51 protein-coding genes (1 of these 51 only partly in view) are annotated in these 57,671 nt (G+C 40.0%); 38 read left to right on the top strand and 13 right to left on the bottom strand.

Translation table 11 applies throughout. The annotated features are described in order from the left end of the window. Positions 1 to 549: 549 nt before the first annotated feature. Complete coding sequence (locus I8748_RS02605; protein WP_198123108.1) at positions 550 to 1,113, bottom strand: YciE/YciF ferroxidase family protein; 564 nt, start codon at positions 1,111 to 1,113, stop codon at positions 550 to 552. 275 nt (positions 1,114 to 1,388) lie between these two features. Between I8748_RS02605 and I8748_RS02600 the strand changes: the two genes are divergently transcribed. From I8748_RS02600 to I8748_RS02590, 3 genes are all read left to right on the top strand, one after another. After that, on the top strand, positions 1,389 to 2,069 hold the full coding sequence (locus I8748_RS02600) for a HEAT repeat domain-containing protein (protein ID WP_198123107.1): 681 nt from the start codon (positions 1,389 to 1,391) through the stop codon (positions 2,067 to 2,069). Between the two features lie 77 nt (positions 2,070 to 2,146). Further along, entirely contained in the window at positions 2,147 to 2,704 is a 558-nt protein-coding gene (locus I8748_RS02595; protein WP_198123106.1) for a phycobiliprotein lyase, read from the top strand. Between the two features lie 212 nt (positions 2,705 to 2,916). Beyond that, positions 2,917 to 3,606, top strand: coding sequence for a Uma2 family endonuclease (locus tag I8748_RS02590; RefSeq protein WP_198123105.1), 690 nt, complete (start codon positions 2,917 to 2,919; stop codon positions 3,604 to 3,606). Positions 3,607 to 3,791: 185 nt separating this feature from the next. On the opposite strand, the gene I8748_RS02585 is transcribed toward I8748_RS02590, so the two are convergent. The 3 genes from I8748_RS02585 to I8748_RS02575 form a co-directional block, all read right to left on the bottom strand. Further along, positions 3,792 to 4,067, bottom strand: a complete 276-nt coding sequence (locus I8748_RS02585; RefSeq protein ID WP_198123198.1) for a hypothetical protein — start codon at positions 4,065 to 4,067, stop codon at positions 3,792 to 3,794. Between the two features lie 206 nt (positions 4,068 to 4,273). Beyond that, on the bottom strand, positions 4,274 to 4,852 hold the full coding sequence (locus tag I8748_RS02580; protein ID WP_198123104.1) for a Uma2 family endonuclease: 579 nt from the start codon (positions 4,850 to 4,852) through the stop codon (positions 4,274 to 4,276). Positions 4,853 to 4,892: 40 nt separating this feature from the next. After that, positions 4,893 to 5,360: a VOC family protein gene (locus I8748_RS02575; protein ID WP_198123103.1), complete on the bottom strand. Its 468-nt coding sequence runs from the start codon at positions 5,358 to 5,360 to the stop codon at positions 4,893 to 4,895. A 187-nt stretch (positions 5,361 to 5,547) separates the two neighbouring features. Here I8748_RS02575 and I8748_RS02570 point away from each other — a divergent pair, with 187 nt between their 5' ends. Next, complete coding sequence (locus I8748_RS02570) at positions 5,548 to 6,027, top strand: DUF4385 domain-containing protein (RefSeq protein ID WP_198123102.1); 480 nt, start codon at positions 5,548 to 5,550, stop codon at positions 6,025 to 6,027. Positions 6,028 to 6,295: 268 nt separating this feature from the next. Continuing rightward, entirely contained in the window at positions 6,296 to 6,592 is a 297-nt protein-coding gene (locus I8748_RS02565; protein ID WP_198123101.1) for a hypothetical protein, read from the top strand. Positions 6,593 to 7,064: 472 nt separating this feature from the next. Here I8748_RS02565 and I8748_RS02560 read toward each other — a convergent pair whose 3' ends face one another. From I8748_RS02560 to I8748_RS02545, 4 genes are all read right to left on the bottom strand, one after another. Then, entirely contained in the window at positions 7,065 to 11,231 is a 4,167-nt protein-coding gene (locus I8748_RS02560; protein WP_198123100.1) for a tetratricopeptide repeat protein, read from the bottom strand. A 142-nt stretch (positions 11,232 to 11,373) separates the two neighbouring features. Next, complete coding sequence (locus I8748_RS02555; RefSeq protein ID WP_198123099.1) at positions 11,374 to 12,393, bottom strand: aldo/keto reductase; 1,020 nt, start codon at positions 12,391 to 12,393, stop codon at positions 11,374 to 11,376. A gap of 166 nt (positions 12,394 to 12,559) precedes the next feature. After that, positions 12,560 to 12,895, bottom strand: coding sequence for a cytochrome c6 PetJ (gene petJ / locus I8748_RS02550; RefSeq protein WP_198123098.1), 336 nt, complete (start codon positions 12,893 to 12,895; stop codon positions 12,560 to 12,562). Between the two features lie 36 nt (positions 12,896 to 12,931). Next, a complete protein-coding gene (locus I8748_RS02545; protein ID WP_198123097.1) occupies positions 12,932 to 13,156 on the bottom strand; it encodes a hypothetical protein in 225 nt (74 codons plus the stop codon). A gap of 392 nt (positions 13,157 to 13,548) precedes the next feature. On the opposite strand from I8748_RS02545, the gene I8748_RS02540 reads away from it, so the two are divergent. After that, positions 13,549 to 14,349 (top strand): histidine kinase, encoded by an 801-nt coding sequence (locus I8748_RS02540; protein WP_198123096.1) that lies wholly within the window; start codon positions 13,549 to 13,551, stop codon positions 14,347 to 14,349. 284 nt (positions 14,350 to 14,633) lie between these two features. Here I8748_RS02540 and I8748_RS02535 read toward each other — a convergent pair whose 3' ends face one another. The 4 genes from I8748_RS02535 to I8748_RS02520 form a co-directional block, all read right to left on the bottom strand. Further along, on the bottom strand, positions 14,634 to 14,825 hold the full coding sequence (locus tag I8748_RS02535) for a YqaE/Pmp3 family membrane protein (RefSeq protein WP_096551970.1): 192 nt from the start codon (positions 14,823 to 14,825) through the stop codon (positions 14,634 to 14,636). A 149-nt stretch (positions 14,826 to 14,974) separates the two neighbouring features. Further along, the gene (locus tag I8748_RS02530; RefSeq protein WP_198123095.1) at positions 14,975 to 15,373 is read right to left on the bottom strand and encodes a phage holin family protein; all 399 of its coding nucleotides are present in this window, start codon (positions 15,371 to 15,373) and stop codon (positions 14,975 to 14,977) included. A gap of 312 nt (positions 15,374 to 15,685) precedes the next feature. Further along, on the bottom strand, positions 15,686 to 16,030 hold the full coding sequence (locus tag I8748_RS02525; RefSeq protein ID WP_198123094.1) for a 2Fe-2S iron-sulfur cluster-binding protein: 345 nt from the start codon (positions 16,028 to 16,030) through the stop codon (positions 15,686 to 15,688). Between the two features lie 92 nt (positions 16,031 to 16,122). Next, a complete protein-coding gene (locus I8748_RS02520) occupies positions 16,123 to 18,282 on the bottom strand; it encodes a Tex family protein (protein ID WP_198123093.1) in 2,160 nt (719 codons plus the stop codon). Positions 18,283 to 18,521: 239 nt separating this feature from the next. On the opposite strand from I8748_RS02520, the gene I8748_RS02515 reads away from it, so the two are divergent. Further along, on the top strand, positions 18,522 to 18,725 hold the full coding sequence (locus I8748_RS02515; protein ID WP_096551964.1) for a hypothetical protein: 204 nt from the start codon (positions 18,522 to 18,524) through the stop codon (positions 18,723 to 18,725). 390 nt (positions 18,726 to 19,115) lie between these two features. Then, complete coding sequence (locus I8748_RS35595; RefSeq protein WP_263975715.1) at positions 19,116 to 19,241, top strand: hypothetical protein; 126 nt, start codon at positions 19,116 to 19,118, stop codon at positions 19,239 to 19,241. Between the two features lie 147 nt (positions 19,242 to 19,388). Here the strand turns inward: I8748_RS35595 and I8748_RS02510 are convergent, their stop codons facing one another. Next, positions 19,389 to 21,644 (bottom strand): GumC family protein, encoded by a 2,256-nt coding sequence (locus I8748_RS02510; RefSeq protein WP_198123092.1) that lies wholly within the window; start codon positions 21,642 to 21,644, stop codon positions 19,389 to 19,391. A 1,610-nt stretch (positions 21,645 to 23,254) separates the two neighbouring features. Here I8748_RS02510 and I8748_RS02505 point away from each other — a divergent pair. The 30 genes from I8748_RS02505 to asnB (I8748_RS02360) all read left to right on the top strand — a co-directional run. Beyond that, positions 23,255 to 24,604 carry a glycosyltransferase family 4 protein gene (locus tag I8748_RS02505; RefSeq protein ID WP_198123091.1) on the top strand — a complete coding sequence of 450 codons (1,350 nt, stop codon included), beginning with the start codon at positions 23,255 to 23,257 and terminating at the stop codon, positions 24,602 to 24,604. Between the two features lie 897 nt (positions 24,605 to 25,501). Beyond that, positions 25,502 to 25,930 carry a hypothetical protein gene (locus I8748_RS02500; RefSeq protein WP_198123090.1) on the top strand — a complete coding sequence of 143 codons (429 nt, stop codon included), beginning with the start codon at positions 25,502 to 25,504 and terminating at the stop codon, positions 25,928 to 25,930. A 34-nt stretch (positions 25,931 to 25,964) separates the two neighbouring features. Then, the gene (locus tag I8748_RS02495) at positions 25,965 to 26,804 is read left to right on the top strand and encodes an ABC transporter permease (RefSeq protein WP_198123089.1); all 840 of its coding nucleotides are present in this window, start codon (positions 25,965 to 25,967) and stop codon (positions 26,802 to 26,804) included. Positions 26,805 to 26,818: 14 nt separating this feature from the next. Next, entirely contained in the window at positions 26,819 to 28,105 is a 1,287-nt protein-coding gene (locus I8748_RS02490) for an ABC transporter ATP-binding protein (RefSeq protein WP_198123088.1), read from the top strand. Between the two features lie 30 nt (positions 28,106 to 28,135). After that, complete coding sequence (locus tag I8748_RS02485) at positions 28,136 to 28,648, top strand: acyltransferase (RefSeq protein WP_198123087.1); 513 nt, start codon at positions 28,136 to 28,138, stop codon at positions 28,646 to 28,648. Positions 28,649 to 28,895: 247 nt separating this feature from the next. After that, a complete protein-coding gene (locus I8748_RS02480; protein ID WP_198123086.1) occupies positions 28,896 to 29,519 on the top strand; it encodes a hypothetical protein in 624 nt (207 codons plus the stop codon). A 422-nt stretch (positions 29,520 to 29,941) separates the two neighbouring features. Then, complete coding sequence (locus I8748_RS02475; protein ID WP_198123085.1) at positions 29,942 to 30,979, top strand: Gfo/Idh/MocA family protein; 1,038 nt, start codon at positions 29,942 to 29,944, stop codon at positions 30,977 to 30,979. Continuing rightward, positions 30,976 to 32,085 (top strand): DegT/DnrJ/EryC1/StrS family aminotransferase, encoded by a 1,110-nt coding sequence (locus tag I8748_RS02470; RefSeq protein WP_198123084.1) that lies wholly within the window; start codon positions 30,976 to 30,978, stop codon positions 32,083 to 32,085. Before I8748_RS02475 ends, I8748_RS02470 begins: the two co-directional genes overlap by 4 nt. Next, the gene (locus tag I8748_RS02465; RefSeq protein WP_198123083.1) at positions 32,085 to 33,092 is read left to right on the top strand and encodes a hypothetical protein; all 1,008 of its coding nucleotides are present in this window, start codon (positions 32,085 to 32,087) and stop codon (positions 33,090 to 33,092) included. Before I8748_RS02470 ends, I8748_RS02465 begins: the two co-directional genes overlap by 1 nt. 14 nt (positions 33,093 to 33,106) lie before the next feature. Further along, positions 33,107 to 34,087 (top strand): methionyl-tRNA formyltransferase, encoded by a 981-nt coding sequence (locus I8748_RS02460; RefSeq protein WP_198123082.1) that lies wholly within the window; start codon positions 33,107 to 33,109, stop codon positions 34,085 to 34,087. Beyond that, positions 34,077 to 35,051, top strand: coding sequence for an SDR family NAD(P)-dependent oxidoreductase (locus tag I8748_RS02455; protein WP_198123081.1), 975 nt, complete (start codon positions 34,077 to 34,079; stop codon positions 35,049 to 35,051). Before I8748_RS02460 ends, I8748_RS02455 begins: the two co-directional genes overlap by 11 nt. Next, positions 35,044 to 36,246, top strand: a complete 1,203-nt coding sequence (locus tag I8748_RS02450) for a DegT/DnrJ/EryC1/StrS family aminotransferase (RefSeq protein WP_198123080.1) — start codon at positions 35,044 to 35,046, stop codon at positions 36,244 to 36,246. Before I8748_RS02455 ends, I8748_RS02450 begins: the two co-directional genes overlap by 8 nt. 44 nt (positions 36,247 to 36,290) lie before the next feature. After that, on the top strand, positions 36,291 to 37,919 hold the full coding sequence (locus I8748_RS02445) for a glycosyltransferase family 4 protein (protein ID WP_198123079.1): 1,629 nt from the start codon (positions 36,291 to 36,293) through the stop codon (positions 37,917 to 37,919). Positions 37,920 to 38,011: 92 nt separating this feature from the next. After that, positions 38,012 to 38,959 carry a glycosyltransferase family 2 protein gene (locus tag I8748_RS02440; protein WP_198123078.1) on the top strand — a complete coding sequence of 316 codons (948 nt, stop codon included), beginning with the start codon at positions 38,012 to 38,014 and terminating at the stop codon, positions 38,957 to 38,959. Positions 38,960 to 38,978: 19 nt separating this feature from the next. Further along, positions 38,979 to 40,961 carry an asparagine synthase (glutamine-hydrolyzing) gene (asnB, locus tag I8748_RS02435; protein WP_198123077.1) on the top strand — a complete coding sequence of 661 codons (1,983 nt, stop codon included), beginning with the start codon at positions 38,979 to 38,981 and terminating at the stop codon, positions 40,959 to 40,961. Between the two features lie 25 nt (positions 40,962 to 40,986). Continuing rightward, complete coding sequence (locus tag I8748_RS02430) at positions 40,987 to 42,225, top strand: polysaccharide pyruvyl transferase family protein (RefSeq protein WP_198123076.1); 1,239 nt, start codon at positions 40,987 to 40,989, stop codon at positions 42,223 to 42,225. 22 nt (positions 42,226 to 42,247) lie between these two features. Beyond that, positions 42,248 to 43,237, top strand: a complete 990-nt coding sequence (locus I8748_RS02425; RefSeq protein ID WP_198123075.1) for a glycosyltransferase family 2 protein — start codon at positions 42,248 to 42,250, stop codon at positions 43,235 to 43,237. A gap of 1 nt (position 43,238) precedes the next feature. Continuing rightward, on the top strand, positions 43,239 to 44,561 hold the full coding sequence (locus tag I8748_RS02420; protein WP_198123074.1) for a glycosyltransferase family 4 protein: 1,323 nt from the start codon (positions 43,239 to 43,241) through the stop codon (positions 44,559 to 44,561). Positions 44,562 to 44,573: 12 nt separating this feature from the next. Beyond that, on the top strand, positions 44,574 to 45,551 hold the full coding sequence (locus I8748_RS02415) for a hypothetical protein (RefSeq protein WP_198123073.1): 978 nt from the start codon (positions 44,574 to 44,576) through the stop codon (positions 45,549 to 45,551). Between the two features lie 243 nt (positions 45,552 to 45,794). Next, a complete protein-coding gene (locus tag I8748_RS02410) occupies positions 45,795 to 46,985 on the top strand; it encodes a glycosyltransferase family 4 protein (protein ID WP_198123072.1) in 1,191 nt (396 codons plus the stop codon). Positions 46,986 to 47,036: 51 nt separating this feature from the next. Next, the gene (locus tag I8748_RS02405) at positions 47,037 to 48,092 is read left to right on the top strand and encodes a CgeB family protein (protein ID WP_198123071.1); all 1,056 of its coding nucleotides are present in this window, start codon (positions 47,037 to 47,039) and stop codon (positions 48,090 to 48,092) included. A 13-nt stretch (positions 48,093 to 48,105) separates the two neighbouring features. Then, positions 48,106 to 49,254 (top strand): glycosyltransferase family 4 protein, encoded by a 1,149-nt coding sequence (locus I8748_RS02400; RefSeq protein ID WP_198123070.1) that lies wholly within the window; start codon positions 48,106 to 48,108, stop codon positions 49,252 to 49,254. A 28-nt stretch (positions 49,255 to 49,282) separates the two neighbouring features. Continuing rightward, positions 49,283 to 50,470: a glycosyltransferase gene (locus I8748_RS02395; RefSeq protein ID WP_198123069.1), complete on the top strand. Its 1,188-nt coding sequence runs from the start codon at positions 49,283 to 49,285 to the stop codon at positions 50,468 to 50,470. Between the two features lie 50 nt (positions 50,471 to 50,520). After that, positions 50,521 to 51,441, top strand: coding sequence for a glycosyltransferase (locus tag I8748_RS02390; protein ID WP_198123068.1), 921 nt, complete (start codon positions 50,521 to 50,523; stop codon positions 51,439 to 51,441). A 69-nt stretch (positions 51,442 to 51,510) separates the two neighbouring features. Next, positions 51,511 to 52,881 (top strand): hypothetical protein, encoded by a 1,371-nt coding sequence (locus I8748_RS02385; protein ID WP_198123067.1) that lies wholly within the window; start codon positions 51,511 to 51,513, stop codon positions 52,879 to 52,881. A gap of 51 nt (positions 52,882 to 52,932) precedes the next feature. Continuing rightward, positions 52,933 to 54,084, top strand: a complete 1,152-nt coding sequence (locus I8748_RS02380; protein ID WP_198123066.1) for a glycosyltransferase — start codon at positions 52,933 to 52,935, stop codon at positions 54,082 to 54,084. A gap of 4 nt (positions 54,085 to 54,088) precedes the next feature. Then, positions 54,089 to 55,066 carry a phytanoyl-CoA dioxygenase family protein gene (locus I8748_RS02375; protein WP_198123065.1) on the top strand — a complete coding sequence of 326 codons (978 nt, stop codon included), beginning with the start codon at positions 54,089 to 54,091 and terminating at the stop codon, positions 55,064 to 55,066. Between the two features lie 6 nt (positions 55,067 to 55,072). After that, positions 55,073 to 56,206, top strand: coding sequence for a glycosyltransferase family 4 protein (locus I8748_RS02370; protein WP_198123064.1), 1,134 nt, complete (start codon positions 55,073 to 55,075; stop codon positions 56,204 to 56,206). Between the two features lie 59 nt (positions 56,207 to 56,265). Next, entirely contained in the window at positions 56,266 to 57,456 is a 1,191-nt protein-coding gene (locus I8748_RS02365) for a glycosyltransferase (protein WP_198123063.1), read from the top strand. Positions 57,457 to 57,467: 11 nt separating this feature from the next. Next, a protein-coding gene (gene asnB / locus I8748_RS02360) for an asparagine synthase (glutamine-hydrolyzing) (protein WP_198123062.1) crosses the window boundary here: on the top strand, positions 57,468 to 57,671 show its 5' portion. It continues 1,617 nt past the right edge of the window; 204 of the gene's 1,821 nt are visible here — the first part of the coding sequence; it begins with the start codon at positions 57,468 to 57,470; the stop codon falls past the right edge of the window.

Below are 57,671 nucleotides of genomic sequence, written 5' to 3'. Positions count from 1 at the left end.
AAATTCAGTAAATAGCTAACATAAAATTTTGCTTACAGGCAAAAAACACTTTTTGAAAGCTACTCGTGTCGTTGCCTGTGGCTTTTTTAATATGGTAGATGTAGTTTGTTTGTAAATTTATAACTTTTGTTGCATCTAAATAAATTTTAGCAAGAGTAAATAGCGATCGCAGCAGGTGCGAACCTCCAAAAAAAACCCCGCTGAACAATCGGGGTTTTTTTGCGACAATATTGCTATTTTGAGACTGTATTAAATCCGAAAAGCACAGCAATTATTAGGATTCAGGCAAATCTTACCTTGTTCGTTGAAAGTATTCTTTCTCTCTGACTACGTATATATCTGTCTATCTATAGAGTTAAGATTTCGGTTGTGTGGACAATGGTAGAAATAAAGCCTTAGAGCCTTACTCTAGAAACGTCTGTGTGTTTGCGATCGCAATTTCCCGACTCATGCCAGGAAGCCTATTATGAAAACTTTCACAAGAAAAGCCACAGCTTAACATCTGTGGCTGACTAATTAATTTGAACTAACATTCTGCTTCCAGACGGATTAGCGAGACTTCTTATGAGATGAAGCTGTAGATGAACCTTGAGCGGACTGTGCCTCTTGAATTAGCTGTGGCTTAAGTTGCTCAAGTTTTTGAGCGGTCTGCTCTTCCTGTTGCAAGTTTTGCTGTAGCAGTTGCACAACCTGGTTCTGCCCCAAAACCTCAGCATTCTTAATCAAGTCACGATAGGTGACAATCTCTAACTGTTCGACTTTCGCCTGTTCCCCTGCTAGTGCCAAATCTACAATTGTTGGATTATCGCTAGCCAGTAATACTAATTTTTGACCATCACTAATTAGACCAGCTGCCACATCACAATTGACCCGTTGTGGTTGCTGCCCCAAAGTGCTAAAAACCTGCTCTAGATTCTTAATTTGTTGCTCAGTTTCCCGAATATGGGTTTCAATCAAGGACTTCAACTGTTGATGTTGAGAATACTGCCAGCTTAACTGCTGTCCTTCCAAAAAGCGAATTTCAGCATCGTAGATAGCCCCAATTTTGTAGAGGAACTTATCGTGCAAGTTAGTGATTTTTTTTGTACCTGGACGTTCGCTTAGTTGAACCATTGTTATTCTCCTAAAGGTTTGACCCTTTACTCAAAAGTCACCCCTTTAACGTAAGTCCGTCATCCAAGTCTTCTCTTCATACAAAAGACACAGCTAACTGTTAATTCTGACTGCTAAATCAAATACAAAACTTAGTGTCCAATTAATGCTTAGTGATTTTTTACACAAAATAGTGCTGTTCGGTAATGCCACCAAACTCTTACGCCTTCACGATGACAGCCTGATTCGCTCATCAGGTAAAGTAAAGATAAGTAAAGAAGGTGCTTAGAACCAAAATGGCTGCTCTACGCTTAGAAGAAATATCTACTCAGTTAGAAAGTCCAAATTTACGCGATCGCATGGTAGCTCTTGCCAGTCTGCGCGATGTATCCCCCGAAGACGCAGTACCTTTAATTAAAAAAGTATTGCATGATGAATCTCTGCAACTGCGCTCAATGGCAATATTTGCCTTGGGAATCAAGCCAACGGCAGAAAATTATCCAATTTTGGTAAAAATTCTGGAAAATGACCCAGACTATGGCATTCGCGCTGATGCTGCTGGTGCTTTAGGATATTTAGGTGATGCTAGAGCCTTTGAGGTGCTGGCGCGGGCATTTTATGAAGATACTGATTGGCTAGTACGTTTTAGTGCGGCTGTTTCTTTAGGTAATCTTAAAGATCCACGCGCTCATCAAATCCTCATCCAGGCTTTGGATAGCGAGGAAGTAGTATTGCAACAAGCTGCAATTTCTGCACTAGGGGAAATTGAAGACATTGAGTCTGTGGATAGTATCCTACGCTTTGCCCAATCAGATGATTGGTTAGTTCGGCAACGTCTTGCAGAAGCTTTAGGTAATCTTCCGACTCCCAAGAGTGTATCAGCTTTAAAATACTTGGAAAAAGATGTCCATGCTAATGTGCAACAAGCAGCGAGAATTTCCCTCAAAAGGCTAGAGGAAAAAGAAAATCAAGTTTAGTATTAGTATTTCCTACTATTTTTTTAATCAATAATTTAGTGGGATTTTTAGCATTTGAATGCAGGGTAATTTCATTCATGAATATTGAAGAGTTTTTTCAGCTGAGTGCTGGTAAATGGTTTTCCCATCGTAGTACTCACCATTTGGCTTTTAATCAATCTGAAGATGGCAAATCAGATATTATTATTGAGCCACTGGCAACAGACCATCCAGAGGTAATCAAACTATGTCAACTATACGAAATTGCTCCTAGTTCAGTTGCTTGTAGTGCCAGAGTTACCTGGAACCAAACAATAGAACGGAATAAACAAAAACACAGCGGATCTACTGTGATAGTTTCAGTACCCGATGTGGATAATCCTGATGAAGGCAAAATACTGCGGGAAACAGGTAAGGAAGCTCCTGTAATTGGCCGTTATAAAATCGGCAGTGATGGGGCGCTGACTCTAACTGTAAAGTCAGAAACCATGTATTCTGAAGAACGCTTATGGTTTGCTAGCCCCAACTTGCGGATGCGTGCGCGTGTATTCAAGCGTTTAGATGGCTTTAGTATGGCTGACTTTACCTCTGAGATTCGCATGGGTGGCACCCCATCAACTACAAAAGTGTCACAGACTGCTAATTCATCTACTTAGATTGTCATTAGTCATTAGACTTCTTGCAGAAGTCGGGAAAAGGGGAAAGGGAAAAGGGGAAAGGTTTGGTATGTTCCTTTCCCCTTTAACATGAGTCACTTTTCCCACAAGAGTGCAAAAAACACTTGAGGTGACGCAAACTAAGAATTTCTAGTTTCCGCCAAAGTAATCAAGCCATAATAAAGTAAGGCTCCTTGTCAAAGCAGAAAATCATGGTCAATGTATCACTCAAGCAGCGAATTCCTCCTTTAGAGAATGGCGATCGCCTCACTCGCTACGAATTTGAGCGACGCTATCAAGCAATGCCCCATCATGTCAAAGCAGAATTAATTGAAGGAGTTGTATACTTGGCATCCCCATTACGCTTTGAAAGTCATGCTGAACCACATGGTCAGGTAATAGGTTGGTTGTGGACTTACCAAGTTGCTACCCCTGGTGTGAGATTAGGAATTGAGCCTACAGTGCGCTTAGATCGAGACAATGAACCGCAACCAGATGGAGTGCTATTAATTACACCAACAGCTAAGGGACAATCTCGTTTGAGTGAAGATGATTATATAGAAGGTGCGCCAGAACTTGTAGTAGAAATAGCCGCTAGCAGTGTTGCTATTGACTTACATGATAAGAAAAAAGTCTATGGTCGTAATGGGGTAAAAGAATATATTATCTGGCAAATATTTGAGAACAAATTAGATTGGTTTAGTCTGCAACAAGGAGAATATTTATCCTTAGAAGTAGATGCAGGTGGAATTATCAAAAGTCAAGTATTTCCTGGTTTGTGGTTGTCGATGCCACATTTACTCGCTGGCAATATGCAACAAGTATTGGCTGTGTTACAGTTAGGATTAAATTCGCCAGAACATCAAATATTCGTGCAGCAGTTGTCTGGCGAAGGAAGATAAGCTTAAATTATTTGTCAGTTGTCAATTGTTAGTTGTCATTTGTGGCAATTGGTGTAAGATATCAAAAAAGCAACTTGTTATACCAATTTAAAAAATAATCTGACAGATAGATTCACATAACCCAGACATACAAAGCGATTCCCAATCCCAAATCTAAAATCCAAAATCCAAAATGTATTATTAGTCTATTTTTGGGGAATAAAACTAGCGCTTTTGGTTGCACTATCCCAAACTATCCAGTTAAAAGAATTATCTAAATCAACAGCATTATTAGAGACTTTGAAATATAACTTATCTTCGCCTTTGGTTTCAATAGCAAAGTCGGCGTTTTGGGCATAAACTACTTTAAAACCTCTGTCTCGCAGACAATACATCGCCCAAGCTTTCAATGATTGTTTATGTGGTTCGTGGGGAATTGGTGGTTTTATAATTGTCTGTTCTATTACTTGAAATATTTGCATTAGTTTGGCGCTCATAGTCGATGAATTCACTAGTCTTTTTTCAATAATATAGGACAATACGGTTCAGTTAAGGCTTGTATTCTTGATTAAAGTAATTTTTTTTAACGTAGACGCGAAGCGGCTTCCCGAAGGGTACCGCAGAGACGCAGAGAACACACAGAGAAGGAAGAAATGGCTTAACTGAAATGTATTGGAATAATTTTAGTTCATCCCCAAATTTTTTTGAGGCTGAGTACAAAACCAGGTAAAACATTTTCGTCAGAAAGTGTTTGAGGTGAGTTTAAAATTTCTACATTTTGTCCGGGACGATAAATTTCAACTTCCTGCTTTTTTCGATTTATCAGCCAACCTAATCGACATCCATTTGACATATACTCTTGCATTTTTTCTTGAACTTTTTTCAAATTGTCAGATGGTGACATGATTTCTATGATAAAGTCAGGACATAAAGGTATAAACTTTTCTTTTTGTTCTGGAGTCAAACTATCCCAACGAGATTTTTCTAGCCAAGAAACATCAGGAGAACGATCAGCACCATTTGGTAAAGTAAAACCAGTTGAAGAATCAAACACTTCGCCTAGTTGCTTTTGTTCATTCCAAGTTGCTAATTGTAGAATTAAATTAACATTACTTCTACCAGTTTCTCCTCCCGTTGGTGGCATGATGACTAACTCTCCTTGGGCATTGCGTTCTAATTTTAAATCGGGGTTTTCTTGACACAACTGATAAAACTGTTCTTTTGTCAGTTTGATAATAGAATTAAGATTTAATGTCATTGCTGTCATAGAAGTATTTTCCGTTTTTTGAACGCTGACAAAGAATTATTTAATGCACATCTGGATCACAACGAATCTCAATCATAAAGCCATCGGGGTCGTAAAAATATACACCTCTACCAGTAGGACGGGTGACTGGGCCATGAGCGATCGCAATTTCATTTTCTCTTAGCACTGCCACTGCTTGCTCAAATAACTGTGGATCTATGTCAAAGGCTAGATGGTATGCTCTGGTAAAACTGCGTTCTGGATCTGGATCTGGTGGTGTTAAATCGGGTGTGCCAAATAAATCCAGAATTGTACCATCGGGGGTGATGAAGTTGGCGACTTTCCCAGCTGCAACAAGTTCCACCAAAGTTGCAGGGACTTCATCACCTGTGAGTTCGTGCAAACCCAGGATATTCCCGTAAAAGTATCGGGAAGCTTGCATGTCTTTGACGTTGAGGGCGATATGATGCACTTTACGCAAAACGCCTCGTGCAAGCACACTATTTACAGATTTGGGGCTAGATAGCATAGTTATAGCTGGGGACTGGGGACTGGGGACTAGGGACTAGGGACTGGGTGAAAAGCCTTTTTGTGTCTAGGTTTTATCATCTGTTGATGTCCTAACCACCTTGGCTATTGCTATAAATAAAATTTCCCTACTGAGATAGAAGCTAAGCTGTTTTTTTCAAGTTTATTATTTATCTTAAAAACTTAGCATGGCTTTTGATTATTCTTTAGACTTTCCCAATATCGATTTTCGCCAACATCCTGAACTCTATCGCGTTGGAAAAGGTGAGCAGGGTGTGCTTTTGGTAGAACCATACAAGTCAGAAATTCTGCCTTACTGGCGGTTTAAAACTCCTGATATTGCCAAGGAATCCAGCGAGAAAATCTACAAACTTTTTCTTGATTATTTAGAGCAAGATGATTTTGTAGGGGCGGATATGGCACGGAAGTTTCTGCAAATGGGTTATACTCGCTCTCGCCGTTATGCTAATCATAAAAGCGGTAGAAAATATAAACAAAATTCAGAGACATCAAGCTCGAAAAAAGAGATTTTACCCTACGAAGTAGATCCAGTAAAAGCAGAATCAGCGGCAATATTTAAAACCAAGTGGATAGAAGCAAAGACGAATGAGAAATATCAAAAGCTTTTAGCCAAGCATAAACAGATGTATGAAATAAATAGTCATTAGTCAGTTGTAGGGGCGGGTTTTGCAATGTTACTCAATTGGTAGCAAGTTAATCGGTAAACCCGCCCCTACAGTTGTCAGTTGTAAATATAAATAACTAATGAACAATGACAAAAAATTAAAAAAATTTTGCAATTAGGGCTTGCAAAGTATAAATTTATACTTTATATTATAAATGTACAGTCAAATGTACAAGAAAGGCGATCGCTCTCCGTAGCAAGGCACTGCGATCGCCCTTCTTAGAACCCCTAATATAGGAGCCAACATTATCATGACACAAGAAAAACAGTTTGGAGATGATCAAAACTTTGCCAAAGGAGAGTTTGAGGGTTTTTTGCCAAGCGAAGATTCAGATGTACCCACTCCTAAGCAATCTTTTGCAAAACTATTGCCTACCAGAGAACCGATAAAGCATTTACTGATAGGTTCTCCCAAAGCCGTTACTGGGACAATCCACTATTTGCAAGTGATTGGCTATGCAAACGTGGGAGACTGGAGTCAACTATTACCAACCGGCAACCCTGATGAAGTGATGAGTATTCTAATCCGTCAGATTGTAGTTTCATAACTTTGAAACCCCCGTTTCCTCAAAGAAAACGGGGGTTTTTTGTTGTTGGATTTTAGATTTTGGATTTTAGATTTTGGATTTTGGATCTGGGATTTTGGATTTTAGATCTGGGATTTCGGATTTTAGATCTGGGATTTCGGATTTTAGATCCGGGACTTCGGATTTTAGATCTGGGACTTTGAATTTTAGATCTGGGATTTTGGAGTATAGCTGTTGCCATTAGTTTTGTAGGGTGCGTTAGGACTATCGTCCATAACGCACCGCCAGAGATTTTCGGTGTCTTACAAACAAAGTCAAAGATTTGAAACCCGTGTAGGCGGGTTTTGTTTGTGTAGCCGCGATTTCTAATCGCCAAGGCTAGGTGCAAGTTAGGAAATTAGAGAAACTCACAGCATGGAGAGCGATTAAATTAAGAGTAACGCGATCGCATCCCCCCTCATCTCCCTCATCTCCCTCATCTCCCTCATCCCCCTCATCTCCCCACCTCAAACTGACTGCGGTCAAACAACCACCCATCGCCGACAATCTCCTCTAGGCGTTGATTGAGTCGAGGGAGAAAATATTCTGGATCATCTAGCCGTTGTTGGACAACCCAATTATCAAAAGTTTCCTGTGTCTCAATTTTTTGGGCATTCGCCGCCCCTGATATCATCTTTACACTAAGTTCTAGAAGTTCCTCAAACTGCGGATGACCTTTACCTCGGTGCTTGCAAAACAAAATAGCCGTTGCACCTAGCAAAGCTTTTAGTTCATCACCTTGAGCCACTTTGTTATATAAAGCCTCAATGTTACTTGCCAAGGGAGCTTGAATCCTCAGCGTCAGCCAGACTGCTTGAGCTAGGTAAACCAAACCGTTGCTTTCGTCTGTTAAGCCTAAATTTCTCAGAATTGTTACTAAATCACTGTATGCACGTATTTGTGCAAGTGTGGAAGCAACTTTCTCTAAAAGTGCGATCGCTTTTGGTATATCCGCTTGGTGAGCGAATACCTGTGCCATGTTGTTAAGGGTAGCGGCTTTACCTTTGACATCGCCAATCTGCTCCTTTATTTCCAAGGATTGCTCGTAGAGTGCGATCGCTTTTGGCATGTCTCCTTGGTTGGCGAATACCAGTGCCATGTTGTTGAGGGTAGCGGCTTTACCTTTGACATCACCAATTTGCTCACGTATTTTCAAGGATTGCTCGTAGAGTGCGATCGCTTTTGGTATGTTCCCTTGGTCAGCGAATACCCCTGTCATGTTGTTGAGGGTAGCGGCTTTACCTTTGACATCATCAATTTGCTCACGTATTTTCAAGGATTGCTCGTAGAGTGCGATCGCTTTTGGTATGTTCCCTTGGTTGGCGAATATCCCTGCCATGTTGTTGAGGGTAGCAGCTTTACTTTGGACATCGCCAATTTGCTCAGATATTTCCAAGGATTGCTCGTAGAGTGCGATCGCTTTTGGTATATCCCCTTGGTCAGCGAATACCCCTGCGATGTTGCGGAGGTTAGTGGCTTTACCTTTGACATAGCCAATTTGCTCACATATTTCTAAGGATTGCTCGTAGAGTGCGATCGCTTTTGGTACGTCCCCTTGGTGGGCGAATATCCCTGCTATGTTGTTGAGGGTAGCAGCTTTACCTTTGACATCGCCAATTTGCTCACATATTTCTAAATCTTGCTCGTAGAGTGCGATCGCTTTTGGTATATCTCCTTGGTGGGCGAATTGTAGTGCCATGTTGTTGAGGGTAACGGCTTTACCTTTAACATCGCCAATTTGTTCACATATTTCCAAGTCTTGCTGCCACAGTGCGATCGCTTTTGGGATGTCTCCTTGGTGGGCGAATATCCCTGCTATGTTGTTGAGGATAGCAGTTTTACCTTTGACATCGCCAATTTGCTCAGATATTTCCAAGGATTGCTCACAGAGTGCGATCGCTTTTGCTATGTCCCCTTGGTCGGCGAATACCCCTGCCATGTTGTTGAGGGTAGTGGATTTTTCTTGTAATTTCTCTTCAGGGCAAAGGTCTAAGGCTTGCTGATAATGAGTAACAGCTTCTTGCACAAAACCTAAAACCTGTTCCGCAGGGGCGATGGTTCCCAAAATGCGGTAGTCTTGAAAAACTGCCAAGATTTGCTCACATAAATCTAAAGCTTCCACAAACCGGGAATTGTTCACCCAAGAGCTTGCAATTCTACCCCCAACGCTGACAACAATTTCTTGTTCTTTCGCAAGTAGCCCTAAACGCACAATTTCCAATCCTTCTGCTTTTGTTTTTTGCTTAGACTGCTCCCACCAAACTTGATGAATTTTCCTCACGGCTTGCTGTCGGGTTGCTTGCCATTCTTCCTCACTCAACACTGGTTCTAACAGCGGTTCTAAAATTGTCGTCACTCGGTAATTAGCTGGCTGTGTCGGGTGAGTGGTGGCGGACTCCACTAAACTAAGACTGACAAGCTTATCCATAACCGCCACGAAATCAATTTCCTGATTCATAGCCGAACTCCCAAGGCGACTAGAAATTCCCTCCCCTAAATCCTCAGTCCTCTTCAGAGGACTTTCGCTATTAGCCTGGGACTTCGAGTCCCAGGCGGGAGAGATAGCCCTAACAACATCCTCCCTCACCGGCAGATGAAACACACTCAACCGTGCCAAAAACTTTTGTTCTTCCAATTCCAAAGCATCCAGCAGAGTTTGTGCCAAAATATTTTCACGAAACTTTTGCTCAGTCTTCTCCAGCCGAGTGAGTAATTCATCCGCCGCTAGTCCTGGCTGCTGAATCACTTCTAACAGCCACTTCAACAAGCGGGGATTACCATCAGCTATCTTAATAATCCGCTGAGTTCTTAACTGTTGCCTAACTTCTTGATCTAAAGGAAAGCAAATTTTATCAATATCACTGCTACTCATCGCCGCTAAAGATTCCAAATGCAGGCGATGATCTGGCAAAGTATCTTTCTTTAAATAGCGACAAGTGACAATCAGCCGACTTTCTGCCCCGTTTTCCTCCAATGCTGCACAAATCGCTGCTAAAATTTCGTAAGCTTCCGCCGTCATCCGCAGTGAACCATCTTCAACGTTAGCTTCAGGGATGTTTTGCTCAAAGTCATCCAGCACCAGCAGCAAAGGTTGATTGTGTTCGTTTTCAATTACCTCAAAAAAGTTTTGCAACCGTCCTTTAACAGACACCTTTGGTTCATTCAACAGTGCAGGCACATCTGCAAATCGCTCATACTTATTAGAAAGCTTATTCAGCAAACCTTTCTCATCCAAAGGCCCAATCAACACGACTCGCGCAAAATTGGGACGCTGCGCCTCTACCCGCCTACATAACCGCGCCGCCAAGCTACTTTTACCCAGTCCACCCATCCCCGCAATCAACACACCGATGTAGTCGCTGGTTTCCTGCAAAGCCTTGATACACCGTTGTAAAGGTCGCCTGCGTCCGACAAACTCAAATTGTCCAGCAACTTTAACTAGATTATTCTCATCGAGAAATTCTTGTTCTGGCGTTGTAAACTTCAGCTTTTCACGATTCTTTGTTCGCAACGGTGTTACGAGTTGCTGAATGGGACGCGTATCCCGATACATCCGTAACAGATGCCAGTCGGTGCATTTTTTGTCAATCATCTCCTGCTGCGCCGCTTTCACCGCCGCTTCCACAGTTGCCCCCGTCGCCAAAGCTTGATAAAGTGCTTGTGCTGCTATAATACCCGTGCGGTCATACACCGGACGCGCCCAACCTAAAACAATACCCGCCCCCGCCTTCACCAAAGCCTGCGCCATCGAGGGTACTGTCCCCTTATTAGCAACCTGTCCTGTATGACAACCAGAGAGAAAAGTCACACGAGGCCAGCGTCCGCGAAAAGCTTTAGCTAAATCATCAACAGTTGTAAGTTGGATATTCCCGACTTCATCCTCAGTGATAAAGCAAGGCGTATTATCTGGTATTGTTGTACCTCTTGGCAGCAAAAAGCGGTAATCTTGCGTGTAAATTATCCCGTGTCCCGTGAGGTGAAAGACATCAAAATAGTCTTCGGGATAGGATTTCACCAAATTAGCTAACTCCGCAACCGAGCCACTTTCCTCAACAATTAACGCTAAAGGCTGATCCTTAGTTGCTTGTAAAATATTCGCTTCTTCCCGCTCAAAATCTAAAGGTGGAACTCTAGGATCTTCCGGTGAAGTCGCCATAAACAGCAACCGCAACGGCCGATTTTGCACCCCCATTACTTGAGTTTGACGCTGCTGCACAGAACGCACTGGTAAAACAGAAATATCCAAACGTTCGCTTAAAAACCCTGCACCATCATGTAGCAATTCCCAAGGTAAATGCGCCAAACCCAAAGCTACCCGTTCTGTTTCTGGGTTCAACCCCTGCGCTTCACTGGTTTGAATCAAATCGAGATAAATCGTTTGCTCATCCGCCTCATTCAACGACTTTCTCAGCCATCCTTCTTTCCCATCCAGCCATTGATAAATTCGCCGTCCCAACTCAGTGAGATCATGTAAGCTATCTCGTTCTTTAGAATAATAATTTTGCTCACACAAATCAATCAGTGCCGCCAACTCCACTTTATCCAAGCGGCGTGAACCATAGTGACAGCGCAGTTCAAAACTTTGCTGTTGACTCAGGGCGAAGGTGAAAGTCAAAGGCATGGCTTACAGCTATAATTTCCACAATAACCTTCACCGTATTATCACCCAATTCCCGAAAACTTACCTCTCCGCGCCTCTGCGCCTCTGCGTGATCAATTCTTTTACGAACCGCAGAGACGCAGAGGACACAGAGAAATAATTGTTATCGCCGATACTCATCCCCACAATCGCCGATGAGTTGATACAAATCCCGTGACTTACGAGATATGATGTCAATGCGATCGCAATCCTCAGCATCTAATTTCAAACCGAAAACCTTAGCATTATCTGCAATATGTTCCGAGACACCAAGCCTTGCACCAACTATCACCCCACCCACCGCAGGCTTATCTAATATATAACGCACCGCCACATTGGCAATGCTGACTTGATGCTTATCAGCAATTTCTTTCAAAGTAGAAAGTAACTCTTGAAATAATTGCCAACCACCCCAACCATCAATCATATTTTTGTACTTTCGCAAGCTAGCTGTACCCAAATCAAAACCTCGCGGTTCCGATTTTCCCAAATACTTTTCTGATAACAAACCGCCGCAAACACTACCATAAGTAAAAAGTTTTATATCATGCTGTTGACAAAACTGAATCATATTCACTTCAGGACGGCGGTCAACTAGCGAAAATTGCACTTGATTAGAAACAATTTTTATGCCTGCTTCGGTAATAATTTGTAAATGTTCCGTATCAAAATTAGTCAAAGCTAAATGCTTAATCTTGCCCTCAGTTTGCAGTTCTGCCATATACTTGAGGGCATCCAAATAATTTTTATCTTGATATTCCCACCAGTGGAACTGCATCAAATCTAAAGATTCCACATCCATTCTTCTCAGAGAAATATCAATATTTTCCTCGACTAACTTTTTCGTCATTTTCCCAGGACGAGGAACCCATTTTGTAAAAGCTTGCAAATTAGCTAAAGCTTCTTGACCACGGTTAGCAATAACTTGACGGCGAAATTCTCCAATAAAATCTTCTGCTGGGCCATAATGGTCTGCTAAATCCCAAGTAGTAAAGCCAGCATCCAAATATTGAAACATAGATTGGATAGCCGCTTTAGAATTGATGCGTCCGTGTGCGCCAGACACTTGCCACATCCCATTTAATAACCGACAAATATTTAAATCAGCAGTAAATTGAAGACGACTTTCTACAGGTAAACTCATATGGAAATTAATGATTTATTTAGGTCAATTTTTTAGATCTTTCCCTTCGTGTCTTTGTGATTAAAGATTAAATTGTTCACCAGTAAGACACAAAGGCACAAAGAAAAATGCATAATTTTATCAAGCAATCCCTAACTCCTAACTCCTAACTCCTAACTCCTAACTTTTATCGCCAGTCTTTCTCAGCTTGTTCTAGCACGTAAGCAGCAACATCTTGGATTTGCTGTTCAGTAAGACGGTCTTTATAAGCTGACATATTACTTTTACCATTAGTGACAATAGATGTAATAGCTTCTATCGAATCCATACTATATTTTTTCAGCGCTTTCTTTTTCAAGTTCTTACCCCGCCTGACAATATTACCACCATTAATATGACAACCTGCACAATGAACGCTAAAAACTGCTGTACCGTTAGCTGTATCTACTGCACTTACAGGCAAAGTAAAAGCAGTTGTCAATATTAAAAGTACCAATAATATTAATCTTAGTAGTTTTTGCACTCAGTTTCTCCTGAGAGGAATTTAACAAAACTAATTTTACAATGATTCAAAATCAGCTGTAAATCCAGCAAATTTTGCACAATCTTCCTGAAAAGCTTCAGCATCGCTGACATCCTCAATTTTATATGCCATAATCCGCATACCATCTGGCAATTTTTTAGAAGCAATACATTCGGCTGCATACTTCTCTACCATTGCTTTGAAATCACTACCATACTGCTTCCATGCATCATTTGAGCAAGTGATATTTACCCGCCACATACATAATTCTCATTTACGACTAACTGCTACTTATCATCTCACAAATTGACAACAGATTACACATAACCTGCAATTGTAGGGTGCGTTATAGCAACGCTTAACGCACCACATTTCTCTGATGACTGATGACTGATAACTGTTGACTGTGAGCAGTGGAATATTTTTTACTGAAAATCCCTAGAGTACTTATACCAAATTGATAAATGATGCCGACAGATTGATTCGCCAAAGCCATATGCACAAGGTGATTCACAATCTAAAATCCCAAATCAAAAATTGTATTCCTTTTCTATCTAAAGGAAGTGCCTGCTCCCAAAGGATTACGCCATAATGTGAATGTAAACCATGTCTATAAACTTTTATCCAAATTAGTTAATTCTCCAGAGTGTAAAATGACTAACAACATCAAAGACCAAATTCAAAATGATCTTAGACAGGTTAAAGAAACTGGACAGTTAAGAACTGAAAGAGTCCGTGAAATTGTGAAATCAGCAGTTAGTCAGGTAGCTTCTGAGTTAAAAGAAGGCTCTAGCGAAATTCGTAATCTTGTGAAAGATGCTGTTTCTGCTGTGGTTGACAGTTTGCAAGGTAAAGGCACAGAAATTAAAGAAGAAGTCACAGCATCCATAGAAGGAGCGCTAGAAGGGATTAATACTAAAAGACACGAAGCAATTGCTAGAACTCAATCAGAATTGAAAAGATTACAAGCTCAGCTTGATAGTGAAGAAGAAAAAATTCAACAAGAGGTAGATGTAATTTTGGCAGAGATTGAAGAAACAGGTCAAGAAAAAACAGCTAGCACTAAAAATGCTATTGATTCTGCTGTTAATACTATCAAAAATAGCGAAGAAGTTTCTTTGTTAAAGAAACGTTACGCTCAACTGCAAGCACAACTCGCTATTGTACGAGCTAACTTAGCAGCGCGTTATGGTGGACGTTCCGAAGAGGTAAAAGGTTATCTAGACGACGCGAAAAACTGGTACAATCAAGCCCGTCCGCAAGCAGAAGCTCTAGCCACCCAGGTAGAACAGAAGCGATCGCAGATAGAAGATAAACTAGGTGAAGCTGGTACATCCATAGCTAGAAAGGAACGTCAAATTAAACAAACTCTCAGAGAGTTACTGCTAGCAACCGCTGATTTGTTCAAAGACAAAGAATCTGCTGATAAAGAAAAAGAAATTGTTAAGAAATAACTTCTTTAACGTAGAAGCTTTCCCTAAACCCCTCTCCAACGCGAAGAGGGGCTTTAACATTTTTATACCATTTCCAAAAATATTTGCTACACATGAATCACTTGTAGGGGCGTACAGCTGTACGCCCCTACTTGCTGTAAATCTGAATAAATCATGTTTCTTTACCATTGGTATACAACAAAATTCCCGACTTCTCTAAAAAGCCGGGAATCTTTTTTTGGGAGAAGAGAGTGAGTATTACCCACCCCATTTACTTAATAGATATTAGTGAAATCAAATTCTATTTAGTAAACGTTACCTTCTCTATTTAATTGTTCTTCATGCTTGGCAATAACCCAAACTGCATGAATACTACCAGGAAGCCAACCAAGAAGTGTAAGTAAAATGTTAATCACTAAAGTGGGGCCAACACCAACTGTGAGGAAAACGCCTAAAGGAGGCAGTGCTATACCTAAAAGAAAACGAACTAATTTCATAATTTTGCTACAATTTTGTGACTTTGTTTAATTACATTCTGTGAAAGATGTATGATTAGGAATTACGCCTAATAAATCATCTTCTTAATTAAGAGAATTGATGCAGGGTAGAAAATCGATACGACTACTATTTCTACCCTTACTGAGACTTATCTAGAGGGTAATTCACCTTGGGTTTTGACATCACCACTGGTTAAAGCCAGATTTTTCTCTGCAAAGTATTTGTTAATGAATGTATTAGCAAAAGATAGAATCACTGGCCCAAGAAGAAAACCGATAATTCCATGAACGGAGAAACCAGGAACCAGTACTGCTGCTAACCAGAAACACAAACCGTTAATGACCAGCGAAAAAGCACCAAATGTTAGAAAATTAAGTGGTAAAGAAAGTGTAGACAGAACTGGCTTCACTGAACCGTTAATCAAACCAATTACTAAAGCAGCAATCACAGCTGCGGGGAAATTAGCGATATCAACCCCTGGAACAACTAAATCAACAATTAACAAGCTTAATGCTGTAGCTACTGCGGTTAAAAGTGGTGTCAACACTGTTTTCTCCTATAAAGTTAGAGATAGATGGTTTTGAAAATCCTTATTCCATCATTAACAATGCGCTCAGCTTTTACATCTCTTGCAGGATAGATTGAGCTTCTATCGCTTGGCTGAATTATTGATAAACTGCACTATCTCAACTTAGATGAGTTAAGCGCTACTCAATTAGGTAACTCTAAAAAATATATTACCCTGCAGCATCGGTTATTGACTGTCAACTAAAGCGCGATCGCCTGCTGCAAACACCAGCCTTTATAATTATTTAACTCGTCTCAAATTTAAGATTTATTTAAGAGAAATGGATGCAAATTACTCAGATTTAGCTGTATAATCTTGCTTATAATAAAGAGATGATTTATACAACACTTGTTCTTGATGAGTTTCTAAAGTGCAATCAGATAAAGGGTAAGTTACACAAGTCACTACATAGCCAGCTTTTATTTCATGTGGCTGGAGAAATTTTTGCTCACTTTGATCAACTTCACCGCTAACAAGTTTGGCAACACAAGCAGAACATTCGCCTTGCTTGCATCCAGATGGTAAGCGAATACCAACTTCTTCAGCGATATCCAAAATATATTGATCATCAGGTACTTCGATGGTACGGTCTAATCCCATTCCAGGATTGATGAGTCGAACTTGATAAACTGCCATAAATAATTCGTAATTCGTAATTCGTAATTAAATAACACTTTAAAGTAAAGGTAATTTTCCCCGACTCCCCACTCCCCACTCCCCATTCCCTCTTATTGCTTGAATGCTTTCATCGACAAACTAATCCGCTTCAATTTCTCGTTAACTTCCAGCACTCGTACTTTCACGACTTGTCCAACTTTCACAATTTTTTTGGGATCGTCTACGAATCTGTCGGCTAGTTGAGATATATGCACTAAACCATCTTGATGTACGCCAATATCTACAAACGCGCCGAAGTTGGCGACATTAGTAACGATTCCCTCAAGTTCCATCCCCACTTGCAAGTCGGTAATTTCCTTGATTCCTTCTTTAAAGGTGGCATACTTAAATTCCGCACGGGGATCTCTACCTGGTTTTTCCAGTTCGCCGAGAATGTCACGTAGTGTGGGTTCACCAACGGTATCGGTAACGTATTTCTTCAAATTTGTCTTTTTGAGTTTTTCGGCAATTTGTGTAACCTGATTTAATGGCACATTGAGATCGGATGCGATCGCTTCCACAACAGAGTAACTTTCTGGATGCACAGCTGTATTATCCAAGGGGTTATCACCACCACGAATCCTTAAAAAACCCGCAGCCTGTTCAAAGGCTTTTGGCCCCAACTTCGGCACTTTCAACAGTTGTCGGCGATTTTTAAAGGCTCCATACTGATTGCGATAGGCAACAATGTTGTTAGCAACCGCTGCTGTAATGCCAGAAACAAAAGTTAAAAGTTCCTTGGAGGCGGTGTTCAAGTCTACGCCTACGTAGTTGACGCAGCTTTCTACAGTTTCATCAAGCTTCTTTTTCAGCAATTTTTGATCAACATCATGCTGATATTGTCCCACACCAATGGATTTAGGATCGATTTTCACAAGTTCTGCCAAGGGATCTTGCAAACGGCGACCGATACTAATGGCACCACGCACCGTCACATCTAAATCGGGAAACTCTTCTAATGCCACTTTGCTAGCAGAATATATAGATGCACCGGACTCATTGACCATCACTTTAATTGGTTTACGGTCTATTGCTTGTAATACTTGCAATACAAACTCGTCTGTTTCGCGGGAAGCTGTACCATTACCAATGGCAATTAACTCAATTTTGTATTTTTCAATTAGATTCTTGATAGTTAGTGCAGCTTTAGTACGTTGTTCCGCAGCTTGATGGGGAAACACTGCCTGATATTCTAAGAATTTTCCCGTTTGGTCAAGGACTGCAACTTTGCAACCAGTTCTAAAGCCGGGATCAATTGCCAGTGTTGGTTTCATTCCCGCTGGTGCAGACAGCAGCAACTCTCGCAGATTAGCTTCAAATGTCTTGATTGACTCAATATCTGCGTAAGTTTTCTTTTCAGAAATCACTTCCCCCACAAGTGATGTTTTCATCAAACGGTTGAATGCATCCTTCAACATCGCTTGATAAAAATCCCTGATTTCGCGAGTTTTTGTGCGAATTCCCTGGGATTCCAGATAAGAAAGTACTACATCTTCATCAAAGGCTATTTCAAAGTTTAATACGCCCTCAGATTCACCTCGACACAACGCCAGCATGTTGTGAGGTGCGATATTTTTCACCTTAGCTTGGTAGTTGCGGTACATCTCGAATTTAGTTGTACCTTCTGGATAATCATCTTTGATGCGGGAGACAAATAACCCTTCTTCTAAAAGATATTCTCGAATATATGCCCGTAAATCAGCTTTTTCTGCCACTTCTTCCGCTAAGATGTCCGCAGCACCTTTTAATGCTTCCTGTGCTGTTTTTATTCCTTTTTCCTCAGAAATATACTTTGCCGCTTCTGATTCTAATGACGCAGAGACAGCATTTTTCACATTCAACGACTTGATAAATTCTGTTAGCGGTTCCAGTCCTTTTTCTCTAGCGACTGTGGCCCGGGTACGTCGCTTTGGTCGATAGGGTAGGTATAAATCCTCAAGTTCAGTTTTTTGTAAACAAGATGTGATTTTGGTTTTCAGTTCATCGGTGAGTTTACCTTGTTCAGCGATCGCATTTAAGATTACTGATTTCCTTTCTTCCAATTCTGTTAAGTATGTATACCTATCAGATAAATCGCGCAGTTGAACTTCATTCATCTCACCCGTACGTTCTTTACGATAACGGGCAATAAAAGGGATAGTCGCACCCTCCGCCAAAAGTTCCAGCGCGTTTTGCACCTGATAAGGTTTGAGGTCTAGTTCAGTTGCCAGTAGTTGAGGAATGTTCAGCATCGGGTGTTTAAGTTGAAAAATTTACTCCTAGAGGTAATATGCTAGATCGTTCTCACAGTTCTAGCACCAAGTGTTAAGCTTATTTACGGAATAATTGCATATTCTTGACTTTATGAGCCGTTTATTTCTATAGGCTGTTGTAGTAAAAACCACCTAAGATGTAAAATTGACCACAATAAGAAAAACATTGTGAATCTTCCTGTACCAACACTTCTACTTTAGTTCAGAGGTTAGTAAAAATGCCTTTGTTTTTTTTAGTTCCACTCTTTGCTGGTTTAGTAACTGGCTATTTCTCGAAAAAATGTACAGACGAAATTGCTTATTTTACAGGTTTGTTTACAATTATCAGCCTGATTTTGAGTCTGATTTTAGCCCCTTGGCAGATCCAGCTTGTACTGTTAGTTTTGCTCATCGTTGGCTCTAACAGACTCTTGCAGGAATAATGAGTAAAAACAAACTCAAGCTAGTAGAAAAAACTCAGAGGAAGCAAAGAATAGTCAGTGCGACGAACTAATTCTTCTTCTGAATTAAACTATTCAGTACAAAATTATACATTAATTTATGGCTTCACAACTGAAGCCACAAGTCCCGATATAGACTTTATAAACAATCTGGTTGAATCAATTAAAAGCTATCAATCGATATACACTCAAGATTTTCGCAGCTCCACAGATGATGCATCTGTGAGATATCAAGATAACCTGATTTTTATAAATGAGTAATTATGCTTAAAATTAGCGTTGGCGATCGTTTATTATCCTTGAAGCGTTAAAAGCGACTAGTGGTAATTGTTTTATAATCACGCAACTTGCACTCAACAAGGAGGCAGCATTATGAGTTCAGCACTGCCTCACCCTTGGGACTTCCCTGTGCAAGGCAGTGGCTCAAAAATCTCAAATTGTATTAAGCTGTTCCGCATTGAAGTTGCAGATCTAATTGTGTTGACCGATGACCGATAACTGATGACAGTCATCAGGAGCCAGTTGCACAGTCAGGGTTTCTCGACTTGAGCTTTCAAGCGCGTTCATCGGTCAACGACCTTCTCCTAACCCAGACGCTACGCGAACATGAATAATTATGCTATTTAAATGTGTTTTAGCTTATTTTTAGTAGCTGTTAAAGTTCCCCTTCTGACCGTTACCAACCATACCTAAGACATTCAGCCGGGAATTGTTCAGATTATCTAAAGTTCTATTTAGTACTGAAGCATCTGTTTTATCCATCTTCACCACCATCAAAATGCCATTGGTGTGGGGTGCTAGTAGGGTAGCATCAGCCAGCCCAGCTAGGTGGGGGGCATCATAAATTACTAAGTCAAAGGTGTTCTGGAAATCTGCCATCAGACGCTGCATCTTTTCAGACGAAAGCAACTTTGTGGGATCTGGTGGTATTGGCCCAGCAGTGATTACAGATAATTTGCTTATAGAAGGTAGTTGCTTAAGTACTTCTCCTACTGGCAAGTTTGTAGAAATTAAATTACTCAATCCCCACACGTTATTTAAACCTAATAGAGTATGAATCACTGGTTGGCGAAGATTGGCATCTACAAGTAGTACTCGTTGCCCCATTGCTGTAGCTATTTGGGCTAGATGCAAAGCAATTGTAGACTTCCCGTCACCAGGCGTAGCTGAACTAATGATAATGGAATTAATCTCGCGATCATTATTCAGTAGTTGAATATTTGCATAAAGTACTCGCAAAGCTTCTAAAAACTTTGCGGAATAGTTGCTGTAATCTAACTCAGGTATGATGCTTGAGCCGGCAATACTATCAGAAAAGTGATTTGGTACTGTTACCAGGGAAATTTCTTGAGCAAGGGTGCAGTCTTGATTTTTTTGAACTTGCTTTTCCAATTGATTATTGACTAATAAGGGCATTTTGACCTTTTCTTTCAAGGTGTTGACGCTAGTGCTTTCTTGATTGTTTTGAACTTGCTTTTCAAATGGAATATTTCCTAATAATGGGAATTTGACCTTCTCCTTTAGGGCATCAACATTATGGTAGGTATTGTCAAGCTTTTCTATCAGTAAGGCAACGCTAATTCCAAAGAGAATACTTGCACCTAATCCCAGTATTAAGTTGCGCCGGAAATCGGAAGAAACAACGGGATATTCTGGTTTAGTTGGTGCTTTAAGTAACTGCCAACCCAGTTCTGTCTGAGAAATTTGAATTTGCAGGGTTTCGCGAGTAGATAAAAAACGATTCAGACTCTCAGTGGCAATCTGTAATGACCGCTGTAGTTCCGTGTATTTTCGTGCCAAGATTGGCCATTGCTCACGTTTGAATTGAAGTGCCTGTTCTGCTTTAGCCAACTCTCGACTCTGCACCTCTAGAATTTGAATTTGATTGGCTACTTCTGCAATTTTTGTATCCAAAACGTACTTTGACTCTTGAGCCAATAAAGTTGACAAGCTTTGCCTTTTTTCTTTCAATGTTTTGAGAGTTGGGTTATCGTTTTGTAAACGAGTTGATTCCTTAGCGATCTGAACATCTAATTCTTGAGCTTGATTAAGTAACTGCTGATACAAAGGAGCATCATTTAATATTGCTAATCTTCTATCTTTTTGATTTAAAATAGCAAAATTAGCACGAGTTTCTGCTAATTTCTTATCAATCGCTTGCCGTTGTTCAGTTAAGTAACTAACTTGTTTGCTAACTAATTCAAGTTGGCTATCTGGATCGGCAAAGTTGTTGTTTTGCCTAAACTTTTGCAGTTCTTTTTGTAACCGATCAACTCGACTTTGTGCAGATGGCAACTCTTTTTCAATAAACTTAATTCCCTGACGCAACTTAGTTTGCCTTTTTTCTCGGCTATAGTCTAAATATTCTTGAGCAATTTTGTCTAGTACAACTTTAATTTGATTTGGATCATGATTTCGATAGCTAACTTGTATAATCTTTGTTTCACCTAGACGAGTAATACTCAGTGAGTTGATTAGAAAATCATAGTTAATATCTGGATAGAAAGCTTGCAACTGTTTAACAATACCTGCCATTAGTTCAGGACTCTTGAGAACCTGAATTTGACTTTCGTAATCTAGGCTAGACTGGCTTAAGTTAGGGTCTTTAACAATATCCACCATTTTGGTGTCATCATTAACAGGTTCTACTAACAACTGAAAATTGCTTTCGTAGTCTGGTTGCTTTGGGTTCAACATTAAGGTGATCACAACTGTGGACATCATAGTTATACTGACGCCTCCAATCACAATTGCTCGTCTTCGCACAACACTAAGAAATTCTTTGAAACTCCAGCCATCTCGTTGTGATTCATTCCATGAAACAGGTTGATCCTGAGGAAATGGAGGTACAGAGTTATTATTGCGATCAGAATTTGAGGGTTGAAAAGAATATTTTTCCATCACTTATTAATATTTTGTAATACAAAAGGCAAAACTTGTACATGCAATTTGCATTCATCCAAATTAGCTTAACAGCTTTTAAAAGCTTAGGTCATGTAGCTGAAAATACAAGAGACTGTTTCTCAATAATTATAGAAGGTTCAGAATTGAGGTGTTAATAGCCGTTTTAGATGACATTGAGATACTTGATATCAGGCGTATACACAAAATAGTAATTTTGTACTATTATGGGCTATCCTGACCCAGACAACTGCCTTGCTCAAAGCTGGTTATCGTACTGCACAGCAGAAATCGTAGATCCTTGCTGGCCAGCTTCTAGCAGATTGGGGTAGTACAGTGACCACTTGCTGTACTCCTTATGAAAACCTACAAGTTATACCAATTCTCTAAAATTCGGCAACCATTCAAACTCCAAAACCCAGTACATAACTGACGAATCTTAATTACGAATTACCCTTCAGGTGATGCTTGCAAGCTCGCTAATACTCTTGAGATCGGCAGTTGTGCGGCTGTCAGCAAAGCCTTTTGGCAGGCGCTTATGGGGAACTCGGAACTGGAAATTGGGGGAGAACCCCCAAGACAACGTTGCCTCACTGCGCTGGCTCCTCAAGTGGAGGATGTGGCGTCCAAGACGGCAAGTTGCTCACGAATTACAAATTGGTATTAAACGTTGCCATGAATGCAAAATATTGCTCGACTACCTCTTAGCAGCCAATTTAATATCAATTTACTTTGCGTACAGGTAGTAAATATTTAATAACTACTGAAATAAACAATCTCATGGATATACAAACCTAGCAGTTCAATGCAGGTTATCTTGCATGTAGGAGTCTATCTCTAGAGTTTGAACTCTTTCTCTTGTTAATAAAAAGTTGTAATAGACTCATTAAAAATATTAACGAGTAGCTAATTTATTAATAATAATTAAAGATAGGAAAATATACTGGTTATAATATCTATTTTGTGAAGATAAAGTTTAAAGATATACTACTAAAATGAATTTTTGATAAAGTAGAATTGTTAACTTTGAAACATGGTATTCTAGTATTCAAAATTACATGTAATAATATACTTTAGGAATAATACTCTAGCTAAAAATTACATGCAATACAAATGAACAAGCAAAAACAAGGTGAAAAAACAGCAAATAGGCTCATAAGAATAGTAAATTCCGAATTTCTCAAATAAAATTCAGTATTAATGCGAAATAGTGGTAATCTCTATAGAAGTAACTCCTTGGACATCAAAAAAGTTTTCCTATAAGTCTGTAGAGCAGCTAGCTGTAGGGAAAATTTTATCCCTAGTAAAAAGCTGTTCGTCGCTACTCAAACTTCTTTTCCTCCTCGTTGTGTTCCCCTGTCCAAAGGAAGTGCATCTATATAAAGCGAATAAGTGGATAGCTAGTATTAGTCAGCTAGTTGCCAGCAAGGCTAGTGTACGTATATACAATCTCTGTCAAGATAGTTGTATAGCAGGTGAATAATAAATTATACCTGGAGCAAACTGAAAATTGTTTTCAATACCAGGTAAGTTTGTCATGGAAATTAATGGTTTAAGCAGTTCAGTAGTATTTTCAATAAAATTTATAAGTTGAAAGCAGGATAGAGGCGATGAGACTTAATCAATGGATTAATCACAAATTGTTGCAATCCATTTCTACTCGGTCAGAAATTAAGAATGAGCATTCTGTAAAAACTCAACAGTCAATTAAATTGTCAGTAGTCACTCAGTTTTTTCCTCCAGACTATGCAGCTACAGGACAGTTGATTGAGGAACTTGTGAAACAGTTAGGACAGCAAGGGGTGGATGTTGAGGTGTTTACCAGTCAGCCTGGATATGCATTTCAATCTCATACGGCTCCAGCTGTTGAACGTACGGAGAGAATCCGAATTCAGCGATCGCGTACTGCCCAACTTTGGCCAGGAAGGATTCGCGGTAAAGCTATCAATGGTGTTCTATACACTTTGCGTGCTGTACTCTATCTATTTAGAGCTTGGCGTCGCCGAAATGTATTATTGCTGACTACTGCTCCCCCGTTTTTACCAATTATCGGATACTTGGCTTATACCTTGTTCCGGTTACCTTATGTTTGCATACTGTATGACCTCTATCCCGATATTGCGATCGCGCTGGGAGTAGTTTCAAAGGATAGCTGGTTGGTGCGATTGTGGCGTGCTATCAATAGACAAGTTTGGCTCAACGCCAAGGGAATTATAGTTCTCAGTCCAGCGATGAAACAGCGAGTACTCGCCAATTGTCCACAAATAGCCGATAAGATTTCTGTAATTCACAGTTGGGCTAACCCTGATTTGATTGTGCCAATTACCAAGCAAGAGAACTGGTTTGCTTGGAAGCATAACCTAGTTAACACATTCACTGTTCTCTATTCTGGCAATATGGGCCGCTGTCATGACATTGACACCATGCTAGAAGCTGCCAAAGAACTGCAAGACGAGCCAATTCACTTTGTATGTATTGGCGGTGGAGCCAAACGCGATGAGTTAATTAAGGAAGTAAATCGATTAGGGCTGAATAATTTCACATTTTTACCATATCAAGATAAGCAGGTACTACCCTATTCCCTGACAGCTTGCGATTTATCACTAGTGAGTGTCGATGAATCTACCGAAGGTTTGGTTGTTCCTAGTAAGCTTTACTCAGCTTTGGCATCTGGGCGACCAGTGGCAGTGATTTGTTCACCGTATTCATACTTAAGACAACTAATTGCCGAAGCTGACTGTGGTGGCACATTTGATAATGGAGACAGTCATAGTCTAGCTCAATTTATTCGTTTACTCAGTCGTGATCCCCAGCTTGGGGAACGAATGGGTAAAGCAGGCCGTCAGTACTTGCGATCGCATTTCACACCTAAGGTTATTTCTCAACAATACCTTGATGTCTTACAGCAGGCAATATTGCCTGATGAGGTAATAACTATGTCTCAAAGCCAGACAAAATAATTTTTGTGAATTTAGCTTTGAAGTCATAAAACCTTAGCAAATGCCAACAGCATAACCAGTCTTGCAAGCTAAGTTCTAATGGAAATCAACTCAACACCGTGAGAACTGCACCTATTGGCTGATTTCGCAAAGACAACAATTTACAATCAATTTGCTGACAATTTTTCCAAATCATTCAGGAGGTATTCATGTCAAATCCAGAGAAAGTATTTACCAGTATTAATAGAATTTAAAATTGCTATTTTTGAGTTTGGTAATACTTTCTCTATACTGGAATTCTTTACAATTTAGTTACCACCTTTTTAAGTAAAATTTTTTTGTATTTGAAAATAAAGTTTTTGCTTTGCTTGGGTACAAATGCTAAAGCAAATTAAATAAAACTTTATAGCAGTATTTAATTAAAATAAATTTACTTAGCATAAGTCCTATGTAATTGCAGTAATTATCATCAAGATATTTGTTTTTTTATAAATGTGTTTGATAAGTCTAGATGAAGGCTTATCCAACTTGTACTTAAACGTTTGAGTTTAAATATTATGTGAAATTTACTTGAAAAAACAATACAATGTCAAACTATGTTATGATTTACTTATCCGTAAGATTTTAGATATCGCCACTTAGTTGAGGATTCAAATAATATGATATAACCAAATAATTTTGTGATACATACCTGATTCTTTAACCAAAAAACTTGTGTGGAAGCACCAAAAAAGTTGCCTCTGTTTTTACTAGTTTCTATTAAGAGAAAAACTAGGTAAACAGAGTTAGGAATTTTATTAATCTAATTTAATAATCATCTCTAAATTTTGGGAGTTGGGCTTTGATGGTCAAATTGATCTCAGTCCCTCCAACGTAACCTTCCTTGTTTTTTGCTGTTTATTTATATGGGAGGTCGAATTGCAGAGAAGGTGTGACCGCAATCGGAAACGTTCAAAACGACGGGCTATTTACTGCCCAGTTCATGGCTGCTATTTAAATAGCGTTAGTCAAAAATATCAGATATTTGCCGATCAACCAGGTCAGTTGCAACAACGGGGTATGAGTCGGCGGAATGCATTAATTCTAGTAGCAAACAAAACCGCAGTTCCTATCGATGGTGAGTGGTTAGAAGCTTTTTGGTGTGAACACTGTCAGCAAAAGAATTGGTATCACGTCCGTAAGTCTGATGGACGCACCTATGAACTGTCGTTAGCACCACAACAGCTTTGGCAACAGGTAACAGGGGTGATCGATCCTCAAGGCAACCCTTCTGTGGGTGAGTTTACTCGCAGACATGCAAAGCTCGTTGGCTTTCAGGGCATGAAAGATTTCCAGTTTGTAGTTTAAGCGTTAAGCATAATAGTCTTCAACTAGTTGTAGTATGAGTAGTCAAGGTATGCCATCTGAGCAGACGTTAGTAATTGAAGCTGGACGTAGTGAGCGCCAGTATTGGCAAGACCTGTGGCGCTATCGGGAGCTGTTCTATTTTCTTGCTTGGCGTGACATTCTGGTGCGTTACAAGCAAACAGCGATTGGCATAGCTTGGGCACTGATCCGACCATTTTTGACGATGGTAGTTTTCACCGTAGTGTTTGGAAAATTAGCAAAATTACCTTCACCAGTGCCTTATCCAATTCTCGTATTTGCTGCTATGCTCCCCTGGCAGTTTTTTTCTGGTGCCCTCAGTGAGTGCAGTAATAGTCTAATTAGTAATGCCAATTTGATCTCTAAAGTCTACTTCCCGCGTCTAATTGTACCGATCAGTGCAGTAATTGTCAGTTTTGTAGATTTCATGGTTTCTGGCATAATTTTGCTGGGATTGATGGCTTGGTACAACTTTGTTCCCGATTGGCGAATACTGACACTACCGTTGTTTATTGGCATTGCTTTTGCTGCTTCAATGGGAGTTGGACTGTGGTTGGCAGCGTTAAATGTGGAATACCGAGACTTTCGTTATATTGTACCATTTATTGTCCAGTTTGGATTGTACATATCACCAGTAGGCTTTAGTAGCAGTGTTGTGCCAGAGCAGTGGCGTTTGCTTTATTCTGTGAACCCAATGGTAGGTGTAATTGATGGCTTTCGCTGGGCTATTCTAGGTGGCGATGCAACAATTTACTGGCCGGGATTCGCAATATCTTTGGTCTTGGTGATACTTCTACTGGTAAGTGGTATCTGGTATTTCCGTAAAACGGAACGGACTTTTGCTGACATAATTTAGACTGGACTAGATAGATGTCTAATAATGTAATTCGAGTAGAGAATCTCGCTAAAAAATATATCATTTCTCACCAGCAGGGTAGTTCCACTAGTTATCGCTATAAAGCTCTGCGAGATGTGATTGCTCATGGAGTCAAGTCTATAGGTAAGAAATTCCTTCAGCCTTCTGAGCAAAAAATGCCCAATCTATCCCGTGAAGAATTTTGGGCATTAAATGATGTTTCTTTTGAGATTAATCAAGGCGAAGCCATTGGTATTATTGGACGTAATGGCGCCGGAAAATCGACACTATTAAAAATTTTAAGTCGAATTACTGAACCGACAAAAGGACAAGTTGTTATTAAAGGTCGGGTGGCAAGCTTACTAGAAGTAGGCACAGGATTTCATCCAGAACTAACCGGACGAGAGAATATATATCTTAACGGTTCTGTTCTGGGTATGAGTAGAGTAGAAATTAAGAAAAAGTTTGATGAAATTGTTGCCTTTGCCGAAGTCGAGAAATTTTTAGATACTCCGGTCAAGCGTTACTCTTCTGGGATGTATGTGCGCCTTGCTTTTGCTGTGGCAGCTCATTTAGAGCCAGAAATTTTAATTGTGGATGAAGTTTTAGCAGTGGGCGATTCAGCATTTCAAAAGAAATGCTTGGGAAAAATGGGGGATGTATCCGCCAAAGAAGGACGGACAGTCTTGTTCGTCAGTCACAGTATGCAAGCTATTGCACAACTGACCAAGCGTTGCATACTGCTTTCCAAGGGTAACATTGAGTTTGATGGTGATACAGCAAAAGCTGTGCAACTATATATTACTGGGCAAAAAGCTGCTAATGAGCAACCCGCTTACTATCAAGCTCCTTTGAATAAAACTGGTAACTATGTAGCTTGGGCAAAAGTACATTCCTCTGAAGGAGAAGGGATTCACTCTTGGGGACAACCCATTACTTTCGAGTTTGCCCTACATGTAACTAAACCCCATGAAAGTCTGTGGTTCTCTTTTCAGGTAGTGAACGAGCTTCGACAAGCTATGTGTATTTTCTGGTTTTACGAGCCGGAAGCACCGTTTCGCCAAGAACCAGGAACTTTTATTCTGCGATGTGAAATTCCAAAATTTAGGCTTTACATGGGTTCGTACACCTTAACAACATGGTTTTCTGAGCGCCGTAGCAGTACTCTGCTAGAAAACCTCACGGGAATTTGCCCGTTCGAGGTCACAATGCACAATTTCGAGCGTCAAGAGTATGAATGGCAAGCTGATGAGTGTACTTACTTAGAAGATGCTGTTTGGAAAAATGTTGAAAAATATTAATTTAGCTTTAGTTAAATAGGCAGATCAGTAATGGCAGTAAATGATGACGTTAAGTTGGGTAACAACGTAAAAATTTTTCATCCTCATTTAGTGAACCTCTATGGTTGTGTAATTGGTGATGACACAAAAATTGGTACTTTTGTCGAGCTTCAGAAAAATGTCATTGTAGGTAGTCGATGTAAAATTTCATCACACAGCTTCCTTTGTGAAGGCGTCATCCTTGAAGATGAAGTATTTATTGGTCATGGAGTTATGTTTACCAATGACCTTTATCCGCGTGCAACTAATGAAGATGGTAGTTTGAAAACGGAAGACGATTGGTATGTAGTCAAGACTCTAGTCAAGCGCTGTGCATCTATTGGTAGCAACGCTACTATCTGTCCAGGGGTAACTATAGGAGAAAAAGCCATAATTGGGGCTGGGGCAGTAGTGACTCGTGATGTTCCTGACTATGCAATTGTAGCCGGAGTACCAGCTCGGGTGATTGGTGATGTGCGCGATCGCTGCCAAAACTCAGAAATGACAGCCAGTATTTTGAGCTAATATCAATTATGTGTAAACTTGAGATAAATCAGTACTAGTATAAATCCAGAAAGTAAGGTTATTTAAGACTGCAATTTACAGTATTTTAATCTATATAAAGATTTACCCCTATTGATTATGAATCTCAGCATATATATTGCTGAGATTTCTTATTCAAATGATTACGTAAGTAACACTCTATAGGCAGGTATAAACTGTAAGTTTTTGGTATTTTGTAAGAAGTGAAATCATAGAACTACTTTTTACAATGATTACCAAATCAGGCTTATCCTACCAGAATTTTTTTAGTTCAAAACTAGCATATTGTCTAGCTTCTGTTGTTAGCTTCGCTAGCATTTTAGTTAATGTTACTCCATCGGAAGCAGCTCAAATTAAATACAGTAGTCAAGGTAATGTTAGTGCTATTGATGGCTTAGTTATAGATGACATAACTTATGACATTACCTTCAAGTATGATACTTTTGTTAACTTGTTTGGTTATGTTAACAGCCCCAATTTTAATTCACCAACATTTTGGAACAATCCCCAGAAAGCGAAAAAAGCTGTAGATAGCATCATAGCCCTATTTGACAATCAACAAAAAACTACCACACAATTAAATAGTATTTCATACATTTTAATTCCATATCAGGGTGTAGTTGCTAGCAATTCCTCAACCTACATCAGGAATAAAATAGGTAACCATATTACATATTGGTCTGATTTTAGAGGAGAGAGTAAAGACATTGAGTTATTAAATTATGAAAAAGCTAATTATGCTGTTTTTACAAGTAAATCCAAAGTTCCTGAACCAAGTTCAACAGGAATAATAGTAGTGGCATTCCTATTAGGAATAAAGCATTTTCAAACAAGAGCATTAAAATATAAGTAGGATATAATTTCAGTAAGTGTGTTTATTGTATTAATAAAATGCACTAAAAGTACAAAAGTTTAGTTCGTAAATAAAACTGTTGACAAACTTTTGTATAGTCCTCATACAAGCACTTTTGAAATTTTAGATTCTACATTTTGCCATCTTTGTCTTCCATATGTAGGAAAAATTTAATTTTCTCTACACAGGTTAAACAAAGCACCATCTGACTATTCCTTTAAATATCTAGCGCTTGATACTCCTTCCAACAGTTCCCTAATACTAATGCGGGAATGTTGGTAGGGGTATCATTATATAGTTGCGAAAGTCAAGATAATTGCTCTTAGAATAGCAACTTTTTTCTACTAAATCACAGCCAATTGCAATCAATCAATGTAGTGTTTAGTAGTTCGTTGAAAATAAATTCAGATTAATTACAAGCAATGGGAAACATGATTAATATCGGTGTAATTGGCTATGGTTACTGGGGCCCTAACTTGGTACGGAATTTTGCAGAAATTCCAACTGCCCAAGTGACAAAAGTCAGTGATTTTAAACCAGAACTTTTGGCAAAAGCACAGGCTCGTTATCCCACCATTCAAGTGACCACAGACAGTCGAGACATATTTAAAGACCCCAAAATTGATGCTGTGGTGATTGCCACACCAGTTTCAACTCACTTCGACTTGGCTTTGGCAGCATTGCAGGCTGGTAAGCATGTACTAGTAGAAAAACCAATGACAACCTCCTCTGAACAGGCAAAGCGCCTGATTGAAGAGGCAGAAAAACGCAATCTAGTGCTAATGGTGGATCACACCTTTGTCTACACAGGCGCTGTACGCAAAATGCACGAGTTGATCACCAGCAAGAGGCTAGGAGATATTTACTACTACGATTCTGTACGTGTCAACTTGGGGTTATTTCAGCATGATGTCAATGTCATCTGGGACTTAGCAGTTCATGACCTCTCAATCATGAACTACCTATTGCCATCCCAACCTTATGCTGTCTCAGCTACAGGTATCAGCCACGTTCCGGGAGAACCAGAAAACATTGCCTACTTAACGTTATTTTTTGAAAGCAACTTGATTGCTCACATCCATGTCAACTGGTTAGCACCAGTGAAAGTACGCCGCACATTGATTGGCGGTAGTCAAAAGATGATTGTTTACGATGACTTGGAACCTAGCGAAAAAGTCAAGATTTACGACAAAGGAATCACCGTCAATGGTAATTCGGAAAGCGTGTATCAGATGCTGATTGGCTACCGCACAGGCGATATGTGGTCTCCTCAATTGGATATGACGGAAGCATTACGGACAGAAGGATTGCATTTCATTAATTGCATTGAACAAGGCTCTCGTCCAATTACCGACGGAGAAGCGGGACTGCGGATAGTAAGAATACTTGAGGCTGCTACCGAGTCGATGAGGCAGCGTGGTCAATTAGTTGAACTAAATTTAGCAGAGGTAGCAGTATGATTCCATTTTTAGACCTAAAAACTCAATACCTGAATATTAAAGACGAAATTGATACTGCTGTACTGAAAGTACTGGAGAGTACCCAATTCATCTTGGGCAGTGAGGTTACAGCCTTAGAGGAAGAGTTTGCCCAATACTGTGATGCTGATTATGGCATTGCTGTGAATACAGGGACAAGCGCCCTGCACTTAGCATTACTAGCAGCTGGCATTGGTGCTGGTGATGAAGTGATTACAGTACCTTTCACCTTTGTCGCTACTGTAGCAGCCATCTGTTATACAGGTGCTACGCCCGTCTTCGTAGATATTGACCCTGTTTCATACACCATAGATGTAACCCAAATTGAAAAAGCCATAACCGAAAAGACAAAAGCGATTTTGCCTGTGCATTTGTACGGTCAACCAGCGAATATGGAGCCAATTATAGAAATTGCTCGTCGTTATGGATTGACTGTAATCGAAGATGCAGCACAAGCTCACGGTGCTGAGTACAAAGGACAGCGTGTAGGTAGTATCGGCGATATTGGCTGTTTTAGTTTTTACCCAGGTAAAAACTTAGGGGCCTATGGTGAAGGAGGGATGATAGTTACCAACAATCCTGAATATACCCGTACCATGCGGATGCTGCGCGACTGGGGACAAGAACGCAAGTATCACCATGTTTTAAAAGGCTACAACTATCGCATGGATGGTATACAGGGAGCAATCTTGCGAGTGAAACTGCGCTATTTAGAGGCATGGACAGAGGGACGCATAGCAAATGCCAAGCAGTATGATCAGCTACTGGCTAATTCTGGGTTGGTAACTCCCACACTCATGCCTTATAGCCGCCACGTTTACCATGTATATGTGGTGCGATCGCCCCAACGGGATCAATTGCAGCAAAAGCTCAATGAACACGGCATCCAAACAGGTATTCATTATCCGATTCCTGTACACTTGCTAGAAGCTTACCAAGACTTGGGATATCAGGCTGGAGACTTCCCCCACGCAGAAAAAGCCGCCAGTGAAGTTCTTTCACTACCCATGTATGCCGAACTCTCAGCCGCACAGATTAAGACTGTTGCTGAAACTCTGCAAAGCCTTGTTCAGGGAGTGACTGTTTAATGTACGATGCCCGTCCTGGTTTAAACTCCCAACGCCTCGTCAGGCTAATACAGCAGGCCATTGAACGCTGCGAACTGCAACTCGATAACTTGACTGTACTGACAGAAGCAGCCACAGGAGCCTATGCAGTCACGCCCGTAATCGCAGCGATCGCTGGTGCAAAAAAGGTGTTTGCCATCGCTCGCAGTAGTCGTTATGGCACCTTAGAAGAAGTCAAAGCCCAAACACTAGAACTAGCCGAAATAGCAGGAGTAAGCGATCGCCTGGAATTTATCACTGAGAAAACCCCAGATATTATCGCCCAAGCTGATATTGTTACTAATAGTGGACATGTCCGTCCCATTAATGCAGAAATGATTGCTCAGATGAAACCTACAGCAGTCATTGGCTTAATGTACGAAGCATGGGAGTTTAGACCAGAGGATGTGGATCTCATAGCTTGTCGTCAACGGGATATCAAAGTCGCAGGTGTCAATGAACGCCATCCTGGTGTGGATGTATTTTCCTTTTTGGGAATCATGGCGACCAAGCTGTTACTAGATGCAGGCGTTTCTGTTTATACAAGCAATATTTTATTGCTGTGTGATAACCCTTTTAGTGCATTTATTGAGCGTGGTTTAGTCAATGCTGGTGCTAATGTAGATACTGTTGACAGTATCGCCGCAGCGCCCATTGATAAAACCTATGATGCCCTGTTGGTGGCTTTGCAACCGCGCCCAGAACCAGTATTATCTGCTACAGATGCCGCTGCGATCGCCAAGTATTGGCCAGGCGCATTGGTAGCTCAGTACTGGGGAGACATAGAGCGCTCAGCCTTTGCATCCCATAACATACCACTATGCCCAGAAGTAGAGCCGAAACCAGGACATATGGGTATTCTGCCCTCAGCAGTAGGCCCTGAACCAATTATCAGACTGCAAACAGGAGGGCTGAAAGCCGCAGAAGTGATTTGGCGACAATCTTTACAGTCCAATAATTCAGGTATGGAATTTGTGCAACTGCTGTGAATGTTAGGTGGTGAATGGTTAATGTACTTTTAATCGGTATCGGTACGACTACCTTCAGCGCGCTCAAATCTTTGCTAGCAAAGTGCAACGTGCAAGGGGTAGTCAGAAATATAGATGCTGAATCATATGCAGATGATCCCGTTGTCAGCCTAGCTGAACAAGCGGGTATCCCCATATTTTCAGATACCTCTCAAAAACAAATTAAATCCCTCATATTACAATTTCAACCAGATTGTGTGGTGGTTTCTTCCTATAACCAAATACTGCCACCGGAACTGATTGAACTGTCTACATTTATCAATGTTCATTACTCGCCTTTACCTTATTATCGCGGTCGAGCCAATGTCAATTGGGCAATTATTAATGATGAACCTTGTGCAGCGATCACTATTCATAAAATATCGCCTGGTTTGGATGAGGGAAATATTTTATTTCAACAGCTAATACCCATTGGTTTGAATGATAATGTAGCCGATATTTATAACAAGTTAAATCAAATTCAGGAGGAAAACTTACAAGACACAGTTATCAAAACCTTGAATGGTTATGAAGGGATACCACAAAATCATACTGAAGCTACTTATTGTTGTACTCGCCTTCCTGAAGACGGTGAAATTAATTGGTCAGCTAGCACTATAGCTATAGATTGCTTGATTCGGGCATTGGTGTCTCCTTTTCCTGGCGCTTACACTTACTTTCAAGGGAAAAAGTTGCTGGTGTGGCAAGCTAAGCCTGTGGATAATCCCCCCTTATATGTAGGGCGCATCCCCGGTCGAGTCATTGGCAGATCCAAAGCAGAAGGATTTGTCGATGTGCTGACAGGTGATGGCATACTCCGAATTTGGGAAGTGCAATTCCCAGGGGAACAAAAAACAGCACCAGCCAATATAATAAAATCTGTAAAAAGTACCTTGGGTTTAAGTAAATCTGATTTACTAAATCGTATCCAAATTCTAGAAGAACAAATTATAAAACTCCAAGAAAATGCAAAATAGTCGAGTATTAATTACAGGTGGTGCAGGTTTAGTTGGTTCCCATATTGCCGACTTGCTGGTAAAAGAAGAAGTTTCTGAAATTATTGTTTTAGATAACTTCACACGCGGACAACTGCAAAACCTGGCTTGGGCAAAAGAGCATGGGCCTTTAGTAATTGTAGAAGGCGATATTCGAGATCAAAAGCTTCTAGCTGAAGTCATGCAAGGTGTGGATATCGTCTTTCATCAGGCAGCAATCCGCATTACTCAATGTGCGGAAGAACCGCGTTTAGCATTAGAAGTTTTGGCAGATGGCACTTTTAATGTTTTGGAAGCAGCAGTGAAAGCTGGTGTGAAAAAGGTAGTCGCTGCTTCATCAGCCTCAATATATGGTATGGCGGTGGAGTTTCCCACAACTGAATCACACCACCCATACAACAACCGCACCATCTACGGTGCAGCCAAGACTTTTAATGAAGGCTTGTTACGTAGTTTCTACGATATGTATGGGCTGGACTACGTAGGTTTGCGTTACTTCAACGTCTACGGGCCACGTATGGATATTTACGGTGTTTACACTGAGGTATTGATTCGCTGGATGGAACGTATCGTTGCTGGAAAGCCACCGTTGATTTTCGGTGATGGCAAGCAGACAATGGACTTTGTGTATATTGAAGACATTGCTAGAGCCAACATCTTGGCTGCCAAAGCCGATGTCACCGACGAAGTGTTTAATATTGCTAGTAGCGTAGAAACCAGTTTGAATGACCTTGCCTACAGTTTGGCTAAGGTGATGGGGTCAGATTTACAACCAGAATACGGCCCAGAGCGCAAAATTAACCCTGTGCAACGGCGACTTGCCGATGTGAGTAAAGCCAAGAAATTGCTGGGTTTTGAGGCAGAGGTGTCCTTGGAAGAAGGGTTGCGGCGGTTGGTTAGTTGGTGGCGCGAACAAAAGCTGACAAAGGAAGCAAGCAATGTCTGAGAAAATGCAGTATATCCCGATCGCCAAACCCTGGATGGGTGAACCCGAAGCTGAAGCCGCCAAGCGTGCTATTATATCCGGCTGGGTGACTCAGGGGCCAGAAGTCGCCGCCTTTGAGCAGGAATTTGCAGCTTATGTAGGGTCAAAGTATGCTTGTGCTGTCTCCAACTGCACCACAGCATTGCATTTAGCACTGTTAGCTGTTGGTGTGCAGCCTGGGGACGAAGTGATTACCGTCAGCCACTCTTACATCGCAACTGCTAACAGCATCCGCTACTGTGGTGCCACACCTGTGTTTGTGGACATTGAACCACAAACATATAATATTAATCCTGTGTTGATCGAAGATGTAATTAGCGATCGCACCCGCGCCATTCTCGTCGTTCATCAAATGGGGATGCCTTGCGACCTCAAAGCCATTTTGTCAGTTGCACATCAATATAATCTACCAGTAATTGAAGATGCAGCTTGTGCGATCGGCAGCGAGATTATGTGGGATGGACAGTGGCAGAAAATTGGCAAGCCACATGGCGATATAGCCTGCTTTTCCTTTCACCCCCGCAAAGTCATCAGCACTGGTGATGGTGGGATGCTGACCACCAATAACCCCGAATGGGATAAACAGTTTCGTCTGTGGCGACAACACGGGATGAGTGTTCCCGATACCGTGCGCCACGGAGCCAAACAAGTAATTTTCGAGTCTTACCCGATGTTGGGCTATAACTACCGCATGACCGACATCCAAGCAGCAGTGGGACGGGAACAACTCAAACGTCTACCGGAGATTGTGGAACGTCGGCGTTACTTAGCCCAGCGCTACCAGGAACAGCTAGCAGATGTGCCAGGATTGAAACTACCAACAGAGCCAGCTTGGGCAAAAAGTAACTGGCAGAGTTACTGTGTACGCTTACCAGAGAACTGCGACCAAGTGCAAGTCATGCAGGTGATGTTGGATGCTGGTATTGCCACAAGACGCGGGATTATGTGCGCTCACCGCGAAAGTGCTTATCAAATTGAAGCTTGGTCTTGTGGTACTGGTCGGGAAACTTGTAAGTGTGAAGTAGGAAAATGCGATCGCTTAACTGAAAGTGAACAAGCACAGGATCATGCCATTATTTTGCCATTGTTCCATCAGATGAGCGAAGCAGAACAAGATAGAGCGATCGAAGTATTGAAAACAGCTTGTCAGGTTTGAGTAGAAAATCGCTAAAAATTGGCAAAACCTCGCAAAATAACTATATGGATAAAATTGCTAACGATCAACTCAGCCTTTGGCGAGAAGAAGGTAGTCGTCTTGTACCACAAAACTTTGAGGTTTTTAGCAGCCTTGTTGCACAGGCGAGAGATTTTGTACAACGCGGCGAGTATGATATGGCGGCAGTGTACGCACAAATAGCATCATCATATGTATTTACGCGCCATAGCGGTATTTTTGCTAGCCCAGAGCTAGAGCAAGTCTTGCTGATGATTGGACAAAAGGCCATACGAAGCAAGCATTATTCATCTAAAAGCACTTCCTTACCTGGAAAAATCAAACATGTACTGCATGTTACAACCGGAGTCTGGGGCATAGGTGGACATTCCAGACTGCTTTGGCGTTGGATTCAGCAGGATAACGAGCGAGTACACTCTGTTGTATTGACTCGGCAATCACTTACCGATACCCCTAAACTTTTCAGAGATGCCGTACTCAATAGTCACGGTAAGGTATACGTCTTGGAAGAAACAGTCGGTAGTTTCGTCTCTTGGGCCAAAAGACTACGTGAAATTGCTGCATCAATGGATATGGTTGTACTACATACCATCCAAGACATCATTCCTGTTATTGCATTTGCCAATAAGGAGCAATCTCCACCAGTTATCTTTGTGAATCATGCAGACGAGCGCATTTGGATGGGAGTCGGGATCAGTGATGTAGTTGCTAATCTGCGCGAGTCTGGTATGCGCCTATCACTAGAACGCAGAGGTATTGAGCCAGAGCGTAACGCCCTACTTCCAATTATTCTCAATCCCATCTCTAGAAAGCTCTCTCGCGCAGAAGCAAAGCGACAACTTGGTCTTTTTGAAGACAGCATAGTACTGCTCTCCATTGCTAGAGCAGATAAATATAAAACAATCGACGGCATTAGTTTTGCTGATGCACATGTTACATTGCTGAAACAGCATGAGCAAGCAGTTTTACTGGTAATTGGCCCAGGTGATAGCGAGGATTGGTCAGGCGCTATAGAGCAAACACAGGGCAGAATTAGAGTATTCGGGCATACCGAAAATACCGCAGTATTTTACCAAGCTGCCGATATTTATGTTGATTCCTTCCCCTGGATCTCGAATACATCCTTGCTGGAAGCTGGAAGTTACGGTGTACCATTGGTGACTCGCTATCCCTACACCTCTAGTGCATGTGAAATCTTTGGTGCTGATATGCCTGGTCTAACTGGCAATCTCATTCGTGTGCAGAATCTCAAAGAATACACAGCAGTTCTGTCGCACTTAGTTGAAGATGAAAACTTTCGGCTATCCCTTGGGGAAGCAACTAGAAGCAAAATTGTAGAAACACACATAGGAAAAAACTGGCAGCGCTCTTTAGAAAATCTATATTCCCTTGCCGCTACTTTACCTAGGATAAATGCAGTATTGACTACCAGAGATCAAATGTCTCTGACTGAAATGGATCTCTTACTGCCTACCGTCATATTTAGGCAAAACAATCCCGACCTAGAGCAAATGATTCTGGACAGTGTAAGATTAATGCCATTAAAGAAGAGATTTTCTATATGGTTGAAACAGTTGAAAACAGGTGATTTTGGTCGGATGGGTCACATTAGCTTCTTGCTACCCCTATGGCTTTACAGGCGCTTACAACATTAGCACAATAATCCATATTGCTCAGTATGATAATGCTATCTAACATACTGGGTGCGCCTCAATTTAGCCTTTCCGATTTCAATAGCAATTGAATTATGAATAAGCAACCATTGGTTTCTATAATTATTCCTTCTTACAATTCTGAAAAATATATTAGAGAAGCTCTAGAGTCTTGTCTACAACAAACCTATAAACATATTGAAGTTATTGTAGTCAATGACGGGTCTACAGATAACTCTCCCAGTATTATTGAAGATTTTGCTGCTTGTTATCCTGAAGTTATCAAAAACTATACTAAACAGAATGGAGGAAGTGCATCTGCAAGAAATCTTGGGGTTAAAAAGAGTCAAGGTGAATACTTTCTTTTTTTAGATACTGATGATGTACTCATGAATGATGCGATTGAGTCTTTAATTATGGGTATCCAAGAACAGAAAGTTGATACTGTTGTGGGAGATTGGATTAATTTTTTTGAAGACTCTACACCAGAAAGATACATTAGTTCTAAATTCTTCTATCACAATGACCCTCTGGCTAGTTTGATTAAACAGCCAATGGTAGAATCAGCAATAATAATAAAAAGAAATCCTCAAACCTGGAATGAAAAATTAGTTGTCAACGAAATATTTGATTATTTTTTTAGTTTATTTGCTGAAGGATATTCTATTGGTTATGTCAACAAAGTTATTACAAAAAAAAGACAACATTTTAGTAAAGAGAGAATAACGGTTAAATATGATCATTGGCATCCATCAGATTGGTTAGAAATATTGAAAAACTACAAAAATGAATTGAAACAGCGAGAAATGTTGACATTTTCCAGAGAAGAAGCCATTGATGAACATATTCTTACTTATCTGTATGCTGCTAAAAGAAGAAATATAAAAATCAATAATGAGTATTTCAATATTTTAAACAATAAAAATTTACAAAAATTTCATTGGTATAAGAAATTTGGTGTTTCAGGTTTTGTAGATAGCCTTGGCCCTAAATTAGGTTTAACAAGTTTCTATCTCTTAAATAAGATTATAGGTAGAGCTTAAAAGCATAGGAAAAATTTTTATGTGCGGTATTGCGGGAATTTGGAATTTAAATAACCAGCCAATTGATCAAAATGATCTGCTTCAATTTACTAATTCTCTGACGCATCGAGGCCCAGATGGCTATGGTATTTTCCTTGATCCTGATGAAACCATAGGCTTGGGGCATCGTCGCCTAGCCATACTAGACCTCAGTGAAAAGGGAAAGCAACCCATGTCTTATGGAGATGGGAGATATTGGATTACCTATAACGGCGAGATTTATAATTTTTTAGAAATTCGCAATCAGCTTGAGGAACTAGGACATCACTTTCATACGCAAACAGATACGGAAGTTATCTTAGCAGCTTACGTTGAATGGGGGCATGAATGCCAATTGGCCTTTAACGGCATGTGGGCATTTGCAATTTGGGATAGGTTAGAAAAAGTTTTATTCCTGAGTAGAGACCGTTTTGGTGTTAAACCGTTCTACTTTTATCAGACTAATCAACAATTTTCCTTTGCTTCAGAAATGAAAGCATTTTTATCTTTAAAAGGCTTTCAGGCAAAAGTAGATTATGATGTTATGGCTGCTGCTCTTGCCAGTAGCTGGAATATAGAATCTCAGGAAAGATGCTTATTCAGCAGAGTTAAACGTTTACTTCCTGGACATTACGCTATCGTCACGCCAGAGAAATTTGACATTCAGAGATGGTGGGATACCCTAGAAAATTTGCCAGAAATTCCACCGACTTATTATGAACAAACTGAAAAATTTCTCTCTTTATTTGAAGATGCTTGCCGTATTAGAACACGTAGTGATGTACCTGTAACTTCTTGTCTTAGTGGTGGATTAGACTCTAGCTCAATCGTCAGTACTATTGCTAGTAAACGTAATTCCTGGAATGAATCAAAAGAAGTAGAACATGCTCAACGAGCATTTATCGCAACTTTTCCTGATTCACCTAATGATGAGCGTGCCTTTGCCGATTTGGTAGTTAATCAATCCAAAGTAATTCCAACTTATTGTTACCTTGATCCTATTCTAAATGCAGATACTATAAATCAGGTGTTGTGGAATAGCGAAGACATATTTTTCAATCTGCCAATTGCAATTTGGCTGACTTATCAAACTGTGCGTCAGCATGGTTTATACGTGACTATGGATGGTCATGGAGCAGACGAATTACTAGCAGGTTATCCTCAGCATATAACAGCGGCGATTAGTGCCAATTCAGGCCTTTTTCATCCCAGACAAACATTGTCTTTAATGAATATACTACAAGGAGTTTATGGACAAACTAGCCAATGGCCCAAGTCCAGCCCATTGACTCTTATATTCCATGCGACTCCAGGTTTGGCAGAAATGTACAATTTTGCCCATCGAATTACAAGATTGCCTCAGAAAGTGAAAAGCTTGATCAGTCGCTCGAATGATAATAGATGGTTGCAAACTAATTCTAGATTGACTCCAGGATTCAAAGATCCACTATCAATGGATAATTTTTCTCTAGCTCTCTATCAAGATTTTCATGTAACTGTCTTACCAACTCTACTACGCATTTTTGATCGAGCCTCTATGGCACATGGAGTTGAAGTGAGAATGCCTTTTTTAGATTGGCGGTTAGTAACATATTGCTTCGCTTTACCAATGACAAGCAAGCTGGGTGATGGCTTTACAAAGAGAATCTTACGCACTTCCATGAAAGGAATTATCCCAGAAGAAGTGCGGTTAAGAAAGCATAAAATTGGTTTTGCGTCACCAATGCAAAAATTATTTCAAGAACAACAATTTACGAGTTGGGTGAAGGAAATAATTAATAGCGATGAATTTGTTAGTTGTGAGTTGTGGAATAGTAAACAAATTCGTCAGTTTTGTAATCAACATTTGTTAGATGGAACTTGGGATTATCACTTAGCCGAGAAAGTATGGCCATATTTGAATGCAGCAAAATGGATAGATATATTTATTAATGGTAATATTCCTACGCAAAATAATGCTGATTTAAGCGTCATCAAAAATTAACGTAAATAACTATATAGGTTGTGAAATGACTTCTATTCTAATTATTGGTTCTTATAACGGTCAAGATTCATTTGGCGATAAATGTTTGGTTCGCTGTGTTGCTCAACAACTTCGTAATGTTTTTGGAAAAGACACAAAAATTATCTCTCATATTGATACCAATTTAGAAATAAGTCAGTACGAAATTCCAGAAGTTGATTTTAAAAAAGGAATTTCACTTTTGTATTGGACATGGCATAATAAGCTCCGTCATCTTCACTTGCCTAAAGTTTTACAAAGATTAACTGCTATTATCACCCTACCATTTTATCTAATAGCAACTCAAGCAAATCGCCAAGAGTTCAGGCGCATTAATCAGGAGATCAAGGAATCTCCTATTGTTTATTTTTATGGTGGTACTCAGTTGTCAGAACAATGGTTTTGGTATAATTTTATACCTTTATTTTTGGCAGCTGTTTTATGTCGATTGTATGGTGTTCCCATGTACTTTGGGCCCCAACAGTATGGGCCTGAGAACAAATGGCAGCGTCGTTTTTTACTTTTGACTTTAAAGTATCTTGTCAAAGATGTGAGGGTACGCAATAAAAACTGTTTAGAATTGCTTAATTTACCTGAAGCCAAACTTTGCTACGATGAAGTTTTTAGTTGTGATATACGTTACTCGATCATTAAAGAACATTTGCGAGAGTCGAAGTTTATCTTAGTTAATATGCGAGGAACAAATTTCTTGAGAGATGGAGAAAACAGAGAATTTGAAGATTTTTTAAACCTCCTCGCTGCTGTTAACAATCGTTTAAAGTTGCCATTTAAACTATTTCAAATGAGTGGCGCGTCTTTCTGCGATGATACGAGGATATTGGATTATTTGGAAAATCATGAAAAATTCCCAAAAATTTCGCTAGAGGTTTTACCACTTATAACTCAAGAAGAAGAATTAATCGAAATAGCAAGTCAGGCATATGGAACCATATCTATGTCTTTCCATGGTTGTATTCTCTCCATGCTTGGTGGTTGTCCTTCAGTTCCAGTAACATCGGGAGACTATTACGATTACAAATATGTTGACTTTGATAAGTATACAGGATGGCAAGGAGTTCCTCTCGTTGTTTTAAATAACTTAAATACTGAAAAATTTGCTGAGCAGATTTGTGAATATTTTTCTAATTATTCGATAAAGCAAACAGCGATCGCTCGTGAAAAGGCAGCAAAGGCAATAGGAATGTGGTATCAACAAATACCTTTTAATGATGCAATAACTAACTAGTACTGACATTGAAGGTTGAGTAGTGACACCATTAGTTTCCGTTATCATTCCTTGCTATAATGCAGAACGCTTTCTCACAGAAACTATTGAAAGTGTTTTCTCCCAAACCTTTGCCGATTACGAAATTATTCTGGTTGATGATGGTTCAACAGATGGCACGGCAGAGGTAATTAAATCTTTTGGTTATAGAGTTAGAGCAGAATTCGGTTCAAACCGAGGAGCAAGTGTAGCTCGCAATTTAGGCACTGCCTTAGCTAGGGGTAAGTTTATTCAATATTTAGATGCAGATGATCTTTTACGACCTGATGCTTTAGAAAAAAGAGTTCATGCTCTAATCAGCAACGATGCAGATGTGGCGTACTCAGATTGGCAAAGGTTAGAGGAGAATGAAGCAGGTGAATTTCTCCTAGGTAATATCATTGCCAGACGGATTGAAGATGTTCATGTCGATCCCCAAATTGCCTTGTTTACAGATTTCTGGTCACCACCCGCAGCCCTTTTGTACCACCGTCGAATTGTAGAAGCTATTGGTGCTTGGAATGAATCTCTGCCGATCATTCAGGATGCTCGCTTTTTATTAGATGCAGCTTTGATGGGGGGTAAATTTGTTTATGTTCCTGGCGTACAAGCTGATTATCGAGTCCACAAAGCTAATAGTTTATCCCGCCGTCACCCGATTAAATTTGTTTTAGATTGTTTCAATAATGCTTGCCAAGTAGAGGAGTTCTGGAAAGCTAATGGCGGTATAACTCCAGAGCGTCAAGTCACACTAGAGAAAGTTTACGGGGGAGTAGCACGATTTTTCTTTGAGTACGATCGCTCCAAATTCTACGAAATCCTCGCTAGAATTCACAATCTGAATCCAAACTATCTGCCTTCTGGCCCCAGAATTTTGCGCCAGCTATCAAAATGGTTTGGATATGAACAGGCTGAAGCGATCGCCCTCAACTATCGTCGCATGAAACACTTTGTTCACAGCTTAACCAAGAAGATTCCCCTTACTTCGACCTAATGTGAAAGTTATTCAAGTCCCCTTCTGTTTCTACCCCGACCCTGTTGGTGGTACTGAAGTATATGTTGATGCTTTGTCACGTAACTTACAGCAACAGGGAGTCGAGGTTTTAGTGGCTGCGCCTGGAGAGGTCAATCAGTCATACCAGTATAACCAGCTACCTGTACGTCGCTTCGCAGTCTCACCAAAAGTGGAAAATCTGCGGGAAATTTATGGAGAAGGCGATCGCCAAGCCGCCTTGGAGTTCAGCCGCATTTTAGAAGCAGAACAGCCTGATTTAGTGCATCTCCATGCGTTCACAAGCGGCGTTTCCCTGCGGTTAGTCCAAGCTGCTAAAAAGCGGCAAATACCTGTTGTCTTTACCTACCATACTCCCACGGTGAGCTGCCAACGGGGAACTATGATGCGATGGGGCACTGAGATATGTGATGGAAAGGTAGATTTACAAACTTGCGCTCAGTGTACATTACAGGGTTTGGGACTAAATCTAACTAGTGCTAAGGCGATCGGTAGTTTGCCGCCTCAGATAGGGCGTTGGCTAGGCAACTTGAATTTACAGGGGGGAGCATGGACAGCCTTGCGAATGACTGAGTTAGTTAGCTTGCGCCATACTGTTCTACAGGCTCTACTATCTGAGGTTGACCACATTGTAGCGGTGTGCAACTGGGTCAGGGATGTTTTACTAGTCAACCATGTTCCATCTGACAAAATTACCGTTATCCGCCAAGGGCTTTGTCAAGACTTACCAAAAAAAGCCGACCATAGCCACAACTGTACTACACCAATCTTAAAAATTGCTTTCTTAGGTCGCCTCGATCCCACAAAGGGAATTGATATTCTCATCCAAGCGTTGCAAGCAGTGCCTGAGTTACCAATTAGCTTAGACATCTATGGCATTGCTCGCGGTGCAAATGACCCCTACCAACAGGAATTACATAATTTGGCACTAAAAGACCCCCGCATCAGCTTCAAAGCTCCAGTTGCGACGACACAAGTGACAGCAACCTTAGCCAACTATGACCTATTGGCTGTTCCATCTCAGTGGTTAGAGACTGGGCCTTTGGTTGTATTGGAAGCGTTTGCAACTCAAGTGCCAGTCATAGGTTCTGATTTAGGTGGCATTGCTGAACTGGTTGAGTCTGAAGTTAACGGCATTTTAGTAGAACCTGCTTCCGTTGTAGCTTGGAGTCAAGCCCTCCAGCGACTATGCCAAAACAGGGATCTATTGATGCAGCTAAAAGCTGGTATTCGTCAGCCTCAGACTATGGCTACCGTTGCACAAGAGATGGAAAAGATTTACTTAAGTTTAAAGACTACAAAATAAACTATTGCCTTTATGAGTGAAAATCAATTGATCAAATTGCTGCGAACAAGCGCTCGCCGGCTAAAGCTTGGTAAAGCACTTCTGAAGATTCATCATCTGAGGGCGCTGACTATTCCAGGAGCGATCAAGATGCAGATCGCTAAACGTCGCTACCTAACCAGTATCTTAAACGCTAAGCCTATTCCAGCAGGAGAAGGTGCCATAGAAGTACATATGCTTCTGCATCACAAGCGTATTTATGAAGGTCTGTGGTCATTGTATTCTTTTACTTATTTTTGTGACCAACCATGTCGGATAGTAGTCCACAATGATGGGTCGTTAACTAACTTAGATTTAGAGAAATTAAATAAAGTTTTTCCCCAATGTCAGATTATAGACAGGGAGACAGCTGACTCAGTAGTGGTCAGCTATTTTAAGAGTAAAAGATTGGTGAAATGTGCCGAATTCCGTCAAAAACTGATATTTGCACTGAAATTATTTGATCCCTTCTTTTTTACAAAAAATAACTCCTTTATATTGCTAGATTCTGACGTATTATTTTTTTCTTACCCCAAAAAACTAATTGAGGAAATTACAGCAAATACATATCCTTGTGAACTAACTAATTTATATTCTACTGATAATAGTTATAGATATTGCTTGCAATCAACAGATTTAGCAAATTTCTTAGGTAAAGATTGTATAGAAAAATTTAATCCAGGTGTGGTTCGCTCTCGTCAAGATACCCTAGACTTTGAAAGAATAGAGAGATATCTGCAACATCCTGATTTTTGGAATGCAGATGGTACAGGTAACTATTATGCTGAACTAACTCTATGGGCTATGGAGTTAACCAAATCAAATACCGTTCCCCTACCAGATACCTATGCAATTTGCCCTAGTACAGATGAACCTGACCTTGTGGCTGGCCACTACTGTGGAGGTGGGTATTGGGCTAGTTTGTTCTACATTCGTGGACTTCCTCGACTTGCGGCAACTTTTTTGAGCTGATGGTATTAAGATATTAAGCATGATTCAACAGCGTAATTGCTCAATCCAAAAGTAAAACGAATAAAGCTATTTAGGAAATGTATTGAATTGTAAAAACAATAGGAATTTGGTTCGTGTAAAAATTAATATTAGTGAAACTTTATTCAGAGTAAAGTTAGTGCTAAATGAATAGCATAGACATATTTAATGGTGTTTGATCTAGCAATTGCTGTGAATAATTTGAAATTACAACCTTGCTAACTAATGTTGCGTTTAGCTTACTTTGTCTCTCACCCAATTCAGTATCAAGCTCCTCTGTTGCGACTGATAGCAGCCGACCCCGAAATTGATCTGAAAGTTTTTTTCTACAGTGATTTTTCTTTAAAAGCATATCAAGATGAAGGCTTTGGGCGATTAATTGAGTGGGATGTTCCTCTGACAGAGGGTTATAATTATCACTTTTTAGACTGCTGGCGTATTCAGAAACAGCAAAGCGGCTTACAACAGTCACTTGCCAAAGATATTGCTAAACAGTTAAAGCAAGGACAATTCGATGCAGTTTGGGTGCATGGATGGTCTTGGCTTTGTGGTATCCAAGCAGTATTGGCAGCAAATAACTTGGGAATTCCTGTTTTGCTAAGAGGAGAAGCTAACAACTTAAGCAAAGCGACCAATCCCATTAAACAAACGGTCAAACAAGTTTTTCTGAAATGGCTGTTTGAGAAAATAGCAGCGTTTTGCTATATAGGAACTTCCAACTATGAGTTTTACAAGAGCTATGGGATTGAGGACGATCGCCTGTTTTGTATGCCTTATGCCGTTGATAATGACTATTTCCAGAAGTGTGCTGTGCTAGCTGGCACTAAGCGTGAAGAACTACGGCGATCGCTCAATTTAGATCCACATAGACCGATTATTCTTTATGCTGCCAAACTGATTGATGTCAAGCGTCCCTATGATTTGTTAGCTGCTTATCGATTGCTTTCATCTGATGGCGTGCAAGAACCAGAACCTTACCTGTTGTTTGTGGGAGATGGAGTATTACGCCCAAGTCTGGAAGCTCAAGCCCAAGAAACAGGTTGGAAGTCAATTCACTTTTTAGGTTTTCAGAATCAGTCCCAAATGCCTGCTATGTATGATTTGTGTGACGTATTTGTCTTACCATCTGGTTTCGAGCCTTGGGGATTAGCAATTAATGAAGTCATGAATGCAGGTAAAGCAGTGGTTGTCAGCGATCAAGTAGGCTGTGCTTTGAACTTGGTGAAAGACAAACAAAATGGACGGATTTATCCTGTAGGAGATATTACCGCTTTAGCAGAGTCAATTCGCTGGGCGATCGCTAAGCATGATTTTGCAGGAGATTACAGCCTGGAACTAATTGAGAAGTGGAGCTATCAAGAAGATATACAAGGACTCAAACAAGCTTTAAACTTTGTTATACGAGGTTATAAATGAGCAACCTGAGGTCAACGGATTAGCTATTAAGTGCAAATAAAAGTAGATCAAATGAAAAAAATATTAATTGTAGGAGAAGACTTAGAAATAGGGCGTACCGAGGAAGTTTATGCGCGAGGATTTTCTGCCTTAGGCTGTGAGGTACGACATTTCAGTTGGAGGGAAGTAACATCAAGTTTATCTTCAGGTGGTTTGTGGGATAAAGTTGCTTGGCGATTGGCATGGCAATTACTAGGAAAGTCAGCAAATCATAAATTAGTAGAACAGGCAAATCAGTTTCAGCCTGATTTAACTTTAGTAATTTCACCTCGTTTAGTTCACCCTGATACTATTTTAGCTTTACAGCAAAAGGGTTTAGCCTTTGTATTTTATACAGATAATCCTGTAGATGCTCATCACACACACACTAATTCCTGGGTAAAACGGGGATTTCCCTTATGGAATGCGGCTTTTATTTGGAGCCAAGAACTTGTGAAACGTCTGATGAAAAATGGCGTTAAACAAGCTTTTTTTCACCCCTTTTGTAGCGATGTTGAATATCATTTTCCCCAACGGCAGACTAACCCAATCTACGATGTAGCGTTTATTGGTAACTGGGATGGTAGCCGCAAAAGAGAGCAGTATTTAAAAGCGATCGCTGATTATCGATTAGGACTTTGGGGTTCCAATTACTGGAATACTCATTGTCAAGAAGTATCCTTGAAAGGTCTGTGTCAAGGAATGTGCAGTTATCAAGAAATTCCTCAAATTTTAGGCTCTGCTAAAATGGGTCTCAATATTCTCCGTCCCCAAAATGAAGATGGACATAATATTAGAACCTATGAAATTCCAGCAACAGGAACACTGATGCTCAGTGAAAGAAGTCAGGAATTACTAAACTTATTTTTAGAAGACAAAGAAGCTGTTTATTTTTCCAATCCTGATGAATTAAGACAGAAAGTTGAATATCTTTTAAAAAATCCTGATGTCATGGAAGTGATTACTGAAGCAGGTTATCAAAAAGCATTAAAAAACAGAATTACTGATCGAGTTACAGAAATTGCTGCTCTTTATGAAAAAATCAAATTTGAGCAAGACAATTCCTTGCAGCTAATACATAGTCAGTAGGCATAGTTAAACTATGAAAGTTACTGTTTCAGTTTGTGGGCGATTCCATGCATTTAATTTAGCTAAACAATTGCAAAATCAAGGGAGTTTACATAAATTAATTTCTACTTATCCCACTTTTGCCATTACTAAATTTGGCATTGATCAAAGATTGATTCATTCAATTTGGTATTTGGAAGTTTTATATCGAAGTTGGTATAAATTACCAAGTTGGATCAAAGGTGATTACAACTTAAATCTATGGTTTTTAGAACTATTTGATCGCTCAGTCACAAAATTTTTATCACCTGATTTTGACTTATTTGTCGGTTGGTCAGGCTCTAACTTTTGGTCTCTGCAACGCGCTCAAGAATTAGGTGCTAAAACAGTCATTGAGCGTGGTAGTAGCCATATGCGTTACCAAACAGAAATTCTCCAAGAAGAATATGAAAAGTGGGGATTAGAATTTACTGAAACTCATCCTGGGATATACGAGCGAGAAATCAAAGCTTACGATGATGCTGATAGAATTGCGATTCCTAGCTTATTTGTCAAGCGTACTTTTTTAGAACAGGGAATCCCAGAAAGCAAACTAATTCATGTACCTTATGGAACTTCTTTAGCAGAGTTCTATCCTCTTCCCAAGGAAGATAAAATTTTCCGAGTCATTCACTGCGGCGCTTTATCACTGCGTAAAGGTGTGCAGTATTTATTGCAAGCTTTTCATGAATTAAACTTACCAGATGCTGAGTTGTGGCTTGTCGGTTCAATGAGTTCTGAAATAGAACCTTTTTTAAAAAGATATCACAGCGATCGCATTATTTTTAAAGGCACACATCCTCAGAATCAACTGCGTTGGTTTTACTCTCAATGCTCAGTATTTTGTTTAGCTTCCATTGAAGATGGTTTTGGTATGGTGATTCCTCAAGCAATGGCTTGTGGTCTACCTGTGATTCATACAACTAACACAGGTGGTGAAGATATTGTGCGAGATGGTATTGATGGTTTTTCTGTTCCAATTCGAGATATAGAGGCTCTTAAGGAAAAGATTATTTTCTTCTATGAAAATCCCGATAGGCGACTTGAAATGGCAAATTACGCTTTGCAGCAGGCTCGCAACTCTCTTTCTTGGGATGACTATGGACAGAAGATAATCAGTGCTTATTCCAAAATATTACAATAAAGTTGCTGATTTTTACGATTATATATAAATGGAAAAAAAAACTATCGGAATACTGATTTACGCCAATCCTGACCACTATCCACCGACAATTAACGCTGTTCATTTGTTATCTGAACATTTTGATGTAGTTTTGATTGGTCGTAATCAAGATCCTCCTTTTTGGCAATACCCAGCTAATGTCAAGGTGCATCGTTTAGGCAAATATACATCAGTAAAAGAACGAGAACAACAATCGGCTGTAATCAAAGTTCGGGAATATATTAATTTTGTAGCACAAGCCAGTCGTCTTTTCAAAGATGTATCTCTTATTTATGCTTATGATACTTTTGGTTATGCAGCGGCCTATCTTTCCCAGTTAATGAAAGCTAGGTCAATTCCCTTGATCTACCATAATCATGACCTTGACAATCAATTGTTTCCTTTGTCTACTTTGTCAGGATGGGTTCAAAGAGGTGAACGTCAGTGGGTACATCAAGCTAATTTTGTTGTCTTTCCATCTCAAGAGCGAGGTTTTTTATTCAAAAAAGTCACGAATTTTCGGGGAGAACTAATAATAGTACCCAATTATCCCAGAAAATCATATTTTCCTGAACATCAAGATTTTGCAAATATTATATTAAAACGGTTTGAAAATATTCAAATTCTCTTACAAGGCTCTATTTCTATAAAAAGTTCTTTACTGGAATTAATTGAATCATTAACTTTTTTAGATAATTCAATAAAACTTAAGCTGATTGGGCCTATTCAGGAAACAGAAAAATCTTTAATGAAAGATTTTGCACTTGATCAGCAGGTTGCTGACCGGACTCAGTATTTTATGCCGGTGCCCTATAATGAACTTGCCTCACATACTTGGCTGGCTACGGTGGGTGTATGTTTATATAAAAAAACAGATATTAATCATCAAACAATGGGGACAGCATCAAATAAAATCTATGAGTATGCTGCTTGCGGATTACCTGTGATTGTCAGCGACCAGCCAAACTATCGAGAACATCTTGCAAGTGAGAGTTGGGTTCGTTTTGCTGATCCTGATGACTCCCATTCTATTGCATCTGCTGTTCAAGATATTTTGAGCGATTTTACGAAATATCAAGCAATGTGCTTAGCGGCTAGACAAGCTTTTGCACAAAAGTATAATTACGAGTCTGCTTTTTCTCCTTTGCTCGTGAAAATTGACGAATTAGTAAATTGTAGTCAGCTAGCAAAGCATTAGATAAACAAACAGTTGGTTAAGGTTAATTATAGATTATTTCATCAGAAAAAATGAATAAAATAGCAATTTTGATTCCAACCTTTAATAGCGCAGCTACCATTGGCGAGACGCTTGAATCTATCCAATCTCAAAATGAGTGGCTCACTAAAATTTCTGCTGTCTATATTGCCGATGATTGCTCAAGTGATGACACTGTTGCATTAATTAAATCATTATGGAAAATCTCAATTCCTTTATACATTGAGCAAGGAGACCACAATGTTGGTCAGTGGAATAATGTTAACCGAGCCATAGATTTCATTAAAAAAACTGTAGATTGGGTTCTCATTTTGCACTCCGATGATATCGCCAAAAAAAATTGGCTAGAGATGATGATTGGCAGGATAGAAGCTTGTTCAGAAAAGGTAGGTAGTATTTGCTCAAGCTGGGATAGTTTAATGCCTGATGGGTCTTTAAAACAGGGAGAAGATAATCCTAGTAGAGAAATTGAAATAATTGAAGGTAATGATAAATCTGTCAGAGGTACCTTGTTGAAAGGTTGTTGGTGGCATATATCAGGCTGTGCTATTCGAGTTAAAGCTTTTGAAAATTGCGGAGGCTTTAATCAAAAATTTTCATATCAAGCTGATTGGGAGTGGTTATTGCGCTATCTTCATAGTGGATGGTCTGTAGAGTACATTCCCAGAACATTAATTTTGTATAGATTATCTACAGGTAGTGTGTCTTCTAAATCATTTCAGAAGCATTTAGATATTACAGAATTTTTAGAAATTATACCTGAGTATATTAATTTATTAGAATCTCGTGAACTACGTCATCTGTATGTCCAAAGGATTTATGCTCTTGGAAGGCGTGCATTCAAATCTTTAATTACACTAAATACTACGAGGTTTATCCAAGCTTTTCAGGTTGTGTTTATCTTGTTGCTAAGCTTGAGAGAATGTCAAAAACAAACTAAAATTCTTTATTAGACAAAAATAGTAGCCAGCTTTGTTAAAATTCTATTTTACTGAATTAAAAGCTCGGATAACTATAATCTTATGGAAGAGCGGCAGTGGTTAACCTTTTGGCTATTCATTTGGGTTGTAGTTGTAGGTTTAGTAATCCGCAATCAGTGGAATAAGAAATTACCTAGCGTCGGTCTGCCAATGATTTATTTGCTCCAGCTATCTATATTGCATTGGTTCGGAGCTATGATTTATGCCTTCCCGTGGTACAGACCCAAGTCTGCCTATTTAATTAGCCAAAAAATTTCCCTAGCTAGTACAGCTATAGGTTTTACAGAAACTGTCTATGGTGTCATAGGATTTGGAGTTGGCAGTATTATCCTCGCTCCCTTGGTTGCGAAAATTTTCAAACCTTCAAGATTGTGGGATGTACCGAGTCAGCCTAACTTAAAATTTCCCAAAAATTACATGTTATTGGGGGTGTTCTTTTATTTTGTTTTAGGGCCAATCTTTGGTCACATTCCTAGCATTAGTGTCTTGGTCAATTCAGGTTTTGCTCTGTTGTCCACAGGGTTATGTTTGGTTTGCTGGAAAGCTTGGTGTATGCGGGATAAACAAGCCTTGTTACGGTGGTTGCTGCTGAGCGGTTGTATCCCCTTCATTAGTATATTAGGTTCGGGATTTGCGGGTTTTGGTGTGATGGCAGTTGTGCCTGTGCTGACCTTCGTATTTAATTTTTACCGCCCACGTTGGAAGAGCATCATCATTTTGTTATTGTTTCTGGCATTTGGTTTATCCTTCTATATAAACTACTTTCGCGATCGCGAGGAAATTCGTGCAAAAGTTTGGGGTGGAGAAGGAATTGAGGCACGAATTGAGCAGTTACAGAAAACACTAAGTAACTTAGAATTTTTTAATCCGTTAAAGCATGAACATTTAGAACTAATTGATGGTCGTCTCAATCTTAATCCCCAAGTAGGTCTAGGTGTTAAATACATCTCCAGCGGCGCCATTGATTATGCTAATGGTGAAACTTTGGAAGAGGCAGCAATAGCAGTAGTTCCTCGAATTTTATGGCCAAATAAGCCAGTAGGCGGAGGTAGTGGGGATCTTGTGAGCCGATATACAGGTATCAAGTTTGGTGAAGGAACCAGTGTAGGGGTGGGAAATGTTTTAGAGTTCTATATCAACTTTGGAACACAGGGAATAGTTTTAGGATTTGCCGTTCTGGGGACGGTGCTACGAGTCATAGATATAGTAGCAGCAAAAAAATTAATCTCTGGTAATTGGGAAGACTTTACTTGCTGGTTTCTGCCTGGACTAGCTTTTATTAATCCTGGCGGTTCTCTAGTAGAAATTGTAGGAGCAATAGCAGGCTCAGTGGTTCTGGTTTACCTGCTAAAGAAGTTTTATCTGCAAAAAGCAAGGTCGTTAAGGACTTTAGGAACTGCTTCTTATCGATAAGACTCCTAAGCGTTAATTAGAGGAACAATAAAAATATGGCGATCTATAGCTATGCACAAATCTAGATATCACTGCCACCTTTGGTGTCCAGATCTATTTAACGCGACAGGAGGAATCCAGCGTTACTCGTCTTTCTGTTTCCAAGCATTGCAAACTCTCTACCCGAATTTCGCCTACGATATTTTGATTAAGCACGATACTGATGTACCAACAAAATCAGCTAATTTGTGCTTTCATCCCACTGGTAACTGGCCCTCATCTTTACGCACTCCAGCTTTCGCAGCTCAACTGATTGGTTTGGGTTTTTGGCAGCGTCCAAACTTAATATTATCTACGCATCTCAACTTCAGCGTTCCTGCGTATCTGTTGAAACGGCTATTGGGCATTCCTTACTGGGTTGTAGCACATGGGATTGAAGTTTGGAACCTTCAGAACTCCAATCGACAGACAGCACTTAAACATGCCGATCGCATTTTAGCAGTTAGCCATTACACTCGCGATCGCATCCTCCAAGAACAAAACCTTGACCCCGATCAAGTTGTAGTTTTAGCCAATACCTTTGATGCCGATAATTTTCAGATTGCACCTAAGCCTGATAGTCTGCTCAAAAGATATGGCTTGAAACCCCAACAACCTATAATACTCACTGTCGCTCGTCTTTCTCAGTCAGAGCAGTATAAGGGCTACGATAAAATTCTCACTGCCTTACCCCAAATTCGTCAAGCTATCCCCGATGTTCATTATATTTTGGTCGGTAAAGGAGACGACCGACCGCGAGTTGAAGATTTGATTGCTAAATTTCAACTCCAAGACTGCGTAACATTAGCTGGTTACGTTCCTGACGCAGAACTTAACTCTCACTACAATCTCTGCGATTTGTTTGCCATGCCGAGTAAAGGTGAAGGATTTGGTATTGTGTATCTAGAGGCACTTGCCTGTGGTAAGCCTACTCTTGGAGGTAACAAAGATGGAGCATTAGACGCCCTTTGTCAAGGAAAATTAGGCGCACTTGTTGACCCAGATGATACAGACGCGATCGCTCAAACTGTAATTCAAATTCTCCAAGGTACTTATCCTAATTGCCTAATCTATCAACCAGAGGCTTTAAGAGAAAAAGTAATTCAGGAATTTGGTTTTGAACGCTTTCAAAAAACTCTTGGCAGCTACTTAGAAAACCATTTTCGGTCAACTTCAAGGAGATGAATCTATGTTTAATCCAGATTTTCTCAACTTCAGCACCAGTGAAATAGTTAATGACCTGAAAACTAAAGGATACTTTGCTTTTGAGCAAGCATTGAATCCACAATACGTTGATGAACTTGTTCAAGAAATTGATTTCGATCAACTGCTGCTCAATACTAATGATGTCGGTGTAGTTGTAGCTCAAGATATTAAATTTTTAACCCATTGCCTAGCTAGCTCAAAAAAAACCTATGATGTCATTACGTCCCAAAAAGTTTTAGATATTTGCAAAGAATATTTTACCGATAATTACAAACTCACCAATCATCGAGTTTATCAAACTTCTAAAAATTCGCATATGCCCTGGCATACAGATAATAATCGCCAGATTGGCAAGCAGTTGTCTGAAAAACATAATATGCCAGGTTTATTATTTTTATTTTATTTATCAGATGTAGAAAAAAATGCCTTTCAATATATCAAAGACTCTCATAAATGGTCTCGAAAATATAGCCATGAAATTTATCTAAGTGATAGTTATATTGAAAGTAAATATAGCGAAGATATTCTGACATTTCCAATGAAAAAGGGAAGCTTTATTCTGTGCGATATCCACGGAATCCACAGAGCAGAACCTTTTCATGATAAAACCTACAACAGAACTACCTTACTTTTTCAAGTTGATCAGGTTGGTAACGACAATATTGGACATGGTGAAAAAAATATAGTAAATACCGAGTATCTAGAAAATCTCACTCCAGAAGTTATGGATTACCTGGGATTTGGTTTTAGAAGAGATTACCCGGCTTTTCCTAACACTTCAATTGCCACCATGACACTGCCAGATATTTTAAAACTACAAAAGCAGTTGTTACCCAAAACGTTAGAGGGACTGAATAAAATTATCCTAAAATCTCTATTACCTGCTGAGGCAATCATTAATGCCAAGCGTTTTCGATGGTATCTTAAATCAAAATACTCTAAACAAAAACCAAGTTCATAACACCAAATGAAAATTTTGTTGATAGGGAATTATCAACCAGATGCAATTCAAAGCATGGATATATTTGCCTCCATGTTGGAGAATTACTTAACCCACTGTGGACATCAAGTGCGAATTATTCGTCCAAATCCCTGGTTTGGTAACCTTGTTTCATCAGCAAATGTCTTGAGAAAATGGTTAGGCTACATTGATAAATTAATTCTCTTTCCAGCACAATTACGTCAAGCATTACCTTGGGCAGATATAGTGCATATATGTGACCAAGGTAATGCATTTTACACAAAATATTTACAAAATGTACCCCATATTGTCACTTGTCATGACTTATTCCCAATTCGTGCTGGTCTAGGAGAATTTCTGGAACATCAAACTGGATGGACTGGTAAACAATTGCAGCAGATGGTATTGAGGGGACTCAACCAAGCGCAAAAAGTTGCTTGCGTTTCAGAACAGACTAGAAGCGATGTGTTACGTCTTGCTTCTCTTGATGAGAGTGCTGTATCTCTGATTCCTATGGGTTTAAACTATCCTTATACCCCTATGCCATCTCCAGAAGTACAGCAACGTTTAAACACTTTGGGTATCCCTGGTAATTGTCAATTCATTCTGCATGTAGGGGCAAATCACTGGTATAAAAATCGGTTGGGAGTTTTATCAATATTTTCTCAACTGATCCTGCAACTGCAACAACCAGAATTTTACTTGGTTATGGTAGGTAAACCCATGACTGAGGAAATGCGCCAGTTCATCAAAATACATAATTTGGCTCAAAAAGTAATAGAGTTAGTAGAAATTGATAACGAAAATTTACGATGTCTTTATTCTGCTGCTACAGCCTTACTTTTTCCTTCCCTTTATGAAGGCTTTGGTTGGCCAATTATAGAAGCTCAAGCTTGCGGTTGTCCTGTGTTTACTTCCAACCGTTCTCCGATGAAGGATGTAGGAGGAGAAGCAGCTATATATATAGAACCAGACCAGCCTCAAGAAACAGCAGCAAAAATTATTTACTATCTTCCAACACTAGGAGAACTTAAACCCAAAGGATTTGTTAATTCTCAAAAATTTTCAGCACAAAAAATGATTTCCGAGTATATTAAACTTTATCAGCAAGCTATTAATGAAAAATCTTCAATTAAATAAAAAAGAGTTTAATTTTCTTGCTGTTGTCTGTTTGTTTAAACACTGCTCGGATCTCCTTTATGAGAGTTCTTCATGTCATTCCCTCTGTTCCTCAGATCCGAGGTGGCCCAAGCCTTGCTGTTTTGGATATGGTCAAGGCATTGCGGGCTAAGAATGTTGATGCCGAAATTGCTACAACAAATGACAATGGTGATGGCTTACTTGATGTTCCTTTACAGAAGCGAGTTGAGTATCAACAAGTTCCAGTGTGGTTTTTCCCTCGCTTTTCTCCCACTGTCAAATTCTTAAGAGAGTACGCTTTTTCTTGGCAACTAACAGTGTGGTTATGGCATAACATTTCCCAATATGACCTTTTACATATTCACGCTATTTTCTCTTATGCATCTACCATTGCAATGGTCATTGCCCGTTGCCAAAATATTCCTTATATTGTAATTCCACATGGCTTACTATGCGAGTGGTCTTTGCAGCAAAGCGCCCTCAGAAAGCAAATTTACCTGCGGCTAATTGAGCAAGCTAACCTCAACCATAGTCAAGCTATCCACCTGACTTCCCAACTGGAACAGCAAGAAGTAGACCAGTTGGGATTGAATGTACCTAGTTTTGTATTACCTCACGGATTTTCCCAACCTCAGCTGATTTTGAATGCCCGTTATTTACTCCGGCAACATCTTAATATTCCAGTAGATGAACCGATAATTTTATTTTTATCACGCCTGCATCCTAAAAAAGGATTACATTATTTGATTCCCGCCTTGGGTAAACTCACTGATTACCGTTTTACTTTCGTAATTGCAGGTAGTGGTGCTAAAGAATACGAAGCGGAAATTGAGGCTCTTACGATTTCAACTGGCATTCGCGATCGCACCCATTTTACTGGATTTGTGGCTGGAGAGACGAAAAACCTACTGATACAAGGCTCAGATTTATTTGTCTTGACATCCCATGCGGAAAACTTCGGCTTATCAGTTTTAGAATCTTTAGCTGTGGGTGTTCCCGTCCTTGTAACTCCTGGCGTGGCGTTAGCTGCTTTTGTTGAACAACATCAACTCGGTTACGTTCCCCAACTGGATGTGCTGGCGATCGCCAAAACCATTGAACAATATCTCACTCATCCTCAAGCAGCTCAAGATATGGGCGATCGCGCTCGTCAAATAATTTTAGAACAATATACTTGGGATAAAGTAGCAATGAAAATGCGTGGAATTTACCAAGATATTATCCTAAATCATACTGTGAAAACTGCTTAATATTAATCGTTATGTGTGGCATTGCCGGAATTTTAACTAACACTGAAATCCAAAATAACTTGGAAAGCTTGATGTTGAGGATGCAAACTGCTCTACAGCATCGTGGCCCTGATGACCAAGGAATTTATATTTCCCCAAATAGACAAGTTGCTTTTGCTCATACTCGCCTTTCGATTATTGACCTCAGCACTGCTGGACATCAGCCGATGTCTACA

This window comes from Amazonocrinis nigriterrae CENA67, assembly GCF_016056305.1.
Lineage (GTDB): Bacteria > Cyanobacteriota > Cyanobacteriia > Cyanobacteriales > Nostocaceae > Amazonocrinis > Amazonocrinis nigriterrae.
This window is presented reverse-complemented; position numbering and strand designations above follow the sequence as displayed.

Coding starts and splice junctions, on each gene's coding strand:
- I8748_RS02605 (WP_198123108.1), bottom strand. CDS start 1,113: ATGGTTCAACTAAGCGAACGTCCAGGTACAAAAAAAATCACTAACTTG.
- I8748_RS02600 (WP_198123107.1), top strand. CDS start 1,389: ATGGCTGCTCTACGCTTAGAAGAAATATCTACTCAGTTAGAAAGTCCA.
- I8748_RS02595 (WP_198123106.1), top strand. CDS start 2,147: ATGAATATTGAAGAGTTTTTTCAGCTGAGTGCTGGTAAATGGTTTTCC.
- I8748_RS02590 (WP_198123105.1), top strand. CDS start 2,917: ATGGTCAATGTATCACTCAAGCAGCGAATTCCTCCTTTAGAGAATGGC.
- I8748_RS02585 (WP_198123198.1), bottom strand. CDS start 4,067: ATGCAAATATTTCAAGTAATAGAACAGACAATTATAAAACCACCAATT.
- I8748_RS02580 (WP_198123104.1), bottom strand. CDS start 4,852: ATGACAGCAATGACATTAAATCTTAATTCTATTATCAAACTGACAAAA.
- I8748_RS02575 (WP_198123103.1), bottom strand. CDS start 5,360: ATGCTATCTAGCCCCAAATCTGTAAATAGTGTGCTTGCACGAGGCGTT.
- I8748_RS02570 (WP_198123102.1), top strand. CDS start 5,548: ATGGCTTTTGATTATTCTTTAGACTTTCCCAATATCGATTTTCGCCAA.
- I8748_RS02565 (WP_198123101.1), top strand. CDS start 6,296: ATGACACAAGAAAAACAGTTTGGAGATGATCAAAACTTTGCCAAAGGA.
- I8748_RS02560 (WP_198123100.1), bottom strand. CDS start 11,231: ATGCCTTTGACTTTCACCTTCGCCCTGAGTCAACAGCAAAGTTTTGAA.
- I8748_RS02555 (WP_198123099.1), bottom strand. CDS start 12,393: ATGAGTTTACCTGTAGAAAGTCGTCTTCAATTTACTGCTGATTTAAAT.
- I8748_RS02545 (WP_198123097.1), bottom strand. CDS start 13,156: ATGTGGCGGGTAAATATCACTTGCTCAAATGATGCATGGAAGCAGTAT.
- I8748_RS02540 (WP_198123096.1), top strand. CDS start 13,549: ATGACTAACAACATCAAAGACCAAATTCAAAATGATCTTAGACAGGTT.
- I8748_RS02535 (WP_096551970.1), bottom strand. CDS start 14,825: ATGAAATTAGTTCGTTTTCTTTTAGGTATAGCACTGCCTCCTTTAGGC.
- I8748_RS02525 (WP_198123094.1), bottom strand. CDS start 16,030: ATGGCAGTTTATCAAGTTCGACTCATCAATCCTGGAATGGGATTAGAC.
- I8748_RS02520 (WP_198123093.1), bottom strand. CDS start 18,282: ATGCTGAACATTCCTCAACTACTGGCAACTGAACTAGACCTCAAACCT.
- I8748_RS02515 (WP_096551964.1), top strand. CDS start 18,522: ATGCCTTTGTTTTTTTTAGTTCCACTCTTTGCTGGTTTAGTAACTGGC.
- I8748_RS35595 (WP_263975715.1), top strand. CDS start 19,116: ATGAGTTCAGCACTGCCTCACCCTTGGGACTTCCCTGTGCAAGGCAGT.
- I8748_RS02510 (WP_198123092.1), bottom strand. CDS start 21,644: ATGGAAAAATATTCTTTTCAACCCTCAAATTCTGATCGCAATAATAAC.
- I8748_RS02505 (WP_198123091.1), top strand. CDS start 23,255: ATGAGACTTAATCAATGGATTAATCACAAATTGTTGCAATCCATTTCT.
- I8748_RS02495 (WP_198123089.1), top strand. CDS start 25,965: ATGAGTAGTCAAGGTATGCCATCTGAGCAGACGTTAGTAATTGAAGCT.
- I8748_RS02490 (WP_198123088.1), top strand. CDS start 26,819: ATGTCTAATAATGTAATTCGAGTAGAGAATCTCGCTAAAAAATATATC.
- I8748_RS02485 (WP_198123087.1), top strand. CDS start 28,136: ATGGCAGTAAATGATGACGTTAAGTTGGGTAACAACGTAAAAATTTTT.
- I8748_RS02480 (WP_198123086.1), top strand. CDS start 28,896: ATGATTACCAAATCAGGCTTATCCTACCAGAATTTTTTTAGTTCAAAA.
- I8748_RS02475 (WP_198123085.1), top strand. CDS start 29,942: ATGGGAAACATGATTAATATCGGTGTAATTGGCTATGGTTACTGGGGC.
- I8748_RS02470 (WP_198123084.1), top strand. CDS start 30,976: ATGATTCCATTTTTAGACCTAAAAACTCAATACCTGAATATTAAAGAC.
- I8748_RS02465 (WP_198123083.1), top strand. CDS start 32,085: ATGTACGATGCCCGTCCTGGTTTAAACTCCCAACGCCTCGTCAGGCTA.
- I8748_RS02460 (WP_198123082.1), top strand. CDS start 33,107: ATGGTTAATGTACTTTTAATCGGTATCGGTACGACTACCTTCAGCGCG.
- I8748_RS02455 (WP_198123081.1), top strand. CDS start 34,077: ATGCAAAATAGTCGAGTATTAATTACAGGTGGTGCAGGTTTAGTTGGT.
- I8748_RS02450 (WP_198123080.1), top strand. CDS start 35,044: ATGTCTGAGAAAATGCAGTATATCCCGATCGCCAAACCCTGGATGGGT.
- I8748_RS02445 (WP_198123079.1), top strand. CDS start 36,291: ATGGATAAAATTGCTAACGATCAACTCAGCCTTTGGCGAGAAGAAGGT.
- I8748_RS02440 (WP_198123078.1), top strand. CDS start 38,012: ATGAATAAGCAACCATTGGTTTCTATAATTATTCCTTCTTACAATTCT.
- asnB (WP_198123077.1), top strand. CDS start 38,979: ATGTGCGGTATTGCGGGAATTTGGAATTTAAATAACCAGCCAATTGAT.
- I8748_RS02430 (WP_198123076.1), top strand. CDS start 40,987: ATGACTTCTATTCTAATTATTGGTTCTTATAACGGTCAAGATTCATTT.
- I8748_RS02415 (WP_198123073.1), top strand. CDS start 44,574: ATGAGTGAAAATCAATTGATCAAATTGCTGCGAACAAGCGCTCGCCGG.
- I8748_RS02410 (WP_198123072.1), top strand. CDS start 45,795: ATGTTGCGTTTAGCTTACTTTGTCTCTCACCCAATTCAGTATCAAGCT.
- I8748_RS02405 (WP_198123071.1), top strand. CDS start 47,037: ATGAAAAAAATATTAATTGTAGGAGAAGACTTAGAAATAGGGCGTACC.
- I8748_RS02400 (WP_198123070.1), top strand. CDS start 48,106: ATGAAAGTTACTGTTTCAGTTTGTGGGCGATTCCATGCATTTAATTTA.
- I8748_RS02395 (WP_198123069.1), top strand. CDS start 49,283: ATGGAAAAAAAAACTATCGGAATACTGATTTACGCCAATCCTGACCAC.
- I8748_RS02390 (WP_198123068.1), top strand. CDS start 50,521: ATGAATAAAATAGCAATTTTGATTCCAACCTTTAATAGCGCAGCTACC.
- I8748_RS02385 (WP_198123067.1), top strand. CDS start 51,511: ATGGAAGAGCGGCAGTGGTTAACCTTTTGGCTATTCATTTGGGTTGTA.
- I8748_RS02380 (WP_198123066.1), top strand. CDS start 52,933: ATGCACAAATCTAGATATCACTGCCACCTTTGGTGTCCAGATCTATTT.
- I8748_RS02375 (WP_198123065.1), top strand. CDS start 54,089: ATGTTTAATCCAGATTTTCTCAACTTCAGCACCAGTGAAATAGTTAAT.
- I8748_RS02370 (WP_198123064.1), top strand. CDS start 55,073: ATGAAAATTTTGTTGATAGGGAATTATCAACCAGATGCAATTCAAAGC.
- I8748_RS02365 (WP_198123063.1), top strand. CDS start 56,266: ATGAGAGTTCTTCATGTCATTCCCTCTGTTCCTCAGATCCGAGGTGGC.